The sequence below is a fragment of the Marinobacter daepoensis DSM 16072 genome (assembly GCF_000421165.1).
GTDB lineage: Bacteria > Pseudomonadota > Gammaproteobacteria > Pseudomonadales > Oleiphilaceae > Marinobacter > Marinobacter daepoensis.
The window spans coordinates 992,605-1,045,162 of sequence record NZ_ATWI01000008.1; the positions used below are offsets into that span (position 1 = coordinate 992,605).

46 protein-coding genes are annotated in these 52,558 nt (G+C 51.9%); 40 read left to right on the forward strand and 6 right to left on the reverse strand.

Annotated elements, in window-relative coordinates; all coding sequences use genetic code 11:
- From K325_RS0105250 to K325_RS0105380, 27 genes are all read left to right on the forward strand, one after another.
- A partial coding sequence (locus tag K325_RS0105250; RefSeq protein ID WP_211218132.1) for a DegT/DnrJ/EryC1/StrS family aminotransferase occupies positions 1–446 on the forward strand: 446 nt, incomplete at its 5' end.
- Positions 443–1,387, forward strand: a complete 945-nt coding sequence (locus tag K325_RS0105255) for a DapH/DapD/GlmU-related protein (protein WP_029653218.1) — start codon at positions 443–445, stop codon at positions 1,385–1,387. The genes K325_RS0105250 and K325_RS0105255, both read left to right, overlap by 4 nt.
- A gap of 13 nt (positions 1,388–1,400) precedes the next feature.
- Positions 1,401–1,973 carry a hypothetical protein gene (locus K325_RS0105260; protein ID WP_029653219.1) on the forward strand — a complete coding sequence of 191 codons (573 nt, stop codon included), beginning with the start codon at positions 1,401–1,403 and terminating at the stop codon, positions 1,971–1,973.
- 25 nt (positions 1,974–1,998) lie between these two features.
- A complete protein-coding gene (locus tag K325_RS0105265; protein ID WP_029653220.1) occupies positions 1,999–2,928 on the forward strand; it encodes a ketoacyl-ACP synthase III in 930 nt (309 codons plus the stop codon).
- An 11-nt stretch (positions 2,929–2,939) separates the two neighbouring features.
- Positions 2,940–3,173 carry a phosphopantetheine-binding protein gene (locus K325_RS0105270; RefSeq protein WP_029653221.1) on the forward strand — a complete coding sequence of 78 codons (234 nt, stop codon included), beginning with the start codon at positions 2,940–2,942 and terminating at the stop codon, positions 3,171–3,173.
- An 83-nt stretch (positions 3,174–3,256) separates the two neighbouring features.
- Entirely contained in the window at positions 3,257–4,426 is a 1,170-nt protein-coding gene (locus tag K325_RS0105275; RefSeq protein WP_029653222.1) for a TDP-N-acetylfucosamine:lipid II N-acetylfucosaminyltransferase family protein, read from the forward strand.
- The gene (locus tag K325_RS0105280) at positions 4,426–5,871 is read left to right on the forward strand and encodes a lipopolysaccharide biosynthesis protein (RefSeq protein ID WP_051146559.1); all 1,446 of its coding nucleotides are present in this window, start codon (positions 4,426–4,428) and stop codon (positions 5,869–5,871) included. The genes K325_RS0105275 and K325_RS0105280 overlap by 1 nt, the downstream gene beginning before the upstream one ends.
- Before the next feature lie 99 nt (positions 5,872–5,970).
- Entirely contained in the window at positions 5,971–6,258 is a 288-nt protein-coding gene (locus K325_RS0105285) for a hypothetical protein (RefSeq protein ID WP_029653224.1), read from the forward strand.
- A 205-nt stretch (positions 6,259–6,463) separates the two neighbouring features.
- On the forward strand, positions 6,464–7,528 hold the full coding sequence (locus K325_RS18915; RefSeq protein WP_029653225.1) for an EpsG family protein: 1,065 nt from the start codon (positions 6,464–6,466) through the stop codon (positions 7,526–7,528).
- A 228-nt stretch (positions 7,529–7,756) separates the two neighbouring features.
- Positions 7,757–8,821, forward strand: coding sequence for a glycosyltransferase (locus K325_RS0105295; RefSeq protein WP_211218133.1), 1,065 nt, complete (start codon positions 7,757–7,759; stop codon positions 8,819–8,821).
- A gap of 41 nt (positions 8,822–8,862) precedes the next feature.
- Positions 8,863–9,876: an NAD-dependent epimerase/dehydratase family protein gene (locus tag K325_RS0105300; RefSeq protein WP_029653227.1), complete on the forward strand. Its 1,014-nt coding sequence runs from the start codon at positions 8,863–8,865 to the stop codon at positions 9,874–9,876.
- Positions 9,877–11,139, forward strand: coding sequence for a Vi polysaccharide biosynthesis UDP-N-acetylglucosamine C-6 dehydrogenase TviB (gene tviB / locus K325_RS0105305; protein WP_029653228.1), 1,263 nt, complete (start codon positions 9,877–9,879; stop codon positions 11,137–11,139). It abuts the gene before it with no gap.
- Complete coding sequence (locus tag K325_RS0105310) at positions 11,136–12,260, forward strand: glycosyltransferase family 4 protein (RefSeq protein WP_029653229.1); 1,125 nt, start codon at positions 11,136–11,138, stop codon at positions 12,258–12,260. The genes tviB (K325_RS0105305) and K325_RS0105310 overlap by 4 nt, the downstream gene beginning before the upstream one ends.
- Positions 12,257–12,865: a sugar transferase gene (locus tag K325_RS0105315; RefSeq protein WP_029653230.1), complete on the forward strand. Its 609-nt coding sequence runs from the start codon at positions 12,257–12,259 to the stop codon at positions 12,863–12,865. Before K325_RS0105310 ends, K325_RS0105315 begins: the two co-directional genes overlap by 4 nt.
- Before the next feature lies 1 nt (position 12,866).
- Positions 12,867–13,523 carry an acetyltransferase gene (locus K325_RS0105320; protein WP_029653231.1) on the forward strand — a complete coding sequence of 219 codons (657 nt, stop codon included), beginning with the start codon at positions 12,867–12,869 and terminating at the stop codon, positions 13,521–13,523.
- A gap of 93 nt (positions 13,524–13,616) precedes the next feature.
- Positions 13,617–14,831 (forward strand): DegT/DnrJ/EryC1/StrS family aminotransferase, encoded by a 1,215-nt coding sequence (locus K325_RS0105325; protein WP_029653232.1) that lies wholly within the window; start codon positions 13,617–13,619, stop codon positions 14,829–14,831.
- A gap of 202 nt (positions 14,832–15,033) precedes the next feature.
- Positions 15,034–16,968: a polysaccharide biosynthesis protein gene (locus K325_RS0105330; protein WP_029653233.1), complete on the forward strand. Its 1,935-nt coding sequence runs from the start codon at positions 15,034–15,036 to the stop codon at positions 16,966–16,968.
- An 83-nt stretch (positions 16,969–17,051) separates the two neighbouring features.
- Positions 17,052–18,113 carry an MraY family glycosyltransferase gene (locus K325_RS0105335; RefSeq protein WP_084694162.1) on the forward strand — a complete coding sequence of 354 codons (1,062 nt, stop codon included), beginning with the start codon at positions 17,052–17,054 and terminating at the stop codon, positions 18,111–18,113.
- Positions 18,106–19,062, forward strand: coding sequence for an NAD-dependent epimerase/dehydratase family protein (locus K325_RS0105340; RefSeq protein ID WP_029653235.1), 957 nt, complete (start codon positions 18,106–18,108; stop codon positions 19,060–19,062). Before K325_RS0105335 ends, K325_RS0105340 begins: the two co-directional genes overlap by 8 nt.
- Positions 19,059–19,865 carry a hypothetical protein gene (locus tag K325_RS0105345; RefSeq protein ID WP_029653236.1) on the forward strand — a complete coding sequence of 269 codons (807 nt, stop codon included), beginning with the start codon at positions 19,059–19,061 and terminating at the stop codon, positions 19,863–19,865. Before K325_RS0105340 ends, K325_RS0105345 begins: the two co-directional genes overlap by 4 nt.
- 3 nt (positions 19,866–19,868) lie before the next feature.
- Complete coding sequence (locus K325_RS0105350) at positions 19,869–21,611, forward strand: polysaccharide pyruvyl transferase family protein (protein WP_029653238.1); 1,743 nt, start codon at positions 19,869–19,871, stop codon at positions 21,609–21,611.
- Between the two features lie 6 nt (positions 21,612–21,617).
- Positions 21,618–22,454: a polysaccharide pyruvyl transferase family protein gene (locus K325_RS0105355; protein ID WP_051146562.1), complete on the forward strand. Its 837-nt coding sequence runs from the start codon at positions 21,618–21,620 to the stop codon at positions 22,452–22,454.
- Entirely contained in the window at positions 22,451–23,398 is a 948-nt protein-coding gene (locus K325_RS18220; protein ID WP_051146563.1) for a glycosyltransferase family 2 protein, read from the forward strand. The genes K325_RS0105355 and K325_RS18220 overlap by 4 nt, the downstream gene beginning before the upstream one ends.
- Positions 23,389–24,555, forward strand: coding sequence for a glycosyltransferase family 4 protein (locus K325_RS0105365; RefSeq protein WP_029653241.1), 1,167 nt, complete (start codon positions 23,389–23,391; stop codon positions 24,553–24,555). The genes K325_RS18220 and K325_RS0105365 overlap by 10 nt, the downstream gene beginning before the upstream one ends.
- Positions 24,556–24,613: 58 nt before the next feature.
- Positions 24,614–26,035, forward strand: coding sequence for an MBL fold metallo-hydrolase RNA specificity domain-containing protein (locus K325_RS0105370; protein WP_029653242.1), 1,422 nt, complete (start codon positions 24,614–24,616; stop codon positions 26,033–26,035).
- 69 nt (positions 26,036–26,104) lie between these two features.
- Positions 26,105–27,367, forward strand: coding sequence for a Vi polysaccharide biosynthesis UDP-N-acetylglucosamine C-6 dehydrogenase TviB (gene tviB / locus K325_RS0105375; RefSeq protein WP_029653243.1), 1,263 nt, complete (start codon positions 26,105–26,107; stop codon positions 27,365–27,367).
- A 165-nt stretch (positions 27,368–27,532) separates the two neighbouring features.
- A complete protein-coding gene (locus K325_RS0105380; protein ID WP_029653244.1) occupies positions 27,533–27,901 on the forward strand; it encodes a histone-like nucleoid-structuring protein, MvaT/MvaU family in 369 nt (122 codons plus the stop codon).
- 41 nt (positions 27,902–27,942) lie between these two features.
- Here K325_RS0105380 and K325_RS0105385 read toward each other — a convergent pair whose 3' ends face one another.
- Both K325_RS0105385 and K325_RS0105390 read right to left on the reverse strand, forming a co-directional pair.
- Positions 27,943–28,893 carry a sensor domain-containing diguanylate cyclase gene (locus K325_RS0105385; protein ID WP_029653245.1) on the reverse strand — a complete coding sequence of 317 codons (951 nt, stop codon included), beginning with the start codon at positions 28,891–28,893 and terminating at the stop codon, positions 27,943–27,945.
- 2 nt (positions 28,894–28,895) lie between these two features.
- Entirely contained in the window at positions 28,896–29,924 is a 1,029-nt protein-coding gene (locus K325_RS0105390) for a response regulator (RefSeq protein ID WP_029653246.1), read from the reverse strand.
- A gap of 353 nt (positions 29,925–30,277) precedes the next feature.
- Here K325_RS0105390 and K325_RS0105395 point away from each other — a divergent pair, with 353 nt between their 5' ends.
- Positions 30,278–31,156, forward strand: coding sequence for a hypothetical protein (locus tag K325_RS0105395; RefSeq protein ID WP_029653247.1), 879 nt, complete (start codon positions 30,278–30,280; stop codon positions 31,154–31,156).
- Between the two features lie 45 nt (positions 31,157–31,201).
- Positions 31,202–32,650 (forward strand): exodeoxyribonuclease I, encoded by a 1,449-nt coding sequence (gene sbcB / locus K325_RS0105400; protein ID WP_029653248.1) that lies wholly within the window; start codon positions 31,202–31,204, stop codon positions 32,648–32,650.
- A 55-nt stretch (positions 32,651–32,705) separates the two neighbouring features.
- On the opposite strand, the gene K325_RS0105405 is transcribed toward sbcB, so the two are convergent.
- The gene (locus K325_RS0105405; RefSeq protein WP_029653249.1) at positions 32,706–34,709 is read right to left on the reverse strand and encodes a tetratricopeptide repeat protein; all 2,004 of its coding nucleotides are present in this window, start codon (positions 34,707–34,709) and stop codon (positions 32,706–32,708) included.
- A gap of 169 nt (positions 34,710–34,878) precedes the next feature.
- Positions 34,879–36,336 carry a flagellin gene (locus K325_RS0105410; protein WP_029653250.1) on the reverse strand — a complete coding sequence of 486 codons (1,458 nt, stop codon included), beginning with the start codon at positions 36,334–36,336 and terminating at the stop codon, positions 34,879–34,881.
- 453 nt (positions 36,337–36,789) lie between these two features.
- On the opposite strand from K325_RS0105410, the gene K325_RS0105415 reads away from it, so the two are divergent.
- The 6 genes from K325_RS0105415 to K325_RS0105440 all read left to right on the forward strand — a co-directional run bounded on the left by K325_RS0105415 (position 36,790) and on the right by K325_RS0105440 (position 43,839).
- Positions 36,790–38,238 (forward strand): flagellin N-terminal helical domain-containing protein, encoded by a 1,449-nt coding sequence (locus K325_RS0105415; RefSeq protein ID WP_029653251.1) that lies wholly within the window; start codon positions 36,790–36,792, stop codon positions 38,236–38,238.
- Positions 38,239–38,308: 70 nt separating this feature from the next.
- Positions 38,309–38,743, forward strand: a complete 435-nt coding sequence (locus K325_RS0105420) for a flagellar protein FlaG (protein ID WP_029653252.1) — start codon at positions 38,309–38,311, stop codon at positions 38,741–38,743.
- A gap of 215 nt (positions 38,744–38,958) precedes the next feature.
- Positions 38,959–40,947, forward strand: coding sequence for a flagellar filament capping protein FliD (gene fliD, locus K325_RS0105425; RefSeq protein WP_029653253.1), 1,989 nt, complete (start codon positions 38,959–38,961; stop codon positions 40,945–40,947).
- A 36-nt stretch (positions 40,948–40,983) separates the two neighbouring features.
- Positions 40,984–41,388 (forward strand): flagellar export chaperone FliS, encoded by a 405-nt coding sequence (gene fliS / locus K325_RS0105430; RefSeq protein WP_029653254.1) that lies wholly within the window; start codon positions 40,984–40,986, stop codon positions 41,386–41,388.
- A 135-nt stretch (positions 41,389–41,523) separates the two neighbouring features.
- Positions 41,524–42,735, forward strand: a complete 1,212-nt coding sequence (locus K325_RS0105435) for an argininosuccinate synthase (protein WP_029653255.1) — start codon at positions 41,524–41,526, stop codon at positions 42,733–42,735.
- A gap of 90 nt (positions 42,736–42,825) precedes the next feature.
- Entirely contained in the window at positions 42,826–43,839 is a 1,014-nt protein-coding gene (locus K325_RS0105440) for an AraC family transcriptional regulator (protein WP_029653256.1), read from the forward strand.
- A 217-nt stretch (positions 43,840–44,056) separates the two neighbouring features.
- On the opposite strand, the gene K325_RS0105445 is transcribed toward K325_RS0105440, so the two are convergent.
- A complete protein-coding gene (locus K325_RS0105445) occupies positions 44,057–45,031 on the reverse strand; it encodes a response regulator (protein ID WP_029653257.1) in 975 nt (324 codons plus the stop codon).
- Positions 45,032–45,165: 134 nt separating this feature from the next.
- Between K325_RS0105445 and K325_RS0105450 the strand changes: the two genes are divergently transcribed.
- Complete coding sequence (locus K325_RS0105450; protein ID WP_029653258.1) at positions 45,166–45,648, forward strand: YajQ family cyclic di-GMP-binding protein; 483 nt, start codon at positions 45,166–45,168, stop codon at positions 45,646–45,648.
- 78 nt (positions 45,649–45,726) lie between these two features.
- Positions 45,727–47,055 (forward strand): AmpG family muropeptide MFS transporter, encoded by a 1,329-nt coding sequence (locus tag K325_RS0105455; RefSeq protein ID WP_211218134.1) that lies wholly within the window; start codon positions 45,727–45,729, stop codon positions 47,053–47,055.
- A 7-nt stretch (positions 47,056–47,062) separates the two neighbouring features.
- Here the strand turns inward: K325_RS0105455 and K325_RS0105460 are convergent, their stop codons facing one another.
- Positions 47,063–48,517 carry a protein adenylyltransferase SelO gene (locus K325_RS0105460; RefSeq protein ID WP_029653260.1) on the reverse strand — a complete coding sequence of 485 codons (1,455 nt, stop codon included), beginning with the start codon at positions 48,515–48,517 and terminating at the stop codon, positions 47,063–47,065.
- Positions 48,518–48,597: 80 nt separating this feature from the next.
- Between K325_RS0105460 and K325_RS0105465 the strand changes: the two genes are divergently transcribed.
- The 3 genes from K325_RS0105465 to K325_RS0105475 are packed head-to-tail and all read left to right on the forward strand — an operon-like array spanning position 48,598 to position 52,417.
- A complete protein-coding gene (locus tag K325_RS0105465; protein WP_029653261.1) occupies positions 48,598–49,398 on the forward strand; it encodes an HAD-IIB family hydrolase in 801 nt (266 codons plus the stop codon).
- Positions 49,399–49,433: 35 nt separating this feature from the next.
- Entirely contained in the window at positions 49,434–50,657 is a 1,224-nt protein-coding gene (locus K325_RS0105470; RefSeq protein WP_029653262.1) for a glycosyltransferase family protein, read from the forward strand.
- Positions 50,654–52,417 carry an alpha-amylase family glycosyl hydrolase gene (locus K325_RS0105475; protein ID WP_029653263.1) on the forward strand — a complete coding sequence of 588 codons (1,764 nt, stop codon included), beginning with the start codon at positions 50,654–50,656 and terminating at the stop codon, positions 52,415–52,417. Before K325_RS0105470 ends, K325_RS0105475 begins: the two co-directional genes overlap by 4 nt.
- Positions 52,418–52,558 lie beyond the last annotated feature (141 nt).

A 52,558-nucleotide genomic window follows, 5' to 3' on the forward strand; every position in this document is an offset into this window, starting at 1 on the left:
GGCCGGACACCATCGGTGAGTTGGGCATTAATGCCAAAATGAATGAGTTGCAGGCGGCCATGGGTTTGTGCGTGTTGGATGAGATCGAACAAATCAGCGCAGATCGTGAAACAGTTACTGAGGCTTACAGTCACTTTCTTGACGGCAAGTTCCAGAAACAGCGCATTCAAGCTGGTGCGAGCTACAACCATGCCTACTATCCGATTGCATTGGAAAACGAGGTGAAGGTAATCGAACTTATGTCCTCCCTTCGTGATTCAGGTGTCCTTGCGCGTCGGTATTTTTATCCATCATTGGATTCCGTGGCAGTTCTGGAGGCAACTTCAACGGCCTGTTCCGAATCCAGAAAACTATCTGACCGCATTGTCTGTTTGCCAATTTATTCCGGCCTGAACGCTGAAGAGATTGAGATGATATCCAGGAAAGTATCGGAGGTTGCTCGGTGACAACTCGACCAACGGGCGCCTTTTTTAGAAAACCGGTTCACTCTTCAAGAATCGTTGCCTTTATTGAGGAGCTGGTTGGCACCATTAAACTTGCCGGTGCAGAAGGTCTGGAGCTAACAGGCACCTGTGACTCCCGTACCGGTGGGCACAACCAGCTTGTCTTTGCTAACGCTGAACAATTTGGCAAAGGTGCAGAATTAACAGGCTCCTTTGTTTTGACGGATGAACTGCCGGAAGCATCAATCCTGGGCTCCAATCAATTCTGTGTGGTATCAGACTCCAGAGCAGTATTTATGGATGTGCTCACGTGGTTGATTGATTCAATAGGCATAGATGCTCATTGGAGTGGCTACACCGGTGAAGCCGCCGTCTCGAGCGAGGCGCAGGTGGCAAATTCAGCCGTTATCGAGCCTGGCGTCGACATAGGTGAGGGCAGCGTGATCGGTGCTGGTGCCGTTATCAAGCGTGGTTCGCGAATTGGAAGAAATACCACCATTCGGGAAAACGTGGTGATTGGAAGCGACGGAGTGACGGTGTACCGCGCAGCTGACGGTCGATTGCTGAAGTTTCCCCATGTGGGTGGTGTGTCTATTGGCGACAATACAGAAGTTGGTGCAAATGCGGTGATTGCCGGTGGGATTCTCGCACCTACGTTTATCGGGAACGATGTAGTCATCGGCAATCTGTGCAACGTAGGCCATGGCGCAGTTGTCGAGAATGGGGTTTGGATGTCTGTAGGATCATTGCTTGGTGGACATACCGTCGTACATGCCGGAGCGACCATTGCAATGGGTGTTAGTGTTCGGGACAACTTGGTAATCGGCGCAGAAGCATCGTTGGGTATGGGCAGTGTTGTGGTCAAAAATGTCGAGCCAAACCACTCAATGTTTGGTAATCCCGCCAAGCGAATGGTTGGCCTCAACACCGGCCCCAAGCGATAGGCTAGGAGTTGTTATGTCGGAAGTGCTGAAGTTTGTGTTCAAGGGTGACCGGAATTATATCCAGGGAACCAGTTTGTTTAATGCTTTGATTGAGGTAGCTGGCCGGATAGGGTTGTCGAAAGGCAAGATCAATGTGTCATTCAAACACATGATCCACAACCCGGTATGCATACTGGAGCAACGTGCGCCAACAGCAGCCGATGCGGTAGTCGCTAAAATAGTAAGAACCGACGGTGAGAGTTACTCACTTTGCATTAATGCTGCGGCCGAAACCGAAGAAGCCGTGCGACAGGAATTTGATGAGCCGGAAGCATTCCGTGGCGCCATCGTTGGCGATAGATCGATCGCTCAGGACAATCCTCATCATACGGACAAGATTGAACTGCTGGTATCACTCTGTAAGAAAATGCACCAAGAGTGTGTGGATAGTGCAAAGAAATGGGTTTTTTCCCGCTATGACGGCCAGTTTCCAATCCCCCATATGGAGAAGGTGGAGCTTCGCATCACCAAACAGGTGGGTACACGGCTAACCTGCAGTGATGTTTTGGTTAATGGCGAGAAAATCGCTGACATGTACTTTTCTTGATGCGTCAGAACAATAGGAGCCACTCATGTTAGGGATTCAGTCGATAGCGAGTTATCTACCAAAAGGTCGAGTCGATAATTTGAAGCAGGCCGATCGGTTTGAAACCGATCGTGAATTTGTTGAGCAAAAAATTGGTGTTGCAACTTTGCCTCGGTTTGAAGAGACAGACAGTGTTGTTAGTGTGAGCGTTGCAGCCTTCAACCGCCTGTGCCAAAAAGTACAGATCGACAAGTCAGAGATTGAATGTGTGGTTCTGTGTACTCAAAACCCGGACAACGGCGGATTGCCGCACAATTCAGCTCTAGTCCATGCTGCTTTGCAGCTACCGGAGAACTGTGCCTGCTTTGATATTGGGCTGGGATGCTCCGGATATGTCTATAGTTTAAGCGTGATTCAATCTTTTATGGCTGCGAACGGAATGAAAAAGGGCTTTCTTTTCACTTGCGACCCATACTCCCGGATTCTTGACCCCGAAGATAAAAACACATGCCTTTTGTTTGGTGATGCTGCGTCTGTTACGTTTATCAGCGATATGCCACGCTACAAATTAGCCACCGCAAAATTCTCCACCAAGGGTGCTGGCAGTGAGGCGCTTCAGAAAACAGAGCATGGCCTGGAAATGAACGGCCGAGCTGTATTCAACTTTGCTTTGCAGGATGTACCCAAGCAGATCAAGCGCACGCTGGCATCCGCAGAATTGACTGCTGAAGATATTGATCTGTTTCTTCTGCACCAAGGCAGTCGTTTTATGCTGGAAAACACGATAAAGCGAGCTGGAATCCCTGCTGAAAAAGCACCCATCAGGCTCTCCGAAACCGGAAACACTGTTTCGTCGTCCATCCCGCTCCTGCTGGAAGCAGAACTAGATAACAGCCCCCGAAAAATACTTATGTCAGGCTTCGGCGTTGGGTTGTCTTGGGCGACAGCAATCTATGAAGAAGTAAAGCCAAACTAATAGGAAGCACTATGAACCGCGAAGAAGCTGTAAAAATCGTTATGTCCATGCTGGAAAAAAATGTTGAAGACCTAAAAATGTCTGAAGATAAAATGGGCAAAACGCTTGTGGACCTTGGTGTTGATTCACTGGATGTGATGCTGGTAATTATGGATGTGGGGGAGGCTGCTGGGGTTACTATTAGTGATGATGAGGCTGAGGGGTTGGATACTCCGGAGAAGATTGTTGAGTTTATTTTGAAGTGAAATTGTGATGTAGGGGCACTGAAAGTGCCCCAACTAGCTAATCCTGTATCAGGAAAACAAACGCAGTATATCGAGACGCCAGTTTGAAGTTTCTTCACCTCATAACAGATGAAAAGTTCCCCGATTCAGCCTACGAATTATTTGAAGCTGTCGCTCCGGGCCAGAACACGTTTATGCTTGATGGAAAGTCTGCTTCGATCAGGCACCTGAAAAAGATCAAGCCTGTACGTGTCTCAAAGTATGCATTCTGGAGCCCGAAGTTTATAAGGTCTTTGGAGCAGTACGACGCCATCATTCTGCACTCATTGTATGCGTTCTCGTTAGAAGTGCTTGCTCGGCTAAACGACAAGGTGCCAGTGGTGTGGATTGGCATGGGGTATGACTACTACGACCTATTGACCACTGGCCCGTCGGATTTGCTTAAGCCAGACACTCTAGCGTTTCAGAGACCGGTTACATCTAAGCTGAAAAAAACGCCGAAGCAGCTAATCAACGGTATCGTCCGAAGAGGGCTCCATCCGAATGCCAAACACAAGCGAAAACTGGTGCAAAAAATCGATTTGTTTGCGCCAGTACTGCAAAGTGAATACCTCCTTTTGAAAAATGCGATCGGTACGCAACAGTTCCCTGAGTATGTTCGCTGGAACTATGGAAAAATTGCAGATCTTGTAGATGGAAAGCTAGGCAATATAGGGATTACCGGGAAAAACATTCTAATTGGCAACAGCGCCAAACCCACCAATAACCAGCTAGATATTTTCAGGGTCCTCGCAGAGACAGGCGTTCCCGCCGATTCAAAACTTATTGTGCCGTTAAGCTACGGAAATCGAGCCCACCGGGAAAAAGTTATCATAGAAGGGCGGCGACTTTTTGGTGATCAGTTTGAGCCCATTACTGAATTTATGGATTTGGATGAATATATCGAGCTACTTAGCACTTGCTCCAGCGTAATCATGAACCATTTGCGCCAGCAAGGGGCTGGAAATTTGTTTATTGCGCTTTTTCTGGGCGCGAAAGTTTATCTCGATACTGCTAATCCTCTATATGCTGAGTTTAAAGCTATGGGGCTGACGGTAAGCTCTATTAATGCGTTGCTCAATGACACTGCAGTATTGAATCAACCTCTGCCACCTTCGGTCGTTGCTCGGCAGCAGGAGGCGATTAGAAGGACTAAGGGAAGGGCAGCGTTTGAAGGTTACACCGAGAATCTTGTTGCTGAAATCATCCGTCTTAAAGGCCAGAAGGCTGTTTGATGTCGTTGTCCGCTAGAACCGCTACTGGAATCGTCTGGAATTTCAGCCAACAGCTAGCCACTCGTGGCGTGGGTATTCTCGTTACCCTACTTCTGGCTCGCTTTTTGGTCCCTGAGGATTTTGGCTTGGTCGCCATGATGGCGGTGTTTCTCGCTCTTGGTAGTTCACTGATGGATTCTGGCTTCCGTGAAGCCTTGATTCGTCAGGAAAACATAACGCAGGAAGATTATGCCACGGCGTTTTACGCCAACTTGTTGTTGGGATTGGTTTCGTACGGCGCCCTGTTTCTGGCTGCGCCAGCCATAGCAGGTTTTTATGAAGAGCCGCGATTGGAAAACCTTATTCGGGTTACGTCGGTGTCTGTTATCATCATGTCGTTTCAGGTGGTGCAGGTTGCAAGCCTTAGCCGGAAGTTGAACTTCAAGGCCCAGTTAAAGGCCAGTCTGCCGGCAAGCGTAATTTCTGGTGTGATTGCCGTGGGTCTGGCTTACATTGGTTGGGGGGTATGGGCGCTTGTTAGCCAGATGCTGTTGAATGCCCTAGTGCAAACAGCTCTGCTTTGGAAACTGGAGGGGTGGCGCCCAACGCGGCAGTTCAGTTGGCCATCGCTCAAAGGGATGTACAACTTTGGCTATAAGTTATTCCTATCTGGAGTACTCGACACGGTTTTTCAGAACCTCTATGTGATCGTGATCGCAAAGGTGTTTTCAGCGCCAGTCGCAGGCCTGTATTTCTTTGCGAATAAGATCAAAGAACTGATTGTTCAGCAACTGGTTCGTTCCATTCAAGCGGTTACATACCCAGCGCTGGCTTCAGTGCAGAACGATGATGCGCGGTTGAAGCAGGGGTATAGGAAGATCGTGATCCTGATGACCGTTGCGCTCTTCCCGGGAATTCTTTTTACTGCAGCTTTAGCCAGCCCGCTATTTCAGATATTGCTACCAGAAAAGTGGTACCCGGCAGTGCCTTACTTTCAGCTGCTATGTTTAGCAGCTTTGATAATGCCGCTACATTCAGTAAATCTGAATATTCTCAAGGTGAAAGGCCGCTCTGATCTTTTTCTCTATTTGGAGCTGGTTAAGAAAGCAATGCACGGCACGGTATTATTAATCACCTATCGATATGGAGTTACAGCAGTTATCGTTGGTCAGGTCATAATTTCTTGTCTCAGCTATATTCCGAATAGTTATTTTTCGAGCAAGCTTTTAGGTTACGGTGTTAAAGAACAAGTGCAGGACTTTGGGCCTATTCTTTTTGCGGCGCTTATGTCGGCAATTTTCGGTTACTTGTCAATAGGTATTGTCGATGTGGGTGTGATAATGCAAGTGTTGATTATTGGTATGTTGATGTTGGTGCTTTACGTGCTCTTGCTTCTTCTCATTGACAGGATGGCGATTTTGTTACCCCTTCAGTTTGCTCGGGGGATTTTGAGCCGCGGTCGGTAGCCGGATTCCTTGAAGCATACAGTGTATTAAAGCTTTCTTGTGTTGCCTTTCAAAGATCTTGCTTGGCCATTAACCGAACAGAACACCCAAGACCTAACCATGCGCCCCCTATTCACCATCCACGCTGGCGAGTACCTGGTAGGCTTCCACATTGAGCTGCACCTGCGAGCCCCGAACGGCGATAAAGTCAACGTATGGGTGTCGTCTAAAGAAACAGGCACCGACTTGCTTGTTACCGACCAAAAGATGACGTCGCTGCAGGTAAAGTTCTCCAAAGACTTCCTCTTGACCCACGGCAGGCCGGAATACCGCGACAAGCTGTTCTCCTGCGGCTGGTGGACGCTTAACCGGGAAAAGATCCGTGAGTCCTGGGTGTTCGTGCTGTAGTTTTATTTTTCGGTTACCAAGGGCCAGAGCGCCGGGCAGCAATGCTGGGAAACCAGAGGTTTGAAGAAGACAGAAACAGATGTGCTGGTGCGGGCGTTGTTCGCAGCTCCCCCTCCAAAAAATTTGAAATTATGATTCAAAGAAATTTACCAATTAACTCTTTTTTTTCAGCCGAAATAATTAATCTTAGGTTTTTTTCAATTAAATGATTATATATTATCTTTTTTTTGGGTCGGTTTCTCTATGTCTACTGTTGTCTAAGTCGGAAAAGAAGGAGCTGAGTGCGTTATTTTTATCCCTATCGTTCTTTTTGATTTTCTTGTTTTCGGGTCTTAGGGGGTCAGTCGGAATCGATTCTCAGTCCTATCTTAATATGTACAGCCTCATAGATTCGCCGGGTGCGTTAGCAAATTATTTGTTGAGAATGGAGCCTGGATTTGTCTTTGTTACATATATTCACAAGTTGGTTCTCGATAGTGCGCCTTTATATTTTCTGTTTCTTTCGTTTGTTCAGACGGTTTTGTTTTATGTTGTATATTTGAAGAGTGGGAAGTCGTTATTGTTGGTTTTGTTTTATGTGATTACGGTTTATGTTGAGATGCAGTTTAATGTTTTGAGAATTGGTATTGCTCTTCAGTTTTTGGCAATTTCTGTTTTAGAGACGGGGTATAAGAAAAAATCAATCTTTTTTGTTTTGTCTTCTGTTTTTCACCTTTCAACTCTTGCTTTTTTTCCTTTTGTTATTGTTTCGTCTAATTTGCCAAAGGTTCGCAAGATTGTTTATTCTTTGGTGTTTTTTGTTATTTTGTTTTTTGTTTTTATTTATTTTGGTGATTATATTTATAGAAAGTTTGATGCGTATTTTAGTGAATCTGAGTCTTTTAGGTTATCGGTTTCTAGTTTGCTTTTCTCAATTTTAATTTTGTTTTCTTTTTCATTTAAGAGAGAGTTTGACAAGCTGTATTTTTTTGTGATTTTGTTTATGGTTTTCATATTGTTTTTTAGGGTCTATTTTCCTATTTTTTATAGGTTGTATGACATTTCTTTGTTTTTGTATTTGGTCTTGGGTGTTTCTTATTTTGGCAGACTTAAATTTCCATTTAGGTCGTTGTCATTTTGGTTTTTTATATTGTTTCTTTTGATTAATTCTGTTTTGTTTATTAGTAGTATTCCTGATCAGCATGAAAAATATAGTGATAGTCGGGTTAATTTGGATTTCTTGCTTACGCCGTACAGCTTCTTTTGGGAGGATTCTTATTTTAATTTTTAATAAAATTTATTGGTGTTAGTAATGGTGGTTTTTGAGTATTTTGTTTTCTGGTAGCTAAAAGTTTAGTTTTTTTGAAGGCTTTTAGTCCATAATTCTTGGTGTTTTTTTAAGTTAAAGAGTGATCGGATGGTATTGTTTGGCTCAATGGTGTTTTTTGTTTGCCGATCACTGAGGTTTTAGCCTTGGTTTGTCGCGTTTGGTTTATGGATGATATAGGGTTTTATGACTATGAAGAATAAGTTGAGCATGGTTTATTTGTGCAACTTTGATCTCTCTGGCTCAACTGGTAAAAATAGGGCGACTAGACAAAAGTTGTCTGCTCTTAGGGGGAAGGTCTCTCGGCTTTATGTTGTCAGTGATGGTTCAAAGTTTCTTTTATCTCGAATATTTTCTTTTATCTATTTGGATGTTAAGGTTGCATTTATTTTGATTTCTTGTAAGCCGGACATTTTTATAAGTCGAGGATATTCTGGTTTTTTTAGTATTTTGATTTCTAGGGTTCTTAAAATTACTTCGGCTAGAGAAATTCATGCAAACGCAATCGAAGAGTCCTCCTTGCTTCCTTATAAAGGGATAAGACTTCTAGCCATAAAGGGGTTGTCTAGGTGGATGCATGCTTTGGATCGTTTGGTTGATTTTAGGATATTTAATCATCCAGATCTTTTGGCCTATTTTCGAGGAAGAGGCTGGGCAAGGGATAGTGATTTTTATGTATATAATGGGTTTTCGCCTGATTCGAGGAGTACGATCAGTAAGTCGGACGCTAGGAAAAAGTATGGAATTTCTAATGATGCCAAGGTTGTTGTTTTTGTAGGTACTGCATCGAAATGGCATGGTGTAGACTATCTTGTTAATCTGAAAAAATGTTTTAATAAAAACCACGATGATATCGAAGTCGTTTTTGGTGGAGGTGATGTTAGTAAGTTTGACCGAGAACACATCTGTTTAAATATTTCACCTTTGGATGACGTTGGCTGCTCAGAATTGATTAAGGCATCGGACTTTTGTTTGTTACCTGTAAAAAATAACCGAGTAAGCCCGGGTAGTCCGTTGAAGTTATATGATTATATTGCTAATGAAAGATTTGTGTTAGCTCAGTCTAATACTAATGGCTACTCGGATGAGGTTGAGCGCTTCGGGGTTGGGGTTTCTGTGGATTTTACAAGCACAGAAGACGCTCGTTTAGCTATACTGAGGGCATTCGAAGACTTTAAAGATCGGCAGTATCCGGAGTGCGCTGTATCTTGGGATGATAGGATAGACGTTTGGCTTCAAAAGCTCGATATCCGATAATGTTGTTACTCTAGTCGTTAAACTATGATGTCTTAAATTTTATGCATTTTCATAATGGTAACTCTTGCTGTCGACCCGCATCCAAAGCCTGGCTAATTACCGGAGTAGCCGGCTTCATAGGCTCCAACCTCTTGGAACGCCTCCTTAAACTCAACCAACATGTAGTAGGCTTGGACAACTTCGCCACCGGCTACCAACACAACCTGGATGAGGTCCAATCTCTGGTCACTCCAGAACAATGGGCGCGGTTTACCTTCATCGAAGGCGACATCCGCATTCTGGAACACTGTCAACAGGCCTGCAAGGGAGTGAATTACGTACTGCACCAGGCGGCGCTTGGCTCAGTGCCCCGGTCTTTGAATGATCCGATCACTACTAACGCTGCCAATATCACCGGTTTTCTGAATATGCTGGTGGCGGCGAGGGATGCGGGTGTGAAGAGCTTTACTTATGCCGCGTCCAGCTCTACCTATGGTGACCACCCGGTGTTGCCGAAGGTTGAGGAGAATATTGGCAAGCCGCTGTCGCCTTATGCTGTCACAAAGTATGTCAATGAGTTGTATGCGGAAGTGTTCGCCCGCAGTTACGGCTTCAAGGCCGTTGGCTTGCGCTACTTCAATGTATTTGGTAGGCGGCAGGACCCAAGCGGTGCTTATGCAGCGGTTATCCCGAAGTGGACTGCAGCCATGGTGCGGGGAGAGGACGTGTTCATCAACGGCGATGGCGAAACCAGTCGGGACTTTTGTTTTATCGAGAACGCAGTGCAAGCCAACTTGCTGGCTGCCACTGCGGAGGATTCTGCCAAAAATGAGGTTTACAACGTGGCGGTCGGTGACCGCACTACGCTGAATGATCTGTTTTACGCACTGAAGAGTGCTCTGGCGGAGAATGGCGTGGTGTATGACAAAGCGCCGGTGTACCGGGATTTTCGGCCGGGGGATGTGCGGCATTCTCAGGCGGATATTGGCAAGGCCGCCAGCCAGCTGGGGTACGCGCCGGAGTATCGGGTTCAGGATGGGATTGCTAAGGCCATGCCTTGGTATTTGGAGCATTAAATGAAAAAAATAGCTGTTATTGGCTTGGGCTACGTCGGTCTGCCCCTTGCTGTTGCCTTTGGCGAAAAACGCCCGGTTTGGGGCTTTGATATCAACGCAAAGCGCATTGCAGAGCTGAAGCAAGGAGAGGATTTTACTAGGGAAGTCTCCGCGGAAGAACTGGCCGGAGCCTCTCAGCTGACGGTCACCGATTCGCTGAGCGACATCGAAGACTGTGCGGTGTTTATCGTTACCGTGCCCACGCCGATTGATGACTACAAAACGCCGGATCTCACGCCGCTGGTGAAGGCCAGTGAGAGTGTGGGTAAAATCCTCAAGAAGGGCGACATCGTTATTTATGAGTCCACGGTGTTCCCCGGTGCCACTGAGGAAGTGTGCGTCCCGGTTCTGGAAAAAATATCTGGCCTGAAGTTCAATCAGGACTTCTTTGCCGGTTACAGTCCGGAACGCATTAACCCGGGCGATAAGGAGCACCGGGTTACCACCATTATGAAGGTAACCTCTGGCTCGACTCCGGAGATTGCCGATGAGGTGAATAGTCTTTACGCAGATATCATTACGGCAGGCACCCACAAGGCCAGCTCCATCAAAGTGGCGGAAGCGGCAAAGGTTATTGAAAACACCCAGCGGGATCTGAATATTGCGCTGATGAACGAGCTGGCCATGATCTTTGCGCGGCTTGGTATTGATACCCACGAAGTGCTGGCTGCTGCTGGCACTAAGTGGAACTTTCTTCCGTTTAAACCTGGCCTGGTGGGTGGCCATTGTATTGGGGTAGACCCGTACTACCTTACCCACAAAGCTCAGGCCATTGGCTACCACCCGGAAATCATCCTGGCGGGTCGCCGTACCAATGATGGTATGGGGCCCTATGTGGCGTCGGAACTGGTAAAAGCCATGATCAAAGCTGGCCACACCGTCGCGAATGCTCGGGTGCTGGTAATGGGCTTTACCTTTAAGGAAAACTGCCCGGATTTGCGCAATACCCGGGTGATTGATGTGGTGAAAGAGTTGCAGGACTTCGGTTGCCAGGTAGACGTAACCGACTGCTGGGCCGACAGCGCCGAGGCGGAGCACGAATATGGTATCAGCCTGACGGAAAAGCCGGAGCCGGGTAGCTACGGCGGTGTGATTGTGGCTGTGCCCCACCGGGAATACATGGCAATGAGTGCCAGTGATCTGCGGTGTTATCTAAAGGCGGACGGAGTGCTGTTTGACCTGAAAGGCATGCTGCCTTTGGGTGAGGCGGATTTACGGCTTTGAAGACGTTTCTGCTAATTGCCAGTTTTCCCGATTCACTGATCAAGTTTCGAGGGCCGTTGCTGCAGGCCTTGGTGGCGAGGGGGTTGGATGTGCATGTGGCCGCGCCAGATTTGGCCGATGTGCCGGAGATCCGTGCGGAGCTGGAAGCGCTGGGAATTACCCTGCATGAAATTGGCTTGAATCGCACCGGCACCAATCCTGTGGCTGATTTGGCTACGGTAGCGGAACTTTGGGGGCTGATGCGCCGTATTCGGGCGAATTACGTACTGGGGTATACCATCAAACCCGTGATATACGGTTCGTTGGCCGCCTGGCTTGCGGGTGTGCCCAACCGGTTTGCACTGGTTACCGGCCTGGGCTATGCCTTTACCGGCGAGGCCTCAGGTAAGCGTGGCTTGCTGCGCAAGCTGATTCAGCGGCTATATCGGTTCGGGCTTTCCAAAAGTCGAAAAGTGTTCTTTCAGAACCCCGATGACGAAGCTTTGTTCCGGCAGTTGGGGTTGTTGCAAGCCAAAATCCCTTCGTGTGTGGTGAACGGATCTGGTGTGGATGTTGCCGATTATGCGTTGGCGCCTTTGCCAGAGAAGCCCGTATTTCTACTGATTGCCCGATTACTCGGTGATAAAGGCGTGCGGGAATACGCCCAGGCGGCCCTCAAGGTAAAAGCTCAGTACCATAGCGCAAGATTTCGGTTGGTTGGTTGGATAGATGATAACCCGGATGCCATTGGCCAGCAGGAGCTGGATAAATGGGTAAGCGCGGGTACGGTCGAGTTCCTTGGCAAGCTGGCTGATGTGCGCCCTGCTATCTCGGAGTGTGCAGTCTACGTGCTCCCTTCCTATCGGGAAGGCACCCCCCGCACCGTATTGGAGGCCATGGCCATGGGGCGACCGGTGATCACCACCGAGGCGCCCGGCTGTCGGGAAACGGTCACTGACGGTGATAACGGGTTTTTGGTACCGGTAAAGGCGGTGGATCAGCTGGCGGCGGCGATGATTCGATTCATCGAGAACCCGGAGTTGGTGGTTAGGATGGGCCAACGTTCCCGACAGGTAGCAGAGCAGAAGTACGATGTGCATCGGGTTAATGCGTTTATGTTGGCAGAGATGGGGATTACGTGATTAAGCGACTTTTTGATGTATTGGCATCTGCCTTGGTTTTGGTGGTTTTGTTGCCGGTTATAGGCGTTGTTGCAGTGCTAATCCACCATAAACTCGGCTCGCCCGTCTTTTTCCGTCAAACCCGCCCCGGCCTGAACGGTAAGCCCTTCAAGATGGTTAAGTTTCGCACCATGCTCGACTCGACCGACAAGCAGGGTAATCAACTACCGGACGATCAGCGTATGACGCCGTTTGGCAGCTTTCTGCGCGCCACCAGCCTGGATGAGCTGCCAGAATTGTGGAATGTGCTCAAGGGGGATATGAGCTTGGTAGGCCCCCGGCCGCTGTTGATGGAATACCTGCCGCTATATTCGAAAGAGCAATATCGCCGCCATGACGTGCGTCCTGGGGTAACCGGCTGGGCACAGGTAAATGGCCGAAATGCGCTTTCCTGGGAAGACAAGTTCCGGCTGGATGTGTGGTATGTCGACAATCAGTCGCTGTGGCTGGATGTGAAAATTCTGTTCCTGACGGTTAAGAAAGTACTGGTTCGCGAGGGGATTAGTGGGGAAGGTGAGGTGACAATGTCTCGATTTACCGGTAACGGCAAGCAACAAGGAGAGTGAAATGGCTGATGTTTTAGTCGGTATTTATGGCGCGAGTGGGTTTGGCCGTGAGGTGTTGCCGCTGGTTCGGGAGCAGTTAAAAACTACGAGTGCTGAGTTGGTATTTGTGGATGACGGTGATGTGCCCAAGGTCCTGAATGGTTATCCGGTCCTTCGCTATGACGAGTTTCTTGAAAGCGACGCTGGGGAAAAGAAGCTTGTGTTTGCCATTGCCAACAGTGCGATTCGCGAAAAGCTGGCGGCTAAATGTACGAAAGATGGTATTCGTTCTCTATCTGTTAGAGCCGATAACACGGTGATTCTGGACGAAGTGGACGTGGGGGAGGGCGTGATTCTGTGTCACTTTACACAGCTGACTTCGAATATTCGTATTGGTAAGTACTTCCACGCGAATATTTATAGCTACGTGGCACACGACTGTGTGATTGGCGACTACGTTACTTTTGCGCCTTCGGTGCGGTGTAATGGGAATGTTGTAATCGAAGACCATGCTTACATTGGAGCTGGCGCGGTGATCAAGCAGGGCACGCCCGAGAAGCCGTTGGTGATTGGTAAAAGTGCCGTGGTTGGTATGGGGGCCGTGGTTACTAAAGATGTGCCGCCGGGGGTTACGGTGGTGGGTAATCCGGCCAAGGTGTTTGAGCCCCGCAAGCGTTGAGGATTGGTGAGTATCTTTGGCGTAGAAAAATGAATCTTCGCTTTTCCCTCATACTACAAATTCGATTTATTCAAAACGACATATAGAGTAACCATGCTGAACGGACCTTTTTCCCCGTGGCCTTCCTTCTCTGAAGAAGAGGCCAATGCAGTGCGTGATGTGCTTCTCTCCAATAAGGTAAATTACTGGACCGGCCAGGAATGCCGCGAGTTTGAGCGGGAATTTGCCGCGTTCGCGGACACCGAATATGCGATTGCCCTGGCCAATGGTACGGTGGCTTTGGATCTCGCGCTGAAGGCTCTAGGGATAGGCGAGGGAGATGAGGTAGTGGTTACGCCTCGCACCTTCCTTGCATCGGCCTCTAGTATCGTGACTGCCGGTGCAGTGCCGGTGTTTGCTGATGTCTGCCGGGATTCCCAGAACATCACGCCAGAGACCGTTCGCAAGGTTCTCACGCCACGAACAAAGGCTGTTGTGTGCGTGCACTTAGCTGGTTGGCCCTGCGATATGGATGGTTTCATGGCGCTGGCAGAAGAATTTGGTCTTTACGTCATCGAAGATTGCGCTCAGGCCCACGGCGCTCGCTACAAAGGGCGCTCGGTGGGTTCGATTGGCCACGTTGGTTGTTGGTCGTTCTGCCAGGACAAAATCATGACCACCGGTGGAGAGGGTGGCATGGTTACCACAAGTGACAGATCGCTTTGGGCGAAGATGTGGTCCTACAAGGACCACGGCAAAAGCTGGGAAGCTGTGTATGAACGGGATCATGAGCCAGGCTTCCGATGGTTGCATGATTCGTTTGGCACCAACTGGCGGATGACAGAGATGCAGGCGGTTGTTGGTCGAATCCAGCTCCGGCGCATGCCTGAATGGACGCGAGCCCGCACCGCTAACGCAGAACGTATCTGGGCGGCGGCCAGAGAACTTTCAGCTTTACGCGTTCCGACGTTTGGTTGCAGTTCGGCGTGCGAGCCCCGGTGTTCCGAAGTGAGCGGTTGTTCTCACGCCCACTATAAATGCTATCTCCACCTTCGGCCGGAACGGTTATCGAAAGATTGGAGCCGGGACAGAATCATCGATGAGATGGTTGTCCGTGGCGTACCCTGTTTTCAGGGGTCCTGCTCGGAGGTGTATCGAGAGCGCGCATTTGATGGGACGGAATGGAGGCCTGATCAACCTTTAGCGGTGGCCCGTGAGCTGGGAGAAACCAGTTTGATGTTTTTGGTGCACCCTACGATCGCTCAGAGCGAGATCGATAAAACCTGCGAACTCCTTCGGAGTGTTGTCTTGGCGGCAACGCGAAAGTAATTTTGTTTTTTTAAAAGGAATGAATTGGGTTATGCTATATTGCGTTTGGTCGGTGGCAGGATTCAGGATGGATGCCTGTTGAATAACTACGCCAATCTTTTGGTTTAGGGTTATTTAATGTTTTTTTTACACTGCGCCGGGGCTTGGGTTTGTTACTATGATAGCCAACCCTAGGTAAGGGATAGGGCAAGGACGTGAGCGAATGTTTCAAAAATTTCTGAATTTATCGCGGTTGCAAAAGCGAATTGTGTCCGTGTCGGCCGATGTGGTGGCGCTTACTTTTGCTCTGTGGGCTGCGTTTTCCCTGCGTTTTGAACAATCTCTGTGGGTGCCGACTCGAGACCAGGTCATTCTCTCGGGTTTAACGGTGGTGATCTCAGTGGCGGTTTTTGTGCGCTTAGGGTTGTACCGGGCTGTGGTTCGTTATTTGAGCGACAGGGCTTTTTTGACGGTGGTTGGCGGTACGGTTATCTCCGCAGTGGCGCTGATTCTGCTTGGCTATTGGCTAGAGGTTTTCGTTCCTAGGTCCGTTCCGATTATATATGCCGCCCTGGCCTTTATTTTTGTGGCGGGCAGCCGGATGGGGGTTCGAATGTTGGTGATGCACCCCGGGCGCCGTAACAAGCAGCCAGTGGCAATCATTGGGGCGGGGGAAACCGGGTTGCAACTGTGTCAGGCATTGGAGCAAGGCACCGAGTATAGCCCGGCCGCTTTTATCAGTTTTTTGAAAGCCAACCATCGCGTGCTGATAAACGGAGTACCGGTATACGACATCAGTCACGTTGAGAAAGTGGTTCGCAAACACCGGGTGAAGCGTTTGTTGTTGGCGCTGGATGCCGATTCAAGCGTCGATCGCAGGCGATTACTGAAACAGCTGGAGCCGCTTGCTGTCCCGGTTCAGACGGTGCCCAGCATGGCTGAGCTCATTTCGGGCAATAAGCGTATTAACGATATTCGTGATTTGGAAATCGAAGATTTGTTGGGTCGTGAGCCCGTTAGGCCAGATAATGCGCAAATATCAGAGGGGTTGCTCGGAAGGTCTGTGATGGTAACTGGAGCGGGGGGCTCGATTGGATCGGAACTCTGCCGCCAGATCATTCGCCACAGGCCTCGTGTTTTGGTGCTCTTCGAGATCTCGGAGTTCGCTCTTTACAGTATTGAACGAGAGTTGCGTTCAATCAATTCCATTGAAGGGCTAGGTGTAGAGATCCATCCGCTGTTAGGCAGCGTCGTGCACCGGCGCCGATCAGAGGCTTCTATGAGAGCTTTTGGGGTGGACACGCTCTACCATGCCGCGGCTTATAAGCATGTTCCTCTGGTTGAGCATAATGTCATCGAGGGGGTTCAGAATAATGTGTTCGGCACCTGGCATACGGCTGAAGCGGCAATTGCGGCTGGTGTGAAGCGCTTTGTTTTGATTTCGACCGACAAGGCTGTCCGGCCGACGAATGTTATGGGTGCGACCAAGCGATTGGCCGAGTTGGTGTTACAGGCCTTGGCGCAACGGCAGTCTGACACGGTGTTTTCGATGGTTCGGTTCGGGAATGTATTGGGGTCTTCTGGTTCGGTGGTGCCGCTATTCCGTGATCAGATCCGCGATGGTGGCCCGGTTACCGTCACTCACCCCGATATTATTCGTTACTTTATGACCATTCCGGAGGCGAGTCAGTTGGTGCTGCAGGCTGGCAGCATGGGGCAGGGTGGCGAAGTATTTGTTCTGGATATGGGCGAGCCGGTCAAGATTGTTGACCTGGCTCGTAAGATTATCCGCCTGATGGGGTTGGAGGAAAAGTCTGAAGAAAATCCCGGTGGCGATATTGAGATTGTGTTCAGTGGCCTGCGCCCCGGTGAGAAACTATTTGAGGAGTTGCTGATTGGCAAGAACCCGCAAGGCACGTCTCACCCCAGGATTATGATGGCGAGGGAAAGATCGCTGAACTGGCCAGAGGTTGAGAATATCCTGCAAGGGCTGGGGCGAGCCAGTCACTCTTTCGATTGTGAGGCTGCGATTGAGCTGCTGAAAGGTGCCCAGACGGGCTATGTGCCTAATGGTTCTCTCGCCGATCTTGTCTGGTCAAATGGCTCAGCCAACGTTGAGCCGCCTTCTCCAGCCCAAAAGGTGGTGAGTATTAACTAAGCCTTGCACTTTGAATAGTCTTACGAGGCCGCGAAAGTCGGCATTGGTCGTGGTACAATCCCGCAAATTTTTTGGGTGCTACCATGAATCACTTTTCTCTACCACTCGTCTTGGCGCTGGTTGCCGTTGCCACCAGCGCTGCGAGCCTTACTGTTGTGGTCCGTTCATGGGCCATTCGACGTAGTTTACTGGTTCACCCCTCAGAGCGTTGCTCTCACACCATTCCTACCCCACACGGTGGCGGTATTGCCATCGCATTTGTGTCCATTTCCTTAGGTTTAATGTTTTCGGTGCTTGATTGGCTGCCAGATTACTCAATGTTGGCGTTTATGCTGCTTGGGTTGGCGATGGTTGCTCTCGGGGTCTGGGATGATTTTGGCGATGTATCTCCCAGGCTGCGCCTTTTGGCTCACTTTATTGTGGTGGGGTTTGGGATGGCTTCTATACCGTCGCTGCCCGTTCTCTCCATGTTTGGGGTTGAAGTGGACTCTTCGGCCACCTTTTTGATGTGGCCTCTGTTTGCAGTTTGCTGGGTTTGGCTTATCAATTTATACAACTTTATGGATGGCATAGACGGTCTTGCGGCCTTGCAAGCACTGATGTTATTCGCAGGTATGGCGTTCAACTTTTGGTATATGGGGCAGGTGAATTGGTCGTGGATCTGCCTTTTTATGTTGGCAGCTGTGCTGGGCTTTACGCTTTTGAATTGGCCGCCCGCAAAGATTTTTATGGGTGACGGGGGTAGTGGGTTCTTAGGGTTTGTTATTGGCTTTATGATGTTGTTGTCCGCTTCGCTTACGCATGTGAGTATGTGGAGTTGGATTATTTTGCTTACGTTGTTTATCTCCGATGCAACAACTACTCTATTTATTCGTTTGATCACGGGTCAGAATATTATGAAGGCCCACCGTTTACACGCGTATCAAAAGCTGACGGACCGATTTGGAAGTCATAAAAAGGTGACGCTTGGTTTCGGTGTTGTCATGTTGGTTGTTCTTCTCCCGTGCTCGATAGTTGCCAATGTATACCCGCATTCGGGGCCGTTTGTGTTTGGTAGCCTGTTTCTGGTCTTTTCTGGCGTGGCCGGGTGGCTTGTTGGGGCGGGTCGACTCTCTGGTACTGGCAACGTTGGGTCTTATGACTAAAACTGTTGCAGTAACTGGCGCCAGTGGTTTTGTTGGGAGCGAGGTCTGTCGTCTTCTGCGTGTAACTGGAGTAGATGTACGGGGGTTCTTCGGAAGGCGTTCTGTTGCGTCTGAACCCGGAGAGCTAAGCTTGGATTTGTTAGCCGCCCGCAAACAATGGGAAGCTGCGCTTCGTGATGTTGATGTGGTTGTTCATCTTGCGGCTCTCACTCACGATAGAGTGGGCGAGGGCGGATATGAAGAGATCTATGCCGTTAACGTTAAGGGCACTGAGAACCTTGTCCAGGCTGCGGTCTCAGCCGGTGTGAAGCGTTTCGTGTTCATGAGCTCCATCAAAGTAAATGGAGAACATACCCCTGAGGGCAGCGCGTTTAGGGTGTCCGACGCGCCCCGGCCATCGTCCGACTACGGCAGCACGAAGCTGGAAGCGGAACGTCGTGTTTCAAGAATTTGCCAGGACTCTGGTGTTGACTGGGTCGTTGTTCGGGCGCCGCTTGTTTGTGGCCCTGGTGTAAAGGGGAATCTTGCAGATCTGGCGCGATGGATCGTGCGGGGCTGGCCACTTCCATTGGGTGCCATTGAGAATAAGCGTTCCATGGTTTCGGTGGCTGATTTGTCCGATCTTCTTTGCAAATGCGTTTTCGCAAAAGATAACCTGGCGACCGTACTCCTGGCGGCTGATGACTCTGTTGTTTCTACCTCTGACATTTGTCGTTGGATGTTTTCAGAGGTCAAGAGTTCTTCCTGGCTCTTGCCTGTTCCGGCATTCCTGCTCTCTTTATTGTTTCGCTTGGCGGGGCGCTCAGAGTTACGTGCGAAGCTCCTGGGATCTCTGGTTGTAGATAATACCGTTGCCAAGCAAAAGTTGGCTTGGTGCCCCGAGAAGGGTGTGGAGCAAGCTGTTCGAGCCATGGCTTCTGAGGTGCAATCTTCGATGGAGAAGAAATGACCGGGATCATCCGCACATGTTCATTCTCATTTCGATTGCTGGCGCTTTGTGGCTGGAACTTGAAGGTGTTGGTGGCGTTTGGGCTTCTTTTTCTAGCGTTAAGTCCCGTCATTGAACTCTATTTAGTAAAGCTTTTGGCAGACTTTATTCTGAGCGCTGGGGAAGTGCTGTCAGACACAGAGAAAATGTTCTCTGTTGTACAGATAGTTTTCCTTCTTGTGCTGGTCTATGCCCTGAGGTACTTGGTGAAGGTGGGGCGTGTATCCTTTATCAATCATTTAATGAATGCTCTGCATGGTCGAGCTGGTTCTGTGCCGGCGTGGCTTCGCGCAGTTCTGATTGAACAAGTACAGATTATTGCCATTCTTGTTCAGCTGTTGGCGATGGGTAGCGCGTGCTTTTATATCAGCCCTTTTCTTGGTGTGTCGTTCTGCGTGGCATTCATATTGTTTTATTTGGTTTCAAATCGTCTTTTCCTGAAGCAATGGTGCATTCAAAAAAAGTTGCGGTTTAACAAGGTTGCTACCAGTCATGAGGTTGGTAACCATCGGGTTTATCAGAGGGTGCGTGCTCAGGAATTGTCCTCGGCGTTTGGAAGTTTTACCGCAGCGTTGTTGTTCTCCTGTTTGCTTGGTCTTGTGGCGATGGATGCCCTGGTTCCTGTCTCAGCTCTGGTAGGCTTATTTTTGGTGCGGCTCTACAACGTAACGTTAGGTATGTTTTGCGGGTCAGCAATGAGAATGGCGCGCGCGCTTGCCTACGTAGAGCTTCCGAATATTCTGGATTCTGTTAAGGGTCGGTAGTTAATGAACAAAGATATTCTCATTTATTCATTCCATACCAATGATGATTATTATACGGGTAAGGCCAATCAACTAAAGGCAAGGCTGGATGCTTTGGGCCTACCGTACAGAATTGATGGCATTGATATTCCTGAAGGTAAAGAGTGGCCGGACATTTGCCGCGAAAAGATCGGAATGATCAAAAAGGTATGTGATGAGAATCCAGACAAAAAGGTGTTTTGGATAGATGTTGACTGCTATTTGATTGACCTCCCGGATTATGTCGCAGAGTTTTCAGCCGACATTATTGGTTTTCAACGGGGATTTTCAACCCCGGATATGATTGGCTACGCTGGCCGGTCCCGTTTTTGGGAGCCCTGTTTCTGGGGGATTAATACATCCAGAGCGGCTAGGGAGTTTATCGATGACGCACACGCCGCTGAACAGGCCTTTAGTGATCGGGCCACAGACGACTATTTCTTTGAGGAGTCTTGGAGAAAGAATGGATCGGGTATGAGTTTTCAGATCATTCCCTCTATTACGGCAGCGCGAACTGAAGAAGCCGTAGTCGCAGAAACTTTTTTTGTTTTTGGGGCGAGCGGGAATGTGGCTAAATTCAAAGGCAAGGTATCTCAGCACAGCAGTCTTTTGCCGGAATCCGCTGTGCCTATTAATGCCAGGGTGAAGCGGCGACTCAAAGAAGTCGGGGCTGTCGTTGTACCTGAGCGATTCAAACCGTTTGTGAAACGGGCCCTTGGAGCTCTGAAGGCCCGTTCGATGTCGCAAAATGTGACTGTATTGACAGAAAAGTCGTTAAGGATTCAGGTCATTAAGGCTGCAAAAGAAGGCAATGCTTCGCGATTGGACTCGCTGGGAAGGTTTGCAGATAAAGGATCGGGATCCGGTCAGCGAGAGAAAACCATCTATCTGGGTAAGTCGATGTGCGCCTATCGCTACTCTGCTCAGAATGAGGTAGATGCGGACCCTCTGAAACTAGGCTGGTGGATTGATCCAGCACCCGGTAACTTTGGCGACTGGCTTGCCCCATATATTTTCAGAGAGTTGACAGGCCGTGGCGTTGAGTATGTTAATCCCAGGCGGGGAAGCTCGGAGTATCACTATCTGGCGGTAGGCTCCATTGGTAAGTTTGCAACGCCGACATCCATTCTGATGGGAGTTGGGGTTAGTCGGAAAGATGCGGTGGTGAATCCGGAAGCGCGTATCCTGAGTTTGCGAGGTCCCCGAACTGGTGCCGTTGTTAAAGCATCTGGTGGGGAGGATCCAGAGATCTATGGTGACCCGGCGATTCTACTGCCCCGCATTTTTACACCTGGCGCCACAACAAAGTCCGGTAAAGTCGGGCTAATAAGGCATTTTACTCACTTGGGTATTGATCTGAAGCTGCCTTCATACATGGAGGAAATTAGTATTTTTGCTTCGTCTCCGAAGGATGTAGAGGCGTTTATTGCCAAGTTGCACGAATTTGACTACGTGATCTCAAGCGCAATGCACGGGTTTATTGTTTGCCAGGCGTACGGCATCCCCTGTGCCTTGGTTTCTTTTAAAGGCGGTGAAAGTTTCGTTCATGGTGATGGGATGAAATACAAGGACTATTTTGAGGGGGTTGGGCTTGCGCCGCGAAGTCCGGATGTTATTCCAACGGATCTCTGCAGTCTTGAGCTGCAAAACTTGGTTTCGAAGGATGCGATCTCTTCTGAGCGGGTTGATATTCTTTTGGATATGTATAGAACCGAGTTAAGCAGGTAAGCGGGCGTGCTGTTCAGGTTTGGAGCGCGAGGTGCACTGTCCTTTCCCAAGGCATTTTTGAGAGAGCAGTCTCTGAAAGCGTCGGGAAAGGCAGTTATTCCTATGTACTGGTTTTTCGCCGTACGCAACTGGGGCGACTTGGTTGGCCCGTATATTGTTGAGCGTATAACCGGAGCAACGCCTGTACCCGCATACTCAGAAAAGGCTGCTCACCTGATTACGGTAGGCAGTATTCTGTCCCGTAGCACGGCTTCCTCGGTTGTATGGGGCTCCGGATTCATTTCTAGTGCTGACTCTTTGCAGGCCGTACCTGCTAAAATCTCTGCCGTTCGGGGTAGGTATTCAAGTGAAAGCCTGGATCGCTCAGGTGTCGAGCCCCCCGACGTGTTGGGTGATCCGGCGATGTTAATGCCGCGCTTCTACCAACCATCCGAACAGCGACGGCAGTACCGCGTTGGAATTGTCCCGCACTATACAGACCTGCCTTTGTTTAAGGGCGTCACCCTGCCAGGTGATGTAGCCTTGATTGATATCAGGCAAGATGTTGAACCTTTTATCGATGAGCTTCTTACCTGTGAGACAATTCTGTCGTCGTCTCTGCATGGGCTCATCGCTGCAGATGCCTACGGCATTCCAAACCACTGGGTTGAGTTTTCTGGGAACCTTGTTGGAAGCGGGTTCAAGTTTAATGACTACTATTCGTCACTCGATGAACCAGATGCGTATCCCGAAACTGTTCTGGAATTAGCTAATGCTGACTGGCTGGGGTTGGCGAGCCTGGCGTCACTGCATAAAGGCTATGCGATGGGCGAAGCTCTGCTTGAGGCGTTTCCCTGGAAATGAGTACGTTTACCAGACAAGTAGACTGTTCGGTCGTCATACCTGTGTACAATAAAGAAGCTACGGTCGTGCGAGCAATTGAGTCGGTTTTGGCCCAGACTGTTTGCCCGCGCGAAGTTATCGTGGTTAACGACGCGTCGACAGATTCCACGAAGCAGGTACTCGAAGGTCTGAGCCATATAGAAAACTTGAAGGTCGTGCATTTGCCCAGGAATACTGGTGTTTCATCGGCCAGAAACCTGGGGGTGGATATAGCGTCTGCCCAGTGGGTTGCTTTTTTGGATGCGGATGATTTTTGGGAAGTCGGCTTCCTGTCCGAATGCTGTCAGTGCACAAGTGCCGGGGTGAGTATTGTTGGTACAGCATATAGTTATTTGGCGAAGAGCGGCTGTATTGCTGGTCGGTTTCCTTTAGCTGACACTATTGTGAGCCCGGTTAATGACTATTTCATGTGGGCGGTTAGCGGTGATCTTCCCTTTACTGCTTCTTCTGTTGTCGTGCATCGAGAGAGGTTTGTGCAATTCGGGGGCTTTCCTCCTGAATTGAGCATGGGGGAGGACCAAGTCGTGTGGTTGGGGCTTCTGAAGGTGGGGAGTGGTGTATTTATTGATAAACCGCTGGCAAGCTATGATTTGACGAGTTCATCTGCTGTTTCTGGTTTAACCCATCGTTTGTCAGATCCTGTGTACCTGGATTATATGCTTGGCCTTGGGGCTGAATCTAACCACTTGAAACGTTATGTTACGCGTGTGATGCGTGGTAGTTTAGCGTATCAATGCGCCTACAAATCCGGACTTGGAGTCCGTTCCTCCCTTGCTAATCCTAAAGCTCGATATTTGAATCGAGTGGAGTTTTTGTTTTTTTATTTAGCTTCCTGGCTTCCTGGCTTTGTCCGGTTTCCTATCCTTCGTCATCTGATTAAGACGCTGAATCAAAAATGGGCCTAGCCAATTCTGCGCCAAAAATAGTGTTTGTGGTGAATGTCGCTTGGTACTTCCGGTTGCATTGGCTCGAGAGGGCTTTGGCGGCAAAGGCTGAAGGGCTTCAAGTCTACGTGGTTTCCCAGTCGGACTGTGAGCATGAAGACCGGGAATTCTTTGAGTGCCAGGGCCTTCATTGGGTGCACTGGCCGGTTTCTCGGTTTTCGATAGCTCCATCGTTCCTGAAACGAGAATATCAGTCATTGAAAGCGATTCTTGATCAGATCCAGCCTGATATCGTTCACTCGATTACGATCAAACCAAACCTGCTCTGTGGCATTCATGCTCTGAGTCATCATCCCGAATGCAGGTATGTGCAGACTTTCCCGGGGATGGGCAGCGTTCTGTCTGGTAAATCGATAACGGGTTCTGTAAAGCGGGTGTTGGCGACCGCTGCTCTAAGGCTGGCGTGTAGAGACGTCGATTGGGTGACATTTGAAAATAATGAAGATGCCGGTTATTTCAAACGATGGATATCTCATTCCGATACAAGAAGTCTTGTTTCTCTGGGAGCCGGAGTGGATCTACAGCGGTTTCGATATACTGAGAATACCAAAGAGACTGATGAACCGTTGAGGATATTGCATGCTGCCCGTTTGTTGAAGGCGAAGGGTTTGCCTCCTCTCGTCGAAGCGGTCAATGCGCTGAAGGAGCGGGGGGTGAGGGTAGAGTTATCAGTTGCTGGCATTCCTGAGCCTGAGTCTGAAGGCGCAATCAGTGAAGATTGGATAAAGGAGCAGCACTCTCTCGGGCGTTTGAGATATCTAGGGCAAGTGAGTGATATGGTCAGTGTTATTGCCGGGCACCACGTTGTAGCTTTGCCCACGACCTATGGTGAAGGTATCCCTCGTATTCTTATCGAAGCAGCTGCGATGGGGCGTTGTATTGTTGCAACGGATGTTTCCGGGTGCCGGGAACTGATAGAAGATTCCAAGACGGGCTTGCTTCTGAAGAATTCAAAGTCGGGTACCATAGCTAATAGGCTTAAGGTGTTGATAGAAACACCGGAATGCCTCTCGAATATCGGTGTTCAGGCCCGTGAAAAGGTGGAGAGTGGTTTTGACAAGGTAACCGTTGTTGAGCAGTTTCTTAGTATTTACCGAGTGTTGGTAAGAAGAAGCTGATGATTTCAAATAACGTTTGTCACAGAACTTTTGTGGTTTTACATGGAGTGTATGACCATTGACTGAGATTACACATCATGGCGCCGTCAATGGTGTCACCGGCTCCTGTCATGAACTCCGAACGGCAGATTTCGGCATTCTGATCGATTGCGGACTTTTCCAGGGACAGGAAAAGGGCCGGGTTTCCTCTGCCGCAGATCTGGTGATTGATTTCCCTATTGATCATATCCGGGCACTTGTGGTGACTCACGTTCACATTGATCACGTTGGGCGGATTCCCTATTTGTTGGGTGCCGGGTTTGATGGGCCAATTGTCTGCTCTGAACCCTCAGCCATCATGCTGCCGGAAATTCTCGAAGACGCTTTGAAAATCGGCTTTACCCGGGATCGTGCTTTGATTAACCGGGTATTGGATCGCATTCGCAGCCAACTGGTGCCGCTGCCCTATGGCCAGTGGCATGAAGTGGTTGCCGGGGGCGATGCTGCACTGAAAGTCAGGTTGCAAAGAGCGGGGCATATTCTGGGCTCTGCATACGTAGAGTGTGATGTTCAGGGAGCGTGTAAAACCGAGCGCATTGTATTTAGCGGAGACCTGGGGGCGCCACATTCTCCATTGCTGCCAGAGCCGGCATCACCTGAAAAGGCGGATCGCCTGATTATTGAAAGCACCTACGGCGATAGAAATCATGAAGGCCGCGAGAGTCGCCGGTATCGATTGAAGTCCGTTCTTGAGCATGCGCTGGAAGATGGTGGCACGGTGCTGATTCCGGCGTTCAGCATTGGCCGAACACAGGACTTGCTATACGAGATTGAAGGGCTGATTGCTGAGTTTGGTGAAGCTGAAATTCCCCAATTGGACGAAACTCGTTTGTCTGGTGCGCTCCGGTGGCAGGATCTGGAAATTGTAGTGGACTCTCCAATGGCAGCAGAGTTTACCCGCATCTATCGCGACCTGAAGCCTTTTTGGGATGACGAGGCTCGCGAAAGGGTCAATGCGGGAAGGCATCCTTTATCCTTTGAGCAGTTAACCGTCATTAATTCCCATGAAGATCACCTGAATGCAGTGGATTATCTGGTTCGCTCTCGTCGGCCTTGTGTGGTGATAGCGGGTTCCGGTATGTGTGCGGGTGGTCGCGTGGTTAATTACCTAAAGGCTATGTTGGGAGACTCGCGAAATGACGTGCTGTTTGTTGGTTATCAAGCAGTTGGCACGCCAGGTCGGAACATTCTTGAACATGGTCCTCGCGGCGGTTGGGTAGAGTTAGACGGTGAACGCTACGATATCCGTGCCAGAGTCCATACGGTCGGAGGCTATTCAGCTCATGCTGACCAGGGCGATCTGTTGCGGTTTATTGGTGGCATTCCGGAGACGCCTCACGAGATTCGAATCGTTCATGGGGATAAATCGGCGAAGCAGTCTTTCAGACAAGCTCTGGAGTCAATAGCTCCGGATTCTGATATTCTGATTCCCATTGAATAATGGAACACACTATTTAAGCCGTTGGTGAGTTGCTCTGGTGCTATTACCTTTATATACGCAGGAGAAAACATGAAAAGGATTGCGGTTATTGGCCTTGGTTACGTGGGTTTGCCTTTGGCAGCTGCATTCGGAGAAAAGCGTGAGGTGGTTGGGTTTGATATCAACCCCAAGCGAATATCAGAGCTCAAAGATGGTATTGATGTTACCCGAGAGGTGAGCCAAGAGGAGTTAGCGACTGCGTCCCAGCTTTCATTTACCGACACTCTGGACGGCATTGCCGACTGCCAGATCTACATCGTGACAGTGCCAACGCCGATTGATGAGTATAAATCGCCGGACCTCACCCCGCTTGTAAAGGCCAGTGAGAGCGTGGGTAAAATCCTCAAGAAGGGCGACATCGTTATTTACGAGTCCACGGTGTTCCCCGGTGCCACTGAGGAAGTGTGCGTTCCGGTTCTGGAAAAAATGTCTGGCCTGAAGTTCAATCAGGACTTCTTTGCCGGTTACAGTCCGGAGCGCATTAACCCGGGCGATAAGGAGCACCGGGTTACTACCATTATGAAGGTAACCTCTGGCTCGACTCCGGAGATTGCCGATGAGGTGAATAACCTATACGCAGATATCATTACGGCAGGCACCCACAAAGCCAGCTCAATCAAGGTTGCGGAAGCGGCCAAGGTGATCGAAAACACCCAGCGGGATCTGAATATTGCGCTGATGAATGAGTTGTCGATGATCTTTGCGCGTATCGGAATTGATACCCATGAAGTTCTCGCGGCGGCAGGAACGAAATGGAACTTCCTGCCGTTCAAACCCGGTTTGGTTGGGGGGCACTGTATCGGGGTGGACCCGTATTATCTGACCCATAAGGCCCAGGCAATTGGCTATCACCCAGAGATTATTCTTGCAGGCCGCCGTGTGAACGACAATATGGGGCCATATGCCGCCGCCGCCTTGGTTAAGGCGATGATCAAAAAAGGGCATACCATTGCTAAATCACGTGTGTTGGTGATGGGGCTTACCTTCAAAGAAAACTGTCCGGATCTGCGTAATACCCGCGTTATTGATGTGGTTAATGAGCTTAAAGATTTTGGTTGTCAGGTGGATGTGACCGATTGTTGGGCTGATAATCAGGAAGCTGAACACGAGTACGGTATTACTTTGGTTGCCGAGCCCGGAAAGGGAGAGTATGACGCGGTATTTTTGGCGGTTCCGCACCGTGAATACGCAGGAATGTCTTCGGAGCAATTACGGGATTATACGAATAGCAGCGGTATATTGTTTGATTTGAAGGGTGTTCTTCCATTAGGGCAGGCTGATCTTCGTTTATGATATTGATGTGCTTTGAATGATAAAGCCGGCCTTTGAGCCGGCTTTGTTGTTAAGCATATTTAAATAAAATATTTTGCGTTATCAGGGTTGCTCTATTACTATTCATGTCGACACTCGGTCATATTCACTCAGTATTAAAACCATCAGGTAAAAGGTTTTATTTCCATGGCAAAGATTAACGATTACTACCAGAAGAAACAGCTTATGGAAAAGCTGGCCGCCGAGCTTGAGCAGCTCGAAAAGGACCAGGCACTGAAGAGCGAACTGGAGTTTGAGAATAAAGTTCGTGATTTGATGAAAGAGTATGACAAATCACCGAAGGATGTTCTGCAGATTCTCTCCGCGATTGATCCCTCTATTGCGGGCGTGAAAGCCGATACGGGAGCGGCTACTCGTGCCAAGCGCCCGCTGAAAACGTATAAGAACCCGCATACCGGTGACGTTGTTAAGACTCGCGGTGGGAACCACAAAACTCTGAATGAGTGGCGTGAGAAGTACGGTAAAGAAGCCGTACAGAGTTGGCAGCAGGATTGATCTGACGCCCCCCGCCTGAAAACTGGTGAGGGGGCTTTATTTTACCCAACGATAACCCGGTTTCTCCCACCCTGTTTGGCTTTGTACAGAGCCTCATCTGCTTTTTGCATCCACTGCATGTAGTTTTCCGGTGAGTCGGTTAGCTGAGCAATGCCCATGCTGATTGTGTACTGAATGTCGCCTGCGGTCGTGTTAACCACGCTATTTTCGATGGCGTCTCTAATCCGCTCGCAGATCACTCTGGCGCTTTCGGTGTCGGTTTCGGGAAGAATGATGCCAAACTCTTCTCCGCCATAGCGGCCAGCGCTGTCGGATTGCCGAACGTTGTTACGGGTAATCTGGGCGGCATGCCTGATCACTTCATCGCCGGCCAGATGGCCGTAGTTATCGTTGACGGATTTGAAATGGTCGATGTCGAACATGACCAGGCTGGTGGCCTGTCCATAGCGCCGGAATCTTTCAAACTCCGCGTCCACCAGGTTTTCCCAGGTTCCCCGGTTTAGAAGCCCGGTCAGCCGATCTGTCATGCTCAGGCGGGCTAATTGCTCGTTAGCTCTTTCCAGCGCGCGTTTGCTGCTGGCGAATTCGGTCACGTCGTAGATCAGCAGACAGATTTTCTCGACTTCGCCACTTGGATTGGTGATCGGGCTGATGGTCAGGTTCTGGAACATGTACGCTTCCGTGCCGGTAATCGGCCGGGTGTTCCGGAATTTGAACAGATAGGGGCGCTGCTCCCAGGAGGTGAAAGCCCTGATGTTCAGCATGGCTACGGCATCGACTTTTCGGGTGAGCCATGCTTTTGGGATGTCTGGGAAGACATCAAAGAGTAGCTGGCCTTGTATCTGACTGGCGGTGATGCCGCTATGGTGTTCCATGAACCCGTTCCAGGCTTGAATATGGAAGTCGAGATCCAGCACGACCAACCCAACCTCCACGGATTCGAGCATGTCCATCAGCCAGTGAAATTCGTTGGCATTTTGCTTAAAGCCCATAGTCAATCCACCAGATAGGCAAGGCGCTTTTCAAGAAAAGGAATGGAATCTTCAGTCAATAAAATCAGCATATTGCAATGTATATCCCGGTTCTCAAGGACATAGCTGATTTCAATGCATAGAAGTTGCTCTTCCCGTTGGCTGTGGTGATCCAGCAGCTCGTTGAGGGGGCGGTGCTGGCCAAGAACGGTGGGGTGGCTAAGCCCGAGTTTAAGGTCCAGCTGATCTCCGATACCGTTGATGAAGGCCCCGAACAGAATGCTGGACATATCCATGAGTACTTCGACATTCACGGACTCACCTTCCAGCACGTCGTAATGGAGCAGTTCTGCCATTTCCCGAAAACTGGCGTCTTCAAACAGCAGCAGGGCTTCGCCGGCGATTCCGGCCCCGGTGAACCCCTGGCACACAGCGGAGTAATCGTCTTCTCTCTGAGCGGCTGAGATGGCCATATGCAGTTCGGAGTTGGCGATAAAAGCCACTTTGGGGACGGGTTGTTTTACGAATACTCTGAGTAGCCTGGCAAGAAGATCGGATGAGCGCCCCATGGCGACGTTAGCAGTCTCTTGCAGGTAGTCGTTCAGGCTGACTGAGATCGACGGAGAGATATGACCGTTGTTGTGCAGGTTGGCATCGTTGAAGGCGGTGTTTTCAAGCTCCGAGGGACGATAAAAACCGTACTCTTCCAGCAGTCTGGCGACTTGCCTGGTATCCGTTGGCTTTTTGATGAAATCAATAGCACCGAGTTTGCGAACCCGCTCACGCGCTTCGGGCTGAATATCGCCGGACACCACGATGGTCAGCACGGGGAGGTCATGTTTGCGAATGCTTTCCAGCACCTGATAGCCGTCGGGCTCCGGCATGTTCAGGTCGAGGAAGAGAAGGTCAGCTTTCTTTTCTTGCAGAATATCCAAAGCTTCCTGGCCACCATTTGCAAACAGAATGTCGTCGGCCAGGCCTTGAGGCAGAGCTTTTGCCATTTGTTTGCGCGCCAGAGCGGAATCGTCGCAAATCAGAATTCTGGAGGTCATGGGGTAAAGTCGGATGCCCAAATAAGGTGTCTAAGTATACCAGTGTTACAAATTGTGTACATGGAGGCGACATTAATTTGAGGCCAGATAAGTGCCATGGCCTGAATCTCGCGAGTCTATTCTTGTGATGCCCTTCAAGCTTGAACGGGAACGTCTGGGTAATTAATGAGTGAATGTGATGTATCTCACCGTTAGTACGTGCCTGAGTCGGATATAGTCTTGCTACGGTCAAAAAGAAACATTTTGTTACATAGAATAACAGGCCGCTTGCCCGTATCGAAATAATGAATGAGCAGACGGGCAGGAGTCGGGTGTCGAAACTGACTCACAAAAACAATCAGAGACACACGTTTATGACAAAGCAAGCGTACGGATACGCTGTCCTTACCGTGCTCTGCCTGGGTATGTCGCCCGTTTCTCAGGCTGAGCTTGAGCCCATTTCGGAGAGAGCCATGGGTGAGGTAACAGGGCAGGCTTTTATGCAGATTGAGAATATTCCCGGCCAGAATCACGATTTCACGCGGATGACGCTGACCATGGATGTGGAAACCCGGGTGAACATTGACGATTTGCAGGCGGGCCAGATCAATGGTGGCACGGATTTCGCTGCCACTCATCTGGCGCTCGGCCACATCGCCCGTTCGGATGGTGAAACCTTCAATGGTCGAACCTACAATGCCGGCGATGACATTCCTTTTGAGGGGCGCATGCCCTATATCGAGTTGGCAGAGGATGCTGCCGGGCTGGCTGGGTTCAGGATGGGGTTCGGTCAGGCTCGAGGGTCTGTGTCGTCTCATACCACCAGTTTCAGTGGTGATATAGGGTTGAAAGTCCAGGATTCGACCGGGACGGTTTACGATACCTACCTGTTTGATGGAGATGGCGGCGCGGCAACGAATTACCGGGCCTCCCACATCGGTATTGATTCGAACTCCTGTGTGGCCGGTGCCAATTGCGCGCCATTGACACATCTGCAATCCTTGACGGTGGGAGAAGATAACGGCAGTGCTGACGGTACCATCGGGTTTACGGATGCGTTTTTCATAGGCTTTCAGCGTGATGACGGGGTCGCCTGGCAAACGCTGGATGGCGCGAATACCATCAGCGTTGGGAAGGGCGTCTATATCAACTTGCCCACTGATATGACGGTCGATCTAAGTCAGATGGTTGGTCCCAATGGTATCGACAGGTTGCGTACTCATCAGGTTGATATGGGGACTAAGCTGTTTTGATTTTGATAGACTTCTGCCCTTGAACCAATAAGCAGGAGTCTTGCCTTGATCCGCTCTTTTTACTGGCACGATTACGAGACCTTCGGGGTAGACCCGGTCCATGACCGGCCTTCTCAGTTCGCTGGTGTCCGCACTGATGCGGATTTTAACGTGATCGAAGACCCATTAGTGATCTACTGCAAGCCGGCAGACGATTACCTCCCTTCTCCTGAGGCCTGCCTGATTACAGGTATTACGCCCCAGAAAGCGCTTGAAGACGGGTTTCCGGAAGCGGAGTTCATTGCGCAGATTAACGAGGCATTCAGCCAGCCGGGCACCTGTGTTGTTGGCTACAACAGCCTCCGTTTTGATGATGAAGTAACCCGCCACACGCTCTACCGGAATCTGCGCGATCCCTACGCGAGAGAATGGCAGAACGGAAATTCCCGGTGGGACATCATTGATATGGTTCGGCTTACCTATGCCTTGCGCCCGGATGGCATCAACTGGCCTAAGAAAGACGATGGCAGCCCGAGTTTCAGGCTGGAAGAGCTGACGGTGGCCAACGGCATTGCTCACGAGAGCGCTCACGATGCGATGTCGGATGTGCTGGCGACGATTGCCGTGGCGAAGATGATCAAGGAAAAACAGCCGAAGTTGTTCGAGTTCGTACTGAACAATAAGGATAAGCACTCTGCACGGCAAATGCTGGACACCGGCACCATGAAGCCAGTGTTTCACATTTCAGCTAAATACCCGGCAGCACGTGGGTGTTGTGCATTGGTTGCTCCCTTGGCGGAGAGTCTGAGCAACAAGAATCAGGTGATCGTATACGACCTTCGTGAAGACCCGACAGAGTTGATTAACGCCTCTGTCGAAGAAATCCGGGAGCGGGTATTCACCAGCCAGGCTGAGTTGGGTGAAGGCATAAGCAGGTTCCCGCTGAAGGGGGTGCAGTTGAATAAATGCCCGGTGTTGGCACCTGCAGCCATGCTGTCTACGCTGTCGCCGGAACGGCTGTCGGAACTGGAACTTAATGGGGAGGTGCTGCGGGCAAACCTGGCTAAATTGCGAAGGGCGCCTGAGTTGTCGGCCAGGATTGCACAGGCCTTCGAGCAGGATTTTCAGGGTAGTGATCTGACGGACCCGGATGAGCAGCTGTACGCCGGAGGTTTTATCAGTAAAACCGACCGGGAGAAGCTTAACTGGTTACTTACGCAACCCGTAGCTGCGCTTGGGGAGGAGGAGTTGCGGTTTGACGATGAGCGACTGCCAGAGATGCTGTTTCGCTATCGGGCAAGAAACTATCCGGACACCCTGCTCGGTGAAGAAATGGAGCGTTGGGAGCAGTTCAGAGCGGAGCGGTTAATGCAGCCGAAGCAAGGCTGGCGCTCGCTTGAGTTATACGGCCGTGAGTTGCAGCGATTGGCATCGGCCCCTGAGCTGACGCCGAAGAAGCAGCAGATTCTTGAGGATTTGCACCTCTATGGAGAGTCTTTGGTTCCCTATCTGTAATGGAAAATAGACCCCGGAGTGCTGTTTATCGGAACGCTCCGGGGCCTTTTGTCGGTTATCGCCGACGCTGGAAGTACACGCTCAGGTTTTGTCCCATCAGGCTCTGCACTTCACTGCCAAGCACCTCGGCCTGAATCTGGCGCTGTACCGGGCCTGTTGCGAGGCTGTGCCCATCCTCATCCCGTGCTTTCACCAGTTTCCATTCCACTTCGTTGCTGAGCAGGGCAAGTGTCTCCTCAAGCTGGCGGCTATCCTGCGCGCGGAACCAGCGGTCCCGACAGCCTCCCAGGCTGTAAAAGTTCTCATCCTGAAGCAGATCGGTCCACAGCGCATCCTGTCGGTTGGCCAGAACCATGCGACGCAGTTGTCGCAGAGACGTTCGGCCTGGCTGCAGATTATGCTCGTGTATCAGCCGGCGGATCTGTTTGTCGCCCGGTGTCTGTTCATCTATAGCGGTATGCAGGTGCACAATAGCTCCCGAATGGCTTGCGCTGTTGATCAGCGCTGCCAGTGAGAGCTGTGTCAGGGCTGCGGAGGGTAGACGGCCTATGTCGATCCAGTGCACCTGATGACCGTCAGCAACAAATCGTTGGGCGATAGACCAGGGCCAGAACACGATGTTGCCGATATTCAGTTTCTGGGCCATCCGGGTACCTTTGGCAATATTGGCCAGAGATTCATCGACAGCAATCACCTCTACGTCGTCCAGGTATTGCGCCAGCTCCAGGGCTCTCTGCCCGGATTGAGCGCCACACACCATAACCCGAAGGGTGGTGGGCAAATGTTCGGTGTTGAGGTCAAGCTCCTGAGCCATGACGGTTCTCAGGCTGGTTTCTGTCCGATGGGCCAGTTTGCTCCAGGATGGCCAGGCTTGCGGAACGTCAGCTTTTTCCAGACAAAGTTCTTCGGCTTTTTCATCAAAGTTCTGTTTGATGGCTTCTTCTTCGGCACGACTGTAGTAGCTGGTCGACAGGACGGGTTGCAGGCCCAGTGGCCAGTCCATGAGGTTCCAGGCGCCAAGCTGAACGGCGAAGCGTTGGTGAAACAGGGCTCCGTACATGGCACTGACCATCAGGGAGCCGGTGAGGGCATCTTGAGGGTCGCCCATGGCGAGCTGTGCCGAGAGGCTTTCATTGATGGTGCTGGCCAGCCGCTCCTCGTCGTCCTCGGCTGCAATGGCAAAACCGGAGCGCTCCGCATACAGTGCGATTGCAAGGCAGAGTGGTTGTAATTCGTCCCTCAGCGTTGCGGTATGCGCAACTTCCGCCATAACTGCGCGGCGTAGCAGGGATACCAGTTCTTCAACCGCCGCGTTTGGCATCAGGGTTTTCTGAAGTGCGAGAATCAGCAGTTCATCCTCGGCGGCTGCGTCCAGCATTACCTGAAAGCTTGGGTTGTCCAGGTCGTACTGCTGTTGAATGATGGCGCCGACAAACCGGCCGATTTCCTGGTGAGGAAGGCCTTCGTGTCGTAGCAGGGCGATAGCATCCTGAGCCAGATCGGAGTCTGCCCTGTGTACTTGAAGGTGCCGGGCACAGGTGAGCATGCCAGAATAGATGGAGCCCCATTCCGAGCCGGTTTGCAGTAGCTTGCGGTAATGGAGGTAGGCAACATCAAACTGGCCTTGCAAACGCTTGGCGTGGGCGACGCCACAGAAAGCGGCGGAAGATTGCCGATCGTATTCCAGAGCCTGAACAAAATACGCTTCAGCTTGGGCCGGTCGTTCGCTTTTCAGAGCCCAGTACCCGAGATTGCAGTACTGCTGAGCCTGTCCGGGATGTTGATTCAGGCTGGCATTGAAAAGTGCGTACGCTTTTTCGAGGTGGCCGTCATCCAGCTCCACTCGCCCCAGTAACCCCAGCGCGGCAGCGTTGTCTGCATCAAGGGATAACGCCTGGCCAAGATGCTCCCGACACGCTTGACGCTCTTTCAGCCGTTGAACGTAGGAGCTCTCCTGATTGTTGGACTCCCCATAGGCCAGGTTGGCCTGCAACACCAAACGTGCAACCTGCGCCTTAACGGAGTGGGGAAGATGAGCGTTGTGATGTTGTACTTGCATGGAACACCTCGTTACCAGCCAATATCCGATGCGGCAAAGGTCTGCAGTTTCGTGACGGTTTGCCAGGGTTTGAACAAGTGTTGCGAAAGGTGTGCCAGTTTTGGATGGGATGGAATAAAAAAAACGGCCGGGTTGTTGGCCCGGCCGCGTTAATGGTTGTTTGTTCAGATTAGCCCTGGAGTAGCTGCAATACTTGCTGTGGGCGGGCATTTGCCTGAGCGAGAACAGAGAGGCCAGCCTGTTGCAGAACCTGGGTTCTGGCCAGTTCAGCGGATTCCTTCGCGAAGTCGGCATCCCGGATTCGGCTATTGGAGGCGGAAAGGTTCTCGGACGTTGTGGCCAGGTTGGCGATAGTGGACTCGAAACGGTTTTGGACGGCACCGAGTTCAGCGCGGTAGCCGTTGATTTGATCAATGGCGTAGTCGATCGCAATCATAGCCTGGTCTGCACCTTCCGATGTAGAGATGTCTGTATCGTTCAGTGAAACCGTATTCGCTGCAGCAGTGTAGGATTCGCTGAAGTTGATATCATCGACTCCAGTGCTATCCAGGTCGGCTGCAATGGTAACGTCGAAATCCGTGCCAAATGTTGACGAAAAGATGACTTCTTCATTGGTTTTGTCAAGGTTGGCTTTGACGCCTGTCTCGTTTGAGCGCGCATTGACGGCCCCTACCAGGTCATTAAGAGATCCTGCGTCCTCTACAGAAAAAGCGACACCGTTAACAGTGAAGTCAAATGTGGCAGTGTTACCGGCTTTGAAGAAGGCATCCAGCCCGCCACCGAGCGCGTTCACATTTTGTTTGAATTCTTGTGGTGGAGTGCCACCGTCGGTCAAGTCAAGGTTGACCTTTACATCCTCGCCGGTGGAGTTTGTGATAACAAGCTTGCCGTTATCTTCGGTGACAGCAATGTTTGTTAAACCATCGGTTGTTAGTTGGCCGTTTATGGCCGTAACAAGACTGGCGAGATCGGTCAGGTCGCCAGAGGTGACCGCAAGTGTCGATGATCCAATCGTTACCGTTCCTGCCGCCGTTGCGAAGGCCAGGTCTACGGTTTCGGTTGTGGTGGGAACCGGTTTTGTTGAAGTTACAAAATCCTGAGTTTTGCCTAACACCGAGCCGAGTTTGCTACCACGAGAGTCGAGCCCGCTGATGCCGATGGTTTCACCTGTGTTCGCGCCTACCTGAAAGGTTTGAACTCCAAACGTACCATCCAACACCTTCAGGCCATTAAACGACGTTTGGCTCGCAATCCGGTTAATTTCTTCGATCCGCTGCTGAACTTCCTGGTTCAGGGCCTGCCGATCCGAAATGCTGTTCGTGGCGTTGGCGGACTGAACCGCCAGTTCCCTAATCCGCTGCAAGTTGTTGGTGATTTCATCCATTGCCCCCTCAGCCGTCTGCGCCAGAGAAATGCCATCGTTCGCGTTCCGCTGTGCCTGATTCAGGCCGGAAATCTGGGATTGGAAGCGTTCCGAGATGGCAAGTCCAGCGGCATCGTCTTTGGCCGAGTTAATACGCAGGCCAGACGATAAGCGCTCAAGTGCGGTGTTGGCCTGCCCTTGTGAGGCGTTCAGATTACGCTGAGCGTTCAGCGACGCAATGTTGGTATTGATGACCTGAGGCATATCAATTCTCCCTGCTCAGAGGTGCCGGAAGCCTGGTGCCCGATCTTGAAGGGGAACCCTCGCCGGCGAAAATTCGTTAAATTGCCGTTTTGCTGTGTACCAAGCGAAGGGTGTGCCAGTTTCTATTTGTTGGCGGTATTGCACTGTTTTTATTGTTGAATTGTCTTTGTATTCTGGATGTATGGGAAAGGGGGTGCTGGAAATTTGACTCGGAGAAAGGAAAGGGGTTGCCGCTTTCAGCGAGCTTGCTGAGATGTCTTTATCCGGACGAGAGACTCTTGAGGTGGCCTGCAATCTGCGCGTTTTACATTCCTTTACAAAATCTCGGATATTTTTCCTAAAGCAACCGGGTGGCGTGCCGTTAAGTGGAGTAACAGGGCGGCGCTCCCAACTCAGAACTCGGGCGCCAAACCTTTTCCATGAAATAACGACATCGGTCGAAGGAGAAGCATTATGGCTCTCGGTATTAACACTAACGTTGCATCCCTTAACGCCCAGAACCAGTTGAGCAAGTCTCAGGGCATGAATGACCAGGCGCTGCAGCGCTTGTCTTCTGGTCTTCGTATTAACTCGGCCAAAGACGATGCCGCTGGTCTGGCAATTTCTACTCGCTTCCAGTCTCAAATTTCCGGCTTGAATGTCGCGACACGAAACGCGAATGACGGGATCTCCTTGGCCCAGACTGCAGAAGGGGCGTTGAACGAGATTACCAATAACCTGCAGCGGATTCGTGAGCTGGCGGTTCAGTCCGCTAACGCCACCAACAGTGCGTCCGATCGCCAAGCGTTGAATGACGAAGTGCAGCAGCGGATTGCCGAGATTGACCGGATTTCGTCGCAAACAGCGTTCAACGGCCTTAAAGTTCTGGATGGTACTTTTGGCCAACAAAACTTCCAGGTAGGTGCTAACGCCGGCGAAACAATCGGCATTAACTTGAGCCAAGGTGCCAAGGCGGATCAGATTGGATCAATCGCTTCCAGAGAGTTGCAGGCTACAGGAACGGCCCTGACCGGAGATTTGGAAATAACTGTTGGGCAGGGCGAGACTGTGACCGTCGGAGCTTCTTCTGACGGTTCGGCGAAGTCAGTGGTTGAGGCGATTAACAAGGCTTCTGTGCAAGGTTTGACTGCAACAGCGACGAACGAGCAGACCTTGACCTTTGGCGCTATCGCTGGAGATGGGGATGACTCCTATGTTCTTGAAATAAACGGAGAGACCGTTGTGTCAGTGTCTGATTTGTCTTCAGGTATTGATGCAGATGCGTTGATCGCGGATGTTAACCAAGAGTCTGCAGCGACAGGCGTTGTCGCTAGCAAAAACAAGGATGGGGATGTTGTATTTACCGCGGCAGATGGACGTAACATCGAAGTAACACAAACGTTAACTGATGGTGGTTCAGGAACGGCGGCTTCCGGTGGTATTACTGCAATGGTCAACGGCTCAACTAGCACTGCGGTTGATAGTGCAGGCACTGCGGCTACAGCAATCGGTCAGGTAACATTGGAAGCGCTTGAGTCTATCGAAGTGGGTGGTGCAACTGATGCTGCTCAGCTTGGTAGCCCGGGGGTTATAGCGGTTGATCTGAATAGCACGATTGCTGATGTGAAGATCGATACCGTTGAAAATGCAAATTCGGCGATTAAATCTGTGGACTCGGCTCTCAACAGTATTAATGGTCTACGTGGCGAGCTCGGTGCTATCCAAAACCGCTTTGAGTCCACCATCGCCAACCTGGGTACGTCTGTCGAAAACCTCAGCGCCTCCAACAGCCGTATCCTGGACGCTGACTTTGCGGCAGAAACCGCCAACCTGGCCAAATCCCAGGTGCTGCAGCAGGCCGGTATCTCCGTCCTGGCTCAGGCGAACGCCCGTCCGCAACAGGTTCTTTCTCTCCTGCAGTAAGGGCATGACGGTGACGGCCGGAGCCATCGTGTTCCGGCCATCCGCCGTTTGAGGATAGCGAGGTAAAGCTATGAATGACGTTAACCTGAACAACCCGAGCCTGAAGCTGGTGAACACCAGTGATCGGGCCCCGGTGAAGGCGCTGTCGTCATCTCAGGCCGAGGGCCGGAGTGCCCCTGACCTTGCTGCTTCAGCTGCCGGCGTGCGCCAGGTTCCTAGCTCGAATGTTGCTAACGAAACGTCCCAGGCGGATACGCTGAAGGGGCATAACGAAGCGCAGCGTGAAGAGTTGGACCAGGCGGTTAGCCAGCTGAACGATTTTGTTCAGAACGTGCAGCGGGATTTGCAGTTTGAAGTGGATAATGACTTGGGGCAGACGATTGTAAAGGTGGTTGATCAACAAACCCAGGAAGTGATTCGCCAGATTCCCGATGAAGTAGCTTTGAGGTTGGCAGAAAAATTGCAGCAGGATGAACCGCTGACGTTGTTCAACATTAAAGTGTAAAAGCTTGCCGCTTTTGCGCGGATGACAGCAACGGTATTTCAGCACCGCCGCACCCGGGAGGGTTCGGCGGTGTTTGCGGTTTTAGGCGCGGGCTCGTAGGTAGTGCCTGGTTACGATCTGTTACATATTGGCGCTACAATTAAGGCAAAGTTTTGCCGGTTGCGGCCGTTAACAGATTTATTAAAGGAAAGCGGCCCCCTTGAGGAGGCATGGTTATGGCGGGTATTTCATCATTGGGGATTGGGTCTGGTGTTCTAACGTCAGACTTGGTGGATCAGTTGGTTGCGGCAGAGCGCAAACCGGCGGATATCCGTCTAACGCAGAAAACCGAGCGGGCGGAAGCCATGCTGTCAGCCTATGGTCGGTTGCGCAGCGCTATTACAGAGCTGCGACTTCCCATGCGCCAGTTAAGTGCCGCCGACAATCTGAAGGTATTTTCTGCCTCTTCTTCCAATGAAAATATTGGTGTATCCGTCGATAGCGCTACGGCCAGCCGGGGCACGTATAGTCTGGATGTTACCAGCCTGGCGGCGGCACAGGCGCTGGCATCCCGGGATGTGTTTGCCGATCGCGACACGGCGCCGGTGGGCGAAGGTAGCCTCACGTTCTCTGTAGGTGACAAAACCACCACCATCACCATTGATAGCAGCAATAATTCCCTGCAAGGTCTGGCCAATGCCATTAACGATTCCGATGCGGGTGTGTCGGCCGGAGTGATTGATACCGGTAGTGGTTTTCAGTTGGTGTTGTCCGCCGATGAAACCGGTACAGCCAATGCCGTTAGCATTACCGCTAATGACAGCGACAACAACAATGAAGATGGTGCCGGGCTTTCCCGCTTTGCTTTTAATGCTGGTATGAACACTGGTGCTGGCTTTGAAGAGACCATCGCCGCATCGGATGCGGTGATGAAAATAAACGGGATTGAAGTTATCCGGGCGACCAACAATTTCGAGAATGTCATTGATGGCTTGTCTTTTGATATTAAAGAAGTGGGGACCTCATCGGTAAAGGTCACCCAGGATTTCGCAGCGGTTGCGGATCGTGTTCAGGGTTTTGTGGACAAATACAACGCTTTGCAGTCGACGATCAGTGGCCTGGCGGGTTACAACGCAGAGACTGAAGTGGCTGGGCTGTTGAATGGTGACGGCACGGTTCGAGCGTTGCAGAGTCAGATGCGACAGATTCTTACCGGAGTGATTCCAGGTTTGGAGAATGCCAGCGTTCGAAGCCTGGCGGATGTTGGGATTTCAACCGACCCGAAAACCGGCGCACTGGAGTTTGATCGTGAGGAGTTTGAGGCTCAGCTGAAAAGTAATCCGGATGATGTGACAGCCCTTTTTGCGGAGCAGGGGCGGACGACGGATGCCCAGGTTGAGTTTGTTCGCAGCGGGTCTGATACTCAACCGGGGAAGTACGACATCAATGTTACCCAGGCGGCCACCCGCGGTGAGCTGGTAGGCGGCAGCGCCGTGGCCGGTACCGTAACAATTGATTCCAGCAATGATGAGCTGAGTCTCGAGATTAATGGCGCGACTACAATTAATTTGCAGTTGACCCAAGGCAGTAACTTGTCGGCTCAGGATCTGGTTGCCGATATTCAGGCCCAGCTCGACAGTAACGCGGCGTTAAGGGCCTCGGGCGACTCCGTACAGGTTGGTTTGGATAGTAACAACCGGCTGACGTTTACGTCGGGTAAATATGGCTCGGAATCCAGCGTGAGCATCACCTCGGTGGAAGATGGCGCTCAGCTTGGTTTGGCTGTCGCCGAAGGTGTCGCGGGGCAAGATGTTGCAGGCACGATCAATGGCCGGGTTGCCAAGGGCGACGGTCAGGTATTGTATTTGGGAAGCGATGCGGGCCCGGCTTCCGGCCTTCAGGTGCGTGTGCTGGGTGATCAGGTTGGTGCCCGTGGTTCGATCAATTTCGTGCAAGGTGTCGGCAAAAGCATGGTTGACTTGGTCAACGGTTTCGTAGGCGCCGATGGCAAACTCGAATCCCGTACCGCCAGTCTCAACCGTGAACTGGAGAATATTCAGGAAAGTCAGATTAAGCTTGAAGAGCGAATAGAGGCGTACCGTAATCGGTTGGTCAAACAGTTTACGGCGGCTGACTCTTTAATCGCCCAGCTTAACAGCACGAGAGATTATGTCAGTCAGCAATTGGCTGCCCTGGCTCCGCAGAACAACCGGAACAGCAACTGACCGGCAAGCGCCCGTTAGTGCATCACGAGGTTAATTATGAACGGTTTGCAAGCTTACCAACGGGTCAACACTCAAACGAGCATCACCGATGCCGATCCGCACAAGTTGATTCAGTTGTTGTACAACGGTGCCATTGAACGCATCAACATGGCCAAAGCCCGAGTGCAGGCAAAGGATTACGGTGGCAAGGCCCAGTTGCTGAACAAGGCCATAGAGATTATTGGCGGGCTGCGATCTTTTCTGGATTTTGAGAAGGGCGGTGATTTGGCCGCACGGCTGGAAGCGCTATACGACTATATGGAGCGCACCTTGCTAGAAGCCAGCGCCAGGAATGATCTTGAGAAACTGGATGAGGTTTTGGAGCTACTCCGTTCCATGAAAGAAGGCTGGGATGGCATCCGTGAGGAAGTTGTTTCACAGCCTTCGCAAACCGCAGGTTAACGCTGCGGTTCTTCTCCCACTGTGTTGCCCCTATCTAACTGCCGGGTAGGGGTTTTATAGCCATTCCCCCCGCCATCCCGTACAATAACGACCTTCTTTTCAATACATCCATTCTATTCAGTCTGGAGCACACAGATGTCTGATATCAAAAAGGTGGTGCTGGCTTACTCCGGCGGCCTGGATACTTCCGTTATTGTTCGGTGGTTGCAGGATACCTACAACTGCGAAGTGGTGACATTCACCGCCGACATTGGTCAGGGCGAGGAAGTTGAGCCGGCGCGTGCCAAGGCGGAAGCGCTGGGCGTAAAGGAAATCTACATCGAGGATCTGCGTGAAGAGTTTGTGCGCGATTACGTGTTCCCGATGTTCCGCGCCAACACCGTCTATGAAGGTGAATACCTGCTGGGCACTTCCATCGCGCGGCCGCTGATTGCCAAGCGTCTGGTGGAAATCGCCAACGAAACCGGTGCCGATGCCATCTCTCACGGCGCGACCGGCAAAGGTAACGACCAGGTTCGTTTTGAGCTGGGTGCCTACGCGCTGAAGCCGGGCGTCAAAGTAATTGCCCCTTGGCGTGAGTGGGATCTGAACTCACGCGAGAAGCTGCTCAAGTATTGTGAAGAGCGCAACATCCCGGTAGAAATGAAGAAGGGCAAGAGCCCGTACTCCATGGACGCCAACTTGCTGCACATCTCTTACGAAGGCATGAATCTGGAAGATCCCTGGGCAGAAGCCGAGGAAGATATGTGGCGTTGGAGTGTGTCTCCGGAAGCCGCTCCGAACGAGCCGACGTATGTTGAGCTGACTTACCGCAAGGGCGACATTGTGGCCATCGACGGTCAGGACATGAAGCCGCACGTTGTGCTGGAAACGCTGAACAAGCTGGCTGGCGAGAACGGCATCGGCCGTCTGGATATCGTTGAGAACCGCTACGTGGGCATGAAGTCCCGCGGTTGTTACGAAACCCCGGGCGGTACCATCATGCTGCGTGCCCACCGCGCCATTGAGTCCATCACTCTGGATCGCGAAGTGGCTCACCTGAAAGACAGTCTGATGCCGCGCTACGCCGACGTTATCTACAACGGCTACTGGTGGTCGCCGGAGCGCGAAGCCCTGCAGGCGCTGATCGATAACACCCAGGAGTACGTGAACGGCACCGTTCGCCTGAAACTGTACAAGGGTAACGTCGACGTTGTTGGCCGTAAGTCCGACGACTCCCTGTTCGATGAAAAGATCGCTACCTTTGAAGAAGATCAGGGTGCGTACGACCAGAAAGACGCGGAAGGCTTCATTAAGCTGAACGCCCTGCGCCTTCGGATTGCCGCCGGCAAGGGTCGCAAGCTTTGATTGTTTGTTGAAAGCCTGAAAACGCCCGGTTTATAACCGGGCGTTTTTGTTTATACTTTCCAGATAATTCCAATAACGAATGCCGCTATCATGAACCCGTTGGGTACCGCTTCCGTCGCCGCTTTGCGGCAGTATGTTCGCTATGCCGATGCCAAGAGCATTGCCGTGGCCCCCATGTTTACGCTGGCCGGGCTGAAACCCGGGATTCTTGATTCTGATGAGGGGCGAATCGAAGGTGAGCAGCTCCAGGCCTTTATTCACGCACTGGCGGAGCATACTGACAACCCGGTCTTGGGGCTGGAAACCGGTGATTACGTTCAGCCAGGGTCCTACAGCGTGTTGGGCTATATCACTATGAGCTGCGCGACTCTCGGGGAGGCCGTCACACGTATTGCCCCGTACGAAAAGCTGGTGGGCGATATGGGCACCACGCGGCTGAAAATGAAGGGGGAGTCTGCGTCGCTGATCTGGACCTGCAACTTTACGGATCCTGTCGTTTGGCCGCAGGTCGTGGATAATGTGTTCGCGTCGTGGATCAATTATGCGCGATGGTTGGCAGACAGTGATGAGGCTTCGCCTCTTTGTGTGCGGTTATGCCGGGCTTCCCCAGGCGGGGTGCATGAAAAGGCGTATCACGATCGGTGGGGGTGCCCGGTAGAGTTTGGTTCTGATGAGAACAGCGTGACCTTTTCCCAGTCGTTGCTCGCGACACGCCTGCGCCAGCCTGATCCGTTATTGCGCAAAACTCTGGAAGCTCACGCATTGTCACAACTGGCGTTGCTGGATACGGACACCGACCTTACCTCTCAGGTAAAGCAAAGCATTCAGAAGCAGTTGGCCGATGGGATTACTCGCCAGGACATGGTTGCGGAAGATCTGGGAATGACCAGCCGAACACTGCAACGAAAACTGAGCCAGGAAGGGGTGTCATATCAGAAACTGTTGGATGAGGTGCGACAACAGATGGCTGAAGACTATCTCCTCAATACAGGGATGGGTATTCCGGATATTGCGTTACGCCTGGGGTACAGTGAGACCACCTCGTTTCATCGAAAGTTCAAGGCGGCAACGGGACAAACGCCGGGAGACTTCCGAAGGCAATAAAAAAGCCAGCTCAACAGAGCTGGCTTAAAATAAAATTCGGAAAGAACGAAAGTGCCTGAAAAATTCGTTAATCCTGTGGAGAGTACCCGGATGGCGGCGGAGGTACTACACGGCTCCTCCGCCATGGGTGGATACTGCTTGATTCCACGGTTCCAGAATAAACGGGATCATCTTTGGTGTCTGTTTGTGATGTGTGTCCCAGTGTTACGGATTGTGATTACTGCACGCTTTCCCGTATTTCTGGAGCGGTCTCTGTGAATCTCCGGGTTTCATAAGCATCCACCAGGCCCTGGACGGCGGTGCGCTCTACGTCCTGTACGGAGGGCGTTCCATTCTGCGCATCGGCTTTACACAAAACCATTCCGGCCTCAACGGAGATAAAGCCTGCAGTGGTTTTCAGGGCCTTGTGGTTGATGCCGTCGTAGATGCGACGGAAAGCCGTGGTGGTGCAGTGATCGCTGTCTGGAAAATAAGACACAATCACAAACTGGTTGTCGCCAATCCGGCACAGGGCATCGATGGGTCGAATCAGTGTGCTCAGACGGCGAGCGATGCCCACCGACAGTTCACTCATCACGCTGGGAGGGTGTTTGCGTTTCAGATCTTGCCAGTTACGGATGCCACACATAACGTAGGCAGTTGATCCGCCTCTGGACTCGGCATGGCGCAGTGTCTTCTGCAGCCGTTGGCGTGCGTACTTGCTGTTGGTCAGCCCTGTTTCCAGATCGATGATGTTGCTGGATTCCAGTTCCCGGTTGTTTTCCACCAGGAGAGCGTTCGCGCGGAGCAGGGTATTTTGCCGGTCGGCCATGCGATCCGCGGCAAAGATGCGGGGGATCAGTTGTTTCGTCATGTCTGATTTATAGATGAAATCGTCGACACCACGATCAAAGGCTTCCGACAGGGCTTCGACACTCTCTCGTGCGGTGAGCAGAATGACGTAAGTGTAGTGATTGTTCTGTTCGTCCTGTTGCCTTACCTGGTCGGTCAGTTGCAGGCCGTCCATCTCCGGCATAAGCCAGTCCGCAATCAGCACGCTGACCGGGCGTTGATCCATCAGCGCGAGCGCCGCGGGCGCATTGTTGGCAATGCGTATGTCGCGGTAGCCGGCATTTCGCAGAGTACGGGCGACCACCATACTGCTGAACTTGGCGTCGTCTACGACGAGAATGGGAAGATCCAGGTTTGGCATTGTTTGTCTACTTCTAACCAGTCCATTGTCAGATGCGGTTCGCCACAGCTCTTGGTATTCTTGGCGGCTTTGAACATCCGTAATCAAATTGTCGCCACAGTATACTCCTCGGTGGCCATTGGAGAATAACGACTATGCCTTCTTTTGACATTGTTTCAGAAATCGAAATGCACGAAGTCACAAACGCAGTGGATCAGGCTAAGCGTGAGTTGGGCAATCGCTGGGACTTCAAAAACGTAGAAGCCGACATTGAACTTGAAGACAAGCGTCTGACGCTCAGTGCTGAGCAGGAGTTTCAGTTGGAGCAGCTGGTCGACATGATGCGCATGGCGTTTGCCAAACGTGATATTGATACCCGTGCTTTGTCGGAAGACGGCGAAAGCAAAGCGGGCAAGCTGGTCAAACAGCATTTCACCCTGAAGCAGGGGATTGAAACCGATATGGCCAAGAAGCTTGTTAAAATGATCAAGGATCAGAAAATGAAGGTCCAGGCCAGCATTCAGGGTGACAAAGTGCGTGTGACTGGTAAAAAACGGGACGATCTTCAGCAGGCCATCGCCATGCTGCGTGAAGCTGAGCTGGATATCCCCCTGCAGTTCAACAATTTCCGCGACTGATCCGGAGAGGCTGCTATTCTTCCTCGCAACGCACTGGCCCTGATCCGGGACACGATATACACCTATACCCGCTGGCAAGTGATCGCCATGCTGTTTCTCGGGTTCTCGGCTGGTTTGCCGTTTCTTCTGGTTTTTTCCACGCTCAATGCCCGCCTGGCGGACGTTGGTGTGGAAACCGCCACCATTGGTTTCTTCAGTTGGCTGGGCATTACCTATTCGATCAAGGTGTTCTGGGCGCCAGTGGTTGATCGTCTTAAGTTGCCGTTGCTGGATCGCCTGTTCGGTAAACGGCGCAGCTGGATTCTGCTGGCTCAGGCAGGTATTGCCACAGGGCTCTATCTGATGGCCCGGGTTGACCCTTTGGTTGCTCCGGAAACGTTGGCCCTGTTCGGGTTGCTGGTCGCTTTTTCGTCGGCGACGCAGGATGTGGCCATCGACGCTTACCGGATTGAAATCGCTCAGGAGCGGCTGCAGGCTGCGCTCGCGGCAACCTATATTTTTGGATACCGTCTGGCTTTACTGGTGGCCGGCGCCGGGGCTCTTTATATAGCGGAATACTGGTCCTGGCAGGTGTCATATCAGGTGATGGCAGCTCTGGTTGGCGTGGGAACGGTGACGGTACTGGTGGTGCGGGAGCCCGCCGTCAATCACTTTGCTGCGGCGCAGGATATTGCTCACCGGGTTGAAGAAGAAGCGGCAATGCGGGGCCACCTCCCTCCTGGCCTGGCTCGTTTGGCGGGCTGGTTTTATGCTGCCGTTGCAGGGCCGTTTCTGGATTTCTTCCGGCGTTACCGGGAGCTTGCGCTGGTCATTCTGGTGCTGGTAGCCGTGTACCGTATTTCCGACATCGCCATGGGGGTGATGGCTAATCCGTTTTACCTGAACTTTATGGGTTTCAGTAAGACCCAGGTGGCCGATGTGACCAAGGTGTTCGGGTTCTTCATGACCATTGTTGGTTCTATGGTTGGGGGCGTGTTAGTGGTTCGTTACGGGGTTCGCCGTATCCTGCTTGCAGGAGCGATTATGACGGCGGCGACCAACCTCCTGTTTGTGGTGTTGGCCCAGCAGCCGCCTGATATTGCAGCACTGGCGGTGGTGGTGAGTGCCGATAACCTTAGCGGTGGCATTGCCAATGTGGCGCTGATTGCCTGGCTGTCCAGCATGACCAGCGCCTCGTTCACCGCCACCCAATACGCCTTGTTCAGCTCGCTGATGACACTGCCGGGCAAGTTTCTGGGAGGCTTTTCCGGGATTGTGGTGGCGAACTTTGGCTACGCTGAGTTCTTCCTGATTGCAGGCCTGATGGGGGTGCCCGCGATTCTTCTGGTGTTGTTTATGATGCGCCACGGCGCCAGGCTGGATGCGCTGGCGCCGGTCAAGGAGCAGGAAGATGCCCTGGTGAAGTGATCAGCCCTCAGGACGAGCAACTGATGTTCAGATGTTTACCCCAATCGGGGGGCAGGGCTGCATACTTCTCATACTCTGGTTGCTCATCAAAGGGCTTCTCCAGCACCCTGAGCAGTTCCTTCATTGGCCCGTAGTCGCCATTCTGCGCCTCCAGGATCACTTGCTGGGCCAGGTAGTTGCGCAGAATGTACTTCGGGTTCACCCGGCGCATGGCGTATTCCCGCTCATCGTGGGCGCGTGATTCTTTCTGCAATCTCGCTTCGTAACGTTCCAGCCACTCGTCGGCCACGCTGCGGTCTGTGAACAGGTCACGAATCGGCGCAGTGCCTTGCTTATGCAGGTTGGAGAGGCCCCGGAAAAACCGGGTGTAGTCCACACGGTGCTCGTGGAGCAGGCTGAAGGTGTCCATGATCAGTGTCAGATCCGTCTCGTCCTCGGCTTCAAGGCCCAGCTTCGCCAGCATCCGGTGTTTGAAATGTTCGTTGTAGGCGCTCTCATAGCGCTTCAGGCCCAGTCGAACCGAGTCTTCGCCCATAACAGGCAGCAATGCATTTGCCAGGTACCGGCAGTTGGTGTATCCCATCTGGGGTTGTCTGTTGTAGGCATACCGCCCCTCATGGTCGGAGTGGTTGCAGATAAAGCCTGCGTCGAAATCGTCCAGAAAGGCGAAAGGCCCGTAGTCAAAGGTGTCGCCGGTAATCGACATATTGTCGCTGTTCATCACACCGTGGCAGAAACCAATCGCCTGCCAATTGGCAATGAGCTTCGCGGTGCGTTCCACCACTTCTTCAAACCAGCGGGCGTAGCGTTGCTCCTCCGGCAGGCTGATCAGGTGAGGGAAGTGAAGGGAAATAACATGTTCCAGAAGGGTTTTCAGGGCTTCGGGCCCTTCATGATGGGCCGCGAACTCAAAGTGGCCGAAGCGGATGTGGCTTCTTGCCACCCGCATCAGTGAGGCCGCAGTTTCGATCGACTCCCTACGCACCGGGTTCCTCGCGCTGATCATAAACAGCGCCCGGGTAGTCGGTATTCCCAGCCCGTGCATGGCCTCGCTGCACAGATACTCACGAATGGTTGACCGGAGTACCGCCCGGCCATCGCCAAATCGGGAGTAGGGTGTTGTCCCCGCGCCTTTCAGGTGCCAGTCCCAGCGTGTGCCGTCTGGACCTACGGTTTCCCACAGCAACAGGCCTCGACCATCGCCCAGTTCCGGGTTGTACATACCGAACTGGTGGCCGGTGTATTTCATGGCGACCGGTTCCATGCCGTCCAGAAGTTCGGCGCCTGCACCAACGGCCGCCCAGTCGTTCTCATCACGAACATGAAACCCCATGTCGCTGGCTAACGCGTGGTTAAAGCAGACTATGCGTGGCTCGGAGAGAGGGGAAGGCTGTACCCGGCTATAGAAGCTGTCGGGTAATTCCAGGTAGCGATGTTCCACCTGAAAACGGTTATTGCTCATAAAACGACCTGACTTTGGTATGAATGCTGCAAATGTATAGGGTTGAACGCTACTGACAGATTGCAGAGCAGGTGATCCAAATGCAACCACACCTGATTGTTTTTACCGACCTGGACGGCACCTTGCTGGACCATCACAGCTACAGCTGGCGGGCTGCATCGCCAGCCCTGACAAAGCTCGCCACCAACGGTATCCCCTTGATTTTCAACTCCAGTAAAACCGCCGCCGAGATGCGCCATTTGCAAAACACGATGGGCATCCGGGCCCCCTTTATCGTCGAGAACGGTGCGGCGGCGGTTATCCCGGCGGGCTGTCTGGGCCGCACCGAAGAACAGGTGATGAATTTTGGAGCAGATCACCAGCAGGTTCTTCGCACGCTTATGGTGCAGAGGGAGGCGGGTGCACAGTTTCGGGGCTTTTCAGATATGCCGGATACGGAACTGGCCGAGGTTGCGGGTCTGGATAAGGTGGAGGCTTCTCGGGCCCGGCAGCGCCTGGGTACTGAGCCGCTGATCTGGCAGGGCAGCGATCCGGAGCTGGACCAATTCAGTGCGGCGCTGGAGCGTGAGGGGCTCCGTCTGGTGCAGGGGGGCCGCTTCTGGCACGCCATGGGGCGCTTCGACAAAGCCGAGGGGGCCCGCTTTTTGCTGAAGCAATACCGGGAGCACTATCAGGGCGAGCCGATAGTCACCATCGCATTGGGCGACAGCCCGAACGACCAGCGCATGCTGGAGGCCGCGGATATCCCGGTGGTGATTCGCGGGGTGAACAGCGATCAGGTTCAGTTGCCATCGCAGAAGCACCCCATCCGCTCCCTGAAGCCCGGCCCGGAGGGTTGGAATGAATGCGTGCTCAATCTTCTTTTTGAGTACGGCTATTAGGCCGCCTGGTGTGGCCAAAAGTAAAGGAGGGCGCCATGGGCGACTTTTACCAGAATGGCATAGTAACGACCCTGCACAATCTTGTGCGACGACCGGTAGAGGACATCGAGGCCGACCTGCTTCAGTTCCGTAAAGCGCGGCCCATGTCACTGGTGTTGCCGTCTCTGTATTCAGAGCTGGAAGGCTCCGCCCTGAAACACATTGTCCAGGAGCTGGCAAAGGTGCCGTACCTGGAAGAAATCGTGATCGGGCTCGATCGTGCCAACGAAGCGCAGTACCGGCACGCATTGGAGTACTTCTCCGAGCTGCCTCAGCCGTACAAGGTGCTTTGGAACGATGGGCCGCGTTTGCGGGCCATCGACCTCAAGCTTCGCGAGCAGGGCCTCGCCCCCACCGAAATGGGCAAGGGGCGGAATGTCTGGTATTGCTTTGGTTATGTGCTGGCCTCCGGGGTGAGCAAATCGGTGGCGTTGCACGATTGCGATATTCTGACCTACTCGCGGGATCTGCTGGCACGGTTGATTTACCCGGTGGCCAACCCTGGATTCAACTACATGTTCTGCAAGGGCTATTACGCTCGGGTCGCCGACAGCAAGATGAATGGCCGGGTCAGTCGTCTGCTGGTCACACCTCTGATCCGCGCCCTGAAAAAAGTCTGCGGCCCGAACGATTTTCTCGACTACCTCGACAGCTATCGTTACCCCCTGGCCGGGGAATTCTCGTTTCGCACAGATGTCATTAACGACTTGCGCATTCCCAGCGACTGGGGGCTGGAGATTGGCGTGCGCTCGGAGATGAAGCGAAACTACGCTACCAACCGCCTGTGCCAGGTGGACATTGCTGATGTCTACGATCATAAGCATCAGGAGCTGTCGCCGGAGGATGTCAGCCGTGGGCTGTCCAAGATGAGCGTGGACATCGCCAAGGCCTTGTTCCGCAAGCTGGCCACCAATGGCGAAGTGTTCTCCAATGAGAAGTTCCGCACCATCAAGGCGACCTATTTCCGTATTGCTCTGGATTTTGTGGAAACCTATCAGAACGACGCCGTGATCAACGGGCTCGGCTTTGATCGGCACAAGGAAGAAAAGGCAGTGGAATTGTTTGCCCAGAATGTGATGCGCGCCGGCGCCTACTTCCTGGATAACCCCATGGACACTCCTTTCATCCCCAGCTGGAACCGGGTGACCAGTGCCATTCCGGACATTCGAGAGCAACTGCAGGAGGCTGTCGAAATGGATAATCAGGAATACCGGGCATGACTCAGCCACTGAAGAGCAAGATGCAAGGTATGCTCGAGGTCGTCTATCCCTCGGTAGATTGCGACTTTCTGGCGGAGCAGTTACTGGCCACCATGGGGCTGGCGCCCAATGCCGACGCCCCACTGGCCCACCAGAACCATTGGGACGAGACCGATGTGTTGCTGATTACCTACGCGGACACGCTCCAGCAACCGGACGAGAAGCCGTTGGTGACCCTCAAGCGCTTCCTGGATGACTGTTTGAAAGACACCATTTCCGCGGTGCACATATTGCCGTTCTTTCCCTTCAGTTCTGACGATGGCTTTTCGGTGATGGATTACCTGGCGGTCAACGAGAGCCATGGCGGCTGGCCGGAGATTGAAGTCATTGCCAGGGACTACAAGTTGATGTCCGACCTGGTAATCAACCATATGTCGGCCCGCAGCCGATGGTTCGCGAACTACAGGAAGCGCATCGACCCGGGTAAGGATTATTTCTTTGAAGGCAACCCGAAAGACGACCTCAGCCAGGTGGTGCGGCCGCGCACCTCGCCTTTGCTCAACCCGGTGCAGACCGACGACGGCGAGCGCTATGTGTGGTGTACCTTCAGTGAAGATCAGGTAGACCTGAACTTTGCCAACCCGCAGGTGCTGTTGGAGTTTGCGGGGATCATCCGCCAATACCTGGAAAGGGGTGTGATGATTTTCCGGATGGATGCCGTGGCCTTTCTCTGGAAGGAGCCGGGCACGCCGTGTATTCATCTGCAGCAAACCCATGAGCTGATCAAAATCCTGCGCCTGCTGATTGAGCATCACACGCCGGATGCGGTAGTGATCACCGAAACCAATGTGCCCAACCGGGAGAACCTGACCTATTTTGGCAATGCCAACGAAGCCCATGCCATCTATAACTTTTCGTTGCCGCCTTTGCTGATCAACACGCTGGTGACGGGTAATTGCCGCCACCTGAAAACCTGGCTGATGAGCATGCCACCAGCCCAGCTGGGCACCACCTACCTGAATTTTATTGCCTCCCACGATGGGGTCGGCCTGCGGCCTACAGATGGCCTGCTGACCGAAGATGAAAAGCAACGCCTGATCAACACCATGGAGTCGTTCGGAGGCAAGGTGTCCTGCCGCCGGACGGCCGACGGGCGGGACCAGCCCTATGAGGTGAACATTGCGCTCTGGGATGCCCTCAAAGGAACCGCAGAAGGCGGTGCTGATCACTGGCAGCTCGCACGATTCCTGTGCGCGCATACCATTATGCTGGCCCTCGAGGGCATTCCGGCCTTTTATATTCACAGCTTGCTGGCCACGGAGAACGATCAGGCGCGGGTGGAACATACCGGGCGCCTGCGTTCCATTAACCGCAGTCAGTGGCCGTTGTCGCAACTGGAGGAAGCGCTCGCAGATCCACTGACCCACCACAGCAAGGCCTTCAGGGAGTTGAAGCGCCTGATTGCCATACGTCGTGCTCAATCAGCGTTCCATCCAAACGCCACGCAATTTACCTTGCACCTGGGTTTGCAGTTGTTTGGGTTCTGGCGCCAGAGTATGCGCCGGGAACAGTCAGTATTTTGTATCCATAACATCAGCCCGGAGATGCAGGAGGTGGCGTTGAGCGATATCAATCTGATTGGGACAGACCGGTGGGTGGATCTGATCTCCGGAATGGCGGTGGAGGATATGGCCGGATCGATGACCCTGAAGCCCTACCAGACCGTGTGGCTGTCGAACCAGCACAGAAGCGGAGCGGCGCGGAGTGTACCTCAGGAATGAGGCATGGTTAGTTTGTATTCTGTAAGGCGGTGGTTATAATCGTGCTTGCTCAGGATGAGTCAGTTAAACATTACCTTCAGGGACCGAAGTCATGCCCCAGGCAAGCGGATTGCAGTTCACCGCCCGAGTAGGCGAATTCCC

What these genes read in the sequence shown, in the direction of transcription:
- K325_RS0105260 (WP_029653219.1), top strand. Translation starts at nt 1,401, where the DNA reads ATGTCGGAAGTGCTGAAGTTTGTGTTCAAGGGTGACCGGAATTATATC.
- K325_RS0105265 (WP_029653220.1), top strand. Translation starts at nt 1,999, where the DNA reads ATGTTAGGGATTCAGTCGATAGCGAGTTATCTACCAAAAGGTCGAGTC.
- K325_RS0105270 (WP_029653221.1), top strand. Translation starts at nt 2,940, where the DNA reads ATGAACCGCGAAGAAGCTGTAAAAATCGTTATGTCCATGCTGGAAAAA.
- K325_RS0105280 (WP_051146559.1), top strand. Translation starts at nt 4,426, where the DNA reads ATGTCGTTGTCCGCTAGAACCGCTACTGGAATCGTCTGGAATTTCAGC.
- K325_RS0105285 (WP_029653224.1), top strand. Translation starts at nt 5,971, where the DNA reads ATGCGCCCCCTATTCACCATCCACGCTGGCGAGTACCTGGTAGGCTTC.
- K325_RS18915 (WP_029653225.1), top strand. Translation starts at nt 6,464, where the DNA reads ATGATTATATATTATCTTTTTTTTGGGTCGGTTTCTCTATGTCTACTG.
- K325_RS0105295 (WP_211218133.1), top strand. Translation starts at nt 7,757, where the DNA reads ATGAAGAATAAGTTGAGCATGGTTTATTTGTGCAACTTTGATCTCTCT.
- K325_RS0105300 (WP_029653227.1), top strand. Translation starts at nt 8,863, where the DNA reads ATGCATTTTCATAATGGTAACTCTTGCTGTCGACCCGCATCCAAAGCC.
- tviB (WP_029653228.1), top strand. Translation starts at nt 9,877, where the DNA reads ATGAAAAAAATAGCTGTTATTGGCTTGGGCTACGTCGGTCTGCCCCTT.
- K325_RS0105320 (WP_029653231.1), top strand. Translation starts at nt 12,867, where the DNA reads ATGGCTGATGTTTTAGTCGGTATTTATGGCGCGAGTGGGTTTGGCCGT.
- K325_RS0105325 (WP_029653232.1), top strand. Translation starts at nt 13,617, where the DNA reads ATGCTGAACGGACCTTTTTCCCCGTGGCCTTCCTTCTCTGAAGAAGAG.
- K325_RS0105330 (WP_029653233.1), top strand. Translation starts at nt 15,034, where the DNA reads ATGTTTCAAAAATTTCTGAATTTATCGCGGTTGCAAAAGCGAATTGTG.
- K325_RS0105335 (WP_084694162.1), top strand. Translation starts at nt 17,052, where the DNA reads ATGAATCACTTTTCTCTACCACTCGTCTTGGCGCTGGTTGCCGTTGCC.
- K325_RS0105340 (WP_029653235.1), top strand. Translation starts at nt 18,106, where the DNA reads ATGACTAAAACTGTTGCAGTAACTGGCGCCAGTGGTTTTGTTGGGAGC.
- K325_RS0105345 (WP_029653236.1), top strand. Translation starts at nt 19,059, where the DNA reads ATGACCGGGATCATCCGCACATGTTCATTCTCATTTCGATTGCTGGCG.
- K325_RS0105350 (WP_029653238.1), top strand. Translation starts at nt 19,869, where the DNA reads ATGAACAAAGATATTCTCATTTATTCATTCCATACCAATGATGATTAT.
- K325_RS18220 (WP_051146563.1), top strand. Translation starts at nt 22,451, where the DNA reads ATGAGTACGTTTACCAGACAAGTAGACTGTTCGGTCGTCATACCTGTG.
- K325_RS0105365 (WP_029653241.1), top strand. Translation starts at nt 23,389, where the DNA reads ATGGGCCTAGCCAATTCTGCGCCAAAAATAGTGTTTGTGGTGAATGTC.
- tviB (WP_029653243.1), top strand. Translation starts at nt 26,105, where the DNA reads ATGAAAAGGATTGCGGTTATTGGCCTTGGTTACGTGGGTTTGCCTTTG.
- K325_RS0105380 (WP_029653244.1), top strand. Translation starts at nt 27,533, where the DNA reads ATGGCAAAGATTAACGATTACTACCAGAAGAAACAGCTTATGGAAAAG.
- K325_RS0105385 (WP_029653245.1), bottom strand. Translation starts at nt 28,893, where the DNA reads ATGGGCTTTAAGCAAAATGCCAACGAATTTCACTGGCTGATGGACATG.
- K325_RS0105390 (WP_029653246.1), bottom strand. Translation starts at nt 29,924, where the DNA reads ATGACCTCCAGAATTCTGATTTGCGACGATTCCGCTCTGGCGCGCAAA.
- K325_RS0105395 (WP_029653247.1), top strand. Translation starts at nt 30,278, where the DNA reads ATGACAAAGCAAGCGTACGGATACGCTGTCCTTACCGTGCTCTGCCTG.
- K325_RS0105405 (WP_029653249.1), bottom strand. Translation starts at nt 34,709, where the DNA reads ATGCAAGTACAACATCACAACGCTCATCTTCCCCACTCCGTTAAGGCG.
- K325_RS0105410 (WP_029653250.1), bottom strand. Translation starts at nt 36,336, where the DNA reads ATGCCTCAGGTCATCAATACCAACATTGCGTCGCTGAACGCTCAGCGT.
- K325_RS0105415 (WP_029653251.1), top strand. Translation starts at nt 36,790, where the DNA reads ATGGCTCTCGGTATTAACACTAACGTTGCATCCCTTAACGCCCAGAAC.
- K325_RS0105420 (WP_029653252.1), top strand. Translation starts at nt 38,309, where the DNA reads ATGAATGACGTTAACCTGAACAACCCGAGCCTGAAGCTGGTGAACACC.
- fliD (WP_029653253.1), top strand. Translation starts at nt 38,959, where the DNA reads ATGGCGGGTATTTCATCATTGGGGATTGGGTCTGGTGTTCTAACGTCA.
- fliS (WP_029653254.1), top strand. Translation starts at nt 40,984, where the DNA reads ATGAACGGTTTGCAAGCTTACCAACGGGTCAACACTCAAACGAGCATC.
- K325_RS0105435 (WP_029653255.1), top strand. Translation starts at nt 41,524, where the DNA reads ATGTCTGATATCAAAAAGGTGGTGCTGGCTTACTCCGGCGGCCTGGAT.
- K325_RS0105440 (WP_029653256.1), top strand. Translation starts at nt 42,826, where the DNA reads ATGAACCCGTTGGGTACCGCTTCCGTCGCCGCTTTGCGGCAGTATGTT.
- K325_RS0105445 (WP_029653257.1), bottom strand. Translation starts at nt 45,031, where the DNA reads ATGCCAAACCTGGATCTTCCCATTCTCGTCGTAGACGACGCCAAGTTC.
- K325_RS0105450 (WP_029653258.1), top strand. Translation starts at nt 45,166, where the DNA reads ATGCCTTCTTTTGACATTGTTTCAGAAATCGAAATGCACGAAGTCACA.
- K325_RS0105460 (WP_029653260.1), bottom strand. Translation starts at nt 48,517, where the DNA reads ATGAGCAATAACCGTTTTCAGGTGGAACATCGCTACCTGGAATTACCC.
- K325_RS0105465 (WP_029653261.1), top strand. Translation starts at nt 48,598, where the DNA reads ATGCAACCACACCTGATTGTTTTTACCGACCTGGACGGCACCTTGCTG.
- K325_RS0105470 (WP_029653262.1), top strand. Translation starts at nt 49,434, where the DNA reads ATGGGCGACTTTTACCAGAATGGCATAGTAACGACCCTGCACAATCTT.
- K325_RS0105475 (WP_029653263.1), top strand. Translation starts at nt 50,654, where the DNA reads ATGACTCAGCCACTGAAGAGCAAGATGCAAGGTATGCTCGAGGTCGTC.